At 31.9% G+C, this 40,745-nt stretch carries 35 protein-coding genes (1 of these 35 only partly in view); 21 read left to right on the forward strand and 14 right to left on the reverse strand.

What is annotated here, in order from left to right; genetic code table 11:
- Positions 1 to 2,212 carry the 5' portion of a M1 family aminopeptidase gene (locus tag Q0829_RS23075; RefSeq protein ID WP_298547370.1) on the reverse strand. 1,361 nt of this gene lie to the left of the window's left edge, so only the first 2,212 of its 3,573 coding nucleotides appear in the window; its start codon is at positions 2,210 to 2,212; the stop codon falls past the left edge of the window.
- 23 nt (positions 2,213 to 2,235) lie between these two features.
- Entirely contained in the window at positions 2,236 to 3,105 is an 870-nt protein-coding gene (locus Q0829_RS23080; protein ID WP_298547372.1) for an ABC transporter ATP-binding protein, read from the reverse strand.
- 218 nt (positions 3,106 to 3,323) lie between these two features.
- On the opposite strand from Q0829_RS23080, the gene Q0829_RS23085 reads away from it, so the two are divergent.
- The 4 genes from Q0829_RS23085 (at position 3,324) to Q0829_RS23100 (ending at position 9,494) form a co-directional block, all read left to right on the forward strand.
- Entirely contained in the window at positions 3,324 to 4,622 is a 1,299-nt protein-coding gene (locus Q0829_RS23085; protein ID WP_298547374.1) for a sensor histidine kinase, read from the forward strand.
- 2 nt (positions 4,623 to 4,624) lie between these two features.
- Positions 4,625 to 5,320 carry a LytTR family DNA-binding domain-containing protein gene (locus Q0829_RS23090; protein ID WP_298547376.1) on the forward strand — a complete coding sequence of 232 codons (696 nt, stop codon included), beginning with the start codon at positions 4,625 to 4,627 and terminating at the stop codon, positions 5,318 to 5,320.
- A 135-nt stretch (positions 5,321 to 5,455) separates the two neighbouring features.
- The gene (locus Q0829_RS23095; protein ID WP_298547380.1) at positions 5,456 to 6,472 is read left to right on the forward strand and encodes a hypothetical protein; all 1,017 of its coding nucleotides are present in this window, start codon (positions 5,456 to 5,458) and stop codon (positions 6,470 to 6,472) included.
- 172 nt (positions 6,473 to 6,644) lie between these two features.
- On the forward strand, positions 6,645 to 9,494 hold the full coding sequence (locus Q0829_RS23100) for a prolyl oligopeptidase family serine peptidase (protein ID WP_298547383.1): 2,850 nt from the start codon (positions 6,645 to 6,647) through the stop codon (positions 9,492 to 9,494).
- Here Q0829_RS23100 and Q0829_RS23105 read toward each other — a convergent pair.
- Entirely contained in the window at positions 9,475 to 10,023 is a 549-nt protein-coding gene (locus tag Q0829_RS23105) for a GNAT family N-acetyltransferase (protein WP_298547386.1), read from the reverse strand. The two genes, Q0829_RS23100 and Q0829_RS23105, sit on opposite strands and share 20 nt — an antisense overlap.
- Before the next feature lie 191 nt (positions 10,024 to 10,214).
- Between Q0829_RS23105 and Q0829_RS23110 the strand changes: the two genes are divergently transcribed.
- The 8 genes from Q0829_RS23110 (at position 10,215) to Q0829_RS23145 (ending at position 22,222) form a co-directional block, all read left to right on the forward strand.
- Positions 10,215 to 13,295, forward strand: a complete 3,081-nt coding sequence (locus Q0829_RS23110; RefSeq protein WP_298547388.1) for a WGR domain-containing protein — start codon at positions 10,215 to 10,217, stop codon at positions 13,293 to 13,295.
- A 3-nt stretch (positions 13,296 to 13,298) separates the two neighbouring features.
- Positions 13,299 to 14,930 carry an SWIM zinc finger family protein gene (locus Q0829_RS23115; RefSeq protein WP_298547390.1) on the forward strand — a complete coding sequence of 544 codons (1,632 nt, stop codon included), beginning with the start codon at positions 13,299 to 13,301 and terminating at the stop codon, positions 14,928 to 14,930.
- Between the two features lie 264 nt (positions 14,931 to 15,194).
- Entirely contained in the window at positions 15,195 to 16,685 is a 1,491-nt protein-coding gene (locus Q0829_RS23120; protein ID WP_298547392.1) for a reverse transcriptase family protein, read from the forward strand.
- Between the two features lie 39 nt (positions 16,686 to 16,724).
- Positions 16,725 to 18,065 (forward strand): DEAD/DEAH box helicase, encoded by a 1,341-nt coding sequence (locus Q0829_RS23125; protein WP_298547394.1) that lies wholly within the window; start codon positions 16,725 to 16,727, stop codon positions 18,063 to 18,065.
- A 183-nt stretch (positions 18,066 to 18,248) separates the two neighbouring features.
- Positions 18,249 to 19,403 carry a pyridoxal phosphate-dependent aminotransferase family protein gene (locus Q0829_RS23130; protein ID WP_298547455.1) on the forward strand — a complete coding sequence of 385 codons (1,155 nt, stop codon included), beginning with the start codon at positions 18,249 to 18,251 and terminating at the stop codon, positions 19,401 to 19,403.
- 14 nt (positions 19,404 to 19,417) lie between these two features.
- Positions 19,418 to 20,059, forward strand: coding sequence for a dethiobiotin synthase (gene bioD, locus Q0829_RS23135; RefSeq protein ID WP_298547397.1), 642 nt, complete (start codon positions 19,418 to 19,420; stop codon positions 20,057 to 20,059).
- Complete coding sequence (gene bioA / locus Q0829_RS23140) at positions 20,056 to 21,321, forward strand: adenosylmethionine--8-amino-7-oxononanoate transaminase (protein ID WP_298547400.1); 1,266 nt, start codon at positions 20,056 to 20,058, stop codon at positions 21,319 to 21,321. Before bioD ends, bioA begins: the two co-directional genes overlap by 4 nt.
- A 133-nt stretch (positions 21,322 to 21,454) precedes the next feature.
- Positions 21,455 to 22,222, forward strand: coding sequence for a hypothetical protein (locus Q0829_RS23145; RefSeq protein WP_298547401.1), 768 nt, complete (start codon positions 21,455 to 21,457; stop codon positions 22,220 to 22,222).
- 65 nt (positions 22,223 to 22,287) lie between these two features.
- Here Q0829_RS23145 and Q0829_RS23150 read toward each other — a convergent pair whose 3' ends face one another.
- The 3 genes from Q0829_RS23150 to Q0829_RS23160 all read right to left on the reverse strand — a co-directional run bounded on the left by Q0829_RS23150 (position 22,288) and on the right by Q0829_RS23160 (position 24,786).
- Complete coding sequence (locus tag Q0829_RS23150) at positions 22,288 to 23,310, reverse strand: hypothetical protein (protein ID WP_298547404.1); 1,023 nt, start codon at positions 23,308 to 23,310, stop codon at positions 22,288 to 22,290.
- 27 nt (positions 23,311 to 23,337) lie between these two features.
- Positions 23,338 to 23,775, reverse strand: a complete 438-nt coding sequence (locus Q0829_RS23155; protein WP_298547406.1) for a cytochrome c oxidase assembly factor Coa1 family protein — start codon at positions 23,773 to 23,775, stop codon at positions 23,338 to 23,340.
- A 63-nt stretch (positions 23,776 to 23,838) separates the two neighbouring features.
- A complete protein-coding gene (locus Q0829_RS23160; protein WP_298547409.1) occupies positions 23,839 to 24,786 on the reverse strand; it encodes a hypothetical protein in 948 nt (315 codons plus the stop codon).
- 118 nt (positions 24,787 to 24,904) lie between these two features.
- Between Q0829_RS23160 and Q0829_RS23165 the strand changes: the two genes are divergently transcribed.
- The 7 genes from Q0829_RS23165 (at position 24,905) to Q0829_RS23195 (ending at position 32,899) form a co-directional block, all read left to right on the forward strand.
- Positions 24,905 to 26,086, forward strand: a complete 1,182-nt coding sequence (locus Q0829_RS23165; protein ID WP_298547411.1) for a sensor histidine kinase — start codon at positions 24,905 to 24,907, stop codon at positions 26,084 to 26,086.
- Positions 26,076 to 26,786, forward strand: a complete 711-nt coding sequence (locus tag Q0829_RS23170) for a LytTR family DNA-binding domain-containing protein (RefSeq protein WP_298547413.1) — start codon at positions 26,076 to 26,078, stop codon at positions 26,784 to 26,786. The genes Q0829_RS23165 and Q0829_RS23170 overlap by 11 nt, the downstream gene beginning before the upstream one ends.
- Positions 26,787 to 26,872: 86 nt before the next feature.
- Positions 26,873 to 28,033, forward strand: a complete 1,161-nt coding sequence (locus Q0829_RS23175) for a beta-ketoacyl synthase N-terminal-like domain-containing protein (RefSeq protein WP_298547415.1) — start codon at positions 26,873 to 26,875, stop codon at positions 28,031 to 28,033.
- 102 nt (positions 28,034 to 28,135) lie between these two features.
- Positions 28,136 to 29,239 (forward strand): biotin synthase BioB, encoded by a 1,104-nt coding sequence (bioB, locus tag Q0829_RS23180; protein WP_298547417.1) that lies wholly within the window; start codon positions 28,136 to 28,138, stop codon positions 29,237 to 29,239.
- Positions 29,240 to 29,280: 41 nt separating this feature from the next.
- Positions 29,281 to 30,147, forward strand: coding sequence for a cupin-like domain-containing protein (locus tag Q0829_RS23185; RefSeq protein WP_298547420.1), 867 nt, complete (start codon positions 29,281 to 29,283; stop codon positions 30,145 to 30,147).
- A gap of 70 nt (positions 30,148 to 30,217) precedes the next feature.
- On the forward strand, positions 30,218 to 31,348 hold the full coding sequence (locus tag Q0829_RS23190) for a helix-turn-helix domain-containing protein (protein ID WP_298547423.1): 1,131 nt from the start codon (positions 30,218 to 30,220) through the stop codon (positions 31,346 to 31,348).
- A 165-nt stretch (positions 31,349 to 31,513) separates the two neighbouring features.
- On the forward strand, positions 31,514 to 32,899 hold the full coding sequence (locus tag Q0829_RS23195) for a S41 family peptidase (protein ID WP_298547426.1): 1,386 nt from the start codon (positions 31,514 to 31,516) through the stop codon (positions 32,897 to 32,899).
- A gap of 593 nt (positions 32,900 to 33,492) precedes the next feature.
- Here Q0829_RS23195 and Q0829_RS23200 read toward each other — a convergent pair.
- A complete protein-coding gene (locus Q0829_RS23200) occupies positions 33,493 to 34,464 on the reverse strand; it encodes a hypothetical protein (protein ID WP_298547428.1) in 972 nt (323 codons plus the stop codon).
- Positions 34,465 to 34,782: 318 nt separating this feature from the next.
- Between Q0829_RS23200 and Q0829_RS23205 the strand changes: the two genes are divergently transcribed.
- Both Q0829_RS23205 and Q0829_RS23210 read left to right on the forward strand, forming a co-directional pair.
- Positions 34,783 to 36,480 (forward strand): helix-turn-helix domain-containing protein, encoded by a 1,698-nt coding sequence (locus tag Q0829_RS23205; RefSeq protein WP_298547429.1) that lies wholly within the window; start codon positions 34,783 to 34,785, stop codon positions 36,478 to 36,480.
- A gap of 146 nt (positions 36,481 to 36,626) precedes the next feature.
- A complete protein-coding gene (locus Q0829_RS23210) occupies positions 36,627 to 36,857 on the forward strand; it encodes a class I lanthipeptide (protein WP_298319665.1) in 231 nt (76 codons plus the stop codon).
- Positions 36,858 to 36,928: 71 nt separating this feature from the next.
- On the opposite strand, the gene Q0829_RS23215 is transcribed toward Q0829_RS23210, so the two are convergent.
- From Q0829_RS23215 to Q0829_RS23245, 7 genes are all read right to left on the reverse strand, one after another.
- Entirely contained in the window at positions 36,929 to 37,360 is a 432-nt protein-coding gene (locus tag Q0829_RS23215) for a regulatory protein RecX (RefSeq protein WP_366893867.1), read from the reverse strand.
- A 76-nt stretch (positions 37,361 to 37,436) separates the two neighbouring features.
- A complete protein-coding gene (locus tag Q0829_RS23220) occupies positions 37,437 to 37,892 on the reverse strand; it encodes a hypothetical protein (protein ID WP_298547431.1) in 456 nt (151 codons plus the stop codon).
- A gap of 127 nt (positions 37,893 to 38,019) precedes the next feature.
- Positions 38,020 to 38,196 (reverse strand): hypothetical protein, encoded by a 177-nt coding sequence (locus Q0829_RS23225; RefSeq protein ID WP_298319660.1) that lies wholly within the window; start codon positions 38,194 to 38,196, stop codon positions 38,020 to 38,022.
- Positions 38,197 to 38,228: 32 nt separating this feature from the next.
- Positions 38,229 to 38,417: a hypothetical protein gene (locus tag Q0829_RS23230; protein WP_120752386.1), complete on the reverse strand. Its 189-nt coding sequence runs from the start codon at positions 38,415 to 38,417 to the stop codon at positions 38,229 to 38,231.
- 118 nt (positions 38,418 to 38,535) lie between these two features.
- Positions 38,536 to 38,700 (reverse strand): hypothetical protein, encoded by a 165-nt coding sequence (locus tag Q0829_RS23235; RefSeq protein ID WP_298547432.1) that lies wholly within the window; start codon positions 38,698 to 38,700, stop codon positions 38,536 to 38,538.
- A 210-nt stretch (positions 38,701 to 38,910) separates the two neighbouring features.
- Positions 38,911 to 40,122 carry a hypothetical protein gene (locus Q0829_RS23240; protein WP_298547434.1) on the reverse strand — a complete coding sequence of 404 codons (1,212 nt, stop codon included), beginning with the start codon at positions 40,120 to 40,122 and terminating at the stop codon, positions 38,911 to 38,913.
- Between the two features lie 178 nt (positions 40,123 to 40,300).
- The gene (locus tag Q0829_RS23245; protein ID WP_298547436.1) at positions 40,301 to 40,477 is read right to left on the reverse strand and encodes a hypothetical protein; all 177 of its coding nucleotides are present in this window, start codon (positions 40,475 to 40,477) and stop codon (positions 40,301 to 40,303) included.
- Positions 40,478 to 40,745 lie beyond the last annotated feature (268 nt).

The following is a 40,745-nucleotide window of genomic DNA, read 5'->3' on the forward strand; positions in this document are numbered from 1 at the left end:
TAAAAGAGGAATGGGTTATATAACTCCCATTTTCAACGATGGCACCACGTCTTTCAAAACCATCATTTTGAACACTAAGTTCATACTGAAATTTTAATCGCTCATCAGGTAATAACGGATCGTTTAGCTTGAACAAATAGGTGTTAAAAATAATATCCTGATCTACTAATGTGGCGTTTTCTAAAAAGACTGATTCTAGAGGTTCTCTGGGAGATATGAAGACCATGTTGACCTTAGTATCGCTTTTATTACTTAGTATATAATCCGCTCGAACGCTATACTTTTTCGCTTTAGGATAGATATCTATTGCAGTCTTTATGTCCACTGGATATAATTCTTCTAGCGTATCATATTGTTTAAATTTACGTTCATAAGCTTCGGCAAGATCTAATTGTTTATTTAATGAACGGTACTCATTTACAATGTTAGTGTTATAAAAAATGACACTTCCGGAGCCTATAAAAAGAATAAGGAACCCAAAAATGATACTTCTTTCTGATTTTTTCCAGTTAGAAAATAACTGCCGTACTCTGAATTTAAAACTAGAAATCGTGCCTCTCCTCCATAATTTGAAAGCCAGTAACACTAAAATACCCGCAAGAGCCATCCAATATAAAGCATACCAATGAAAAATTCTTGGATATGTTCCATAACCATTCATATCGATATAGACTATTGGTGGAGTTCTTCCTAATTGTAGTAATGAATGTTCAATACCTATAAAATTACTTAAAGTACTACCTAATCCAAAAATCAGGATTCCCGAAAGGAACATTCCCAGGTATTTGTTGGATACCAAACTTTGAATAAATAAAGCTACCACTCCGTAAAAAACCAGTTCGAGACCTTGAAAATAGAATAGGTTGATATATTGTAACCATTCCAACTGATAATAATTCCCAACAATTTGGAAACCTACTGAAATCAGAACACCGATAAGAATTAGTAGCATTGGCAATACCAATAGTGCTACATATTTTGAAAAAAAGAAAATACCGTTAGATGCAGGAGTAACATCTGTGATTTCATTAAAGTGTACATTACGTTCTCTCCACACCAGTTCTCCGCTATAAAAAATAATAAGAATCAATCCCATAATAGGCAATGGATCACTAATCAATTCAATCAAAAAATAAGTTACTGGATACAGACTATCATGATAAGCTCCACCTTCATAAATCCTGCTGTAAATTTCTGTAAACGCGATTAGAACCCATATTAAGAGTATAGCTATAAATGGTAAGCTTTTAAAAATAGCAACCAACTCTAGCTTTGTAAGTGATAGAAACCCTATGAATTGTGCTTTACTTGTTTTTGCAAAAGTCAACACTGGAGTATATGTTTTTTTCTCCATGATTTCGTCCGATAAATCTTTGGTTTTTTTAATTTTTTGGATTCCTTTTCGAAAGGAGAATAATCTATAGGTAATACCCAAAAGAAATATTGAAAAAAACAACCAAATCAATCTGTTCCAAAGGAAGTATCCAGAAAATGATACCAGTTGATTATTTTTTTGAAATGGCGTCCAATACATCGTTTGCTCGAAAAAAGCGGATAAGCCAAATGGATCCACCAGTGCAGCAACAATCATATTCTCAGGTGATGGAGGTATTGCTTGAGCTAGCATTGGAGAATTGAGAAATATAGAACAACCCCAGTACAGAACATAGATAAGAACAGCTCCAATATATACTATTAATGCTTTTCGAGACAACGTAGCAAATGAGAATAATAGGGCTGTGAGAATAAATAAATTAGGCAATACCAAGGTGCTCCATATATAAAAATAATGATTGAATACAAAAGGCCCTAATCCATCAGGATTATTAGAAAAAAAAGTACCTACGGCAAAACCAATAAGCATAAGTGTATATACCAGTAAACTAATCAAGAATGTTCCAATAAAACGACTCCAGAAAAAATGATGTTTTTTAACTGGTGTGCTATGAATTATACCTTCAGTATGATATTGCCTATCTCTTACCATAGCGTTTATACAGTAAAACATAATGGCAAAAACAGATACCAAACTAAATATTCCTATAAAAAAACTGATTTGATATGGAGAGTTGGTTTTTACCAATTCTGTGGCTCCTAATCGACCTCCAGAGGACATATAAAATCCTAAAAGAAAAAAAATAGTAGAGAATATGTAAAATGACAATTGCTTAGAATGGTATTGCCATTCGAATTTAAAAAGTAGCGTAAACATAGGTTGTGAATTTTGTTAGTGTTTTAGGCTTGTAATGTGCTGAAGTATACATCTTCTAATCCTGGATGAACGCACTCGAACCCTACTTCTGGTTTCTCATCAGCTAATACATGAAGCTGCGTTTTTCCTGAAAACAAACGAGTAGAAATGACGTTAAAAGTGGATTGATAACTTTTTAAATCTTGTTTTTTAATGATCTTATGCCAGACTTTGCCATCTAATTTCTCAGTTAATTCTGAAGGAATCCCTTGGGTAATTATTTTTCCTTGATTCATAATTGCCATGTTGGCGCATAGATCTTTTACATCTTCCACAATGTGTGTTGATAGAATAACAATAATATTTTCTCCTATCTCGCTTAATAAATTCAGGAAACGATTACGTTCTTCAGGATCAAGTCCTGCGGTTGGTTCATCTACAATAATAAGTTGCGGATTGCCTAATAGCGCTTGTGCAATACCAAATCGTTGTCGCATTCCACCAGAAAAAGTATGTACTGCCTTTTTGCGATGTATATATAAATTAGTTTGTTGCAATAAAGCTTCTACTTGCTCTTTTCGCTCTTCTTTATGTGTGATTCCTTTTAGTACTGCCAGATGCTCCAGTAGTTTTTGTGCAGAAATCTTTGGGTATACTCCAAATTCTTGAGGTAAATATCCTAGCAGACTACGTAATTCCTGAGGTTGTTTTAAGATGTCTATATCATTAAATAGAACACTTCCCAAACTAGGTTCTTGTAAGGTTGCAAGGGTACGCATTAAAGAGGATTTACCCGCTCCATTAGGTCCTAATAATCCGAACATGCCATTTTGGATAGTTAATGAAATACTATCTAATGCCTTTACGCCATTAGGATACGTTTTAGAGATATTGTGTATTTGTAGTGTGTTCATAAGAATTAGTTTTGATTCGGACACGAACCTACATTAGGATTAAGAGCAAACACAATAATTTCTATAAACGCCATAAGATTCATACAGATACTCCGAAAAAACAAATCAATTGGATTCGTTGTAAAAAATGAAGTGTTCGTTTTAATTTTAAAGCTGTCCAGCTATATAATTATTGAGATCTATAAAGGATTATTACTTTTGAGGTCATGATTCAGTTTTTGAAAAAATACAGAGCAATTCCGTATGGGTTTATCATACTATTTATACTAGTAAAAGCACTGGAGCATATTGATTTTATTAGAATAGATCCAGAAGAAACATTAGTAAATATTCTTGGTTTTATATTTTGGGGTTTAGTAGTTTCTGCTATTGTAAATGCAATGCTTTTTCATAAAAGAGAGAACATTTTTTACTGGATGATCGTGAGCTGGGTGATTTCTTTATTGGGCTTCATATTTGGAAAATCCATGGAATATAAAGTGATAACGATCAGCTGCGTTTTTCTGTTTTTTATTACGAGTAGCTATATTCTATGGTCTTGGTATATGCAACGATATAAGAAAAGAAACTCTGTTGCTTTTTTAAAAGAGCGTAAACTTTTTTTAATAAGACTCATACTACTTTCAATAGTTTTTATAATCATGCTTGCGATAGATGATTACATGGAGGTATCGGATAATCCGGTTACGTTTATATTGCTTACATTATTTTGGTTAGGAGTATTTTATATTTTGGCACCAAGATTTTTCCAAAAATATAAGTTACTGATATTAGGACTTTATGGAGCGTTATTGCTTTTTTTCTTTCTGTTTATCATTTCTTTTGGAGCAAGGACACATGAAGAAAATATGGATGTGTTTTTTGTGTTTTTGTTTCCAATACCCTTGTTTGTCATATTATGGATTTATGATCAATGGAAATGGTTTCAAAACCTGAAAGCTGATAAAGCTAAAGCCGAATTAGCATTATTGAAACAGCAAGTTAATCCACATTTCTTTTTCAATACATTAAATAATCTTTATGGACTGGCAAAGCGAAAATCGGATCTGGCTCCAGAACTTATTTTGAAGTTGTCAGAGATTATGCGTTATGTAATCTATAAAGGAAAGGAAACTGAAGTACCATTAGAAGAAGAGATCGAGTATCTAGAAAATTATATCGAACTTCAGCAAATAAGACATCATCAAGAAGTTGATATTCAATTTCTAAAACAAATACAAGAAAAGAACATCTTGATCCCTCCGCTTCTGTTTATCATTTTATTAGAAAACGCTTTTAAACACGGTGTAGATTCCTTAATGAATGATGCATTTGTCCATATCAACCTTGAAGTTGTAGAGCGTAAAATTATATTCGAAGTCATTAATAATTATGATGTATCTTCCGTAAGCGGAACAAAAGGAATAGGATTAGAAAACCTAAAAAAAAGATTAGAGATTATATACGATACTTCGTATTCGCTTGACTTTACAATAGAAAATGATTTGTATAAAGCTCTATTAACCATACCCGTTTAATTATGAAGTATATCATTGTAGATGATGAACCTATTGCTCATACCATAATCGAAGATTATGCGGCATCGTTAAACGATCTACATTTATCAGGAAACTTTTATAATGCTGTTGATGCATTAGCATTCTTACAAAAAGAACAAGTAGACCTGATTTTTCTGGATATCGAAATGCCCAAATTGAAGGGGCTTGATTTTTTGCGTGCTTTAACGAATCCACCTTTGATAGTGATTACTTCTGCTTATTCTGAATTTGCGGTAGAAAGTTATGAGTTGGAAGTTTGTGATTATCTGTTAAAACCCTTTTCATTTGAACGGTTTCTAAAAGCATATGCCAAAGTAAGTAAGGCAAAAGAGCAATCTTCAACAAAAAGTAAAACCGTGACTGATGCATCTCCCACCAGTATTTTTCTTAAGGGGGATAAGGAAACACATCATATTCAATTGGATCATATCAAATATTTAGAGAGTTATGGTAGTTATGTAAAATTATATTTACAAACCGAAATGTTATTAATCCACGAATCAATATCTCATTTTGAGGAAGTTTTATCTGCAGATCAATTTATACGGGTACACCGTTCATTTATGGTAAGTGTTGCTTCGATAAAAAGTATTGTTGGCAATCAGATTAAATTAGAAGGGATCACCATTCCTATTGGTCAATCCTATAAAGCAGCTGTTAAAAATAGGTTGTTTTAATACTATAGTATTCAGATCAATTTTATTCATAACCTTTTGTCAATGTTAGTATAATAAAGTCTTAAGATTAAGCTAAACTTAACCTGAAAGAAGTATGTTAATTTTAAGGAATTAATAACCTAACATACTAACATTATGAATAACTCTATTAAATTATTAGCGCTATTATCCTTGTTGATAATAAGTTGCGAAGTTCAAGAAAATGGCTACGACAACGAAGTATTGGAAGTAAAGGAGAAGCTCACTAAAAAAAACACTAACTTTCATTTAGACCTCGCTTATCACCACGCACCGGTACATTATCAGGATGTGGATAGAACAGGTTCTCATGGATTAAATGGAAAAGCAGACTACATCACAAGATATGATTTTGATGGTGATCTTAATGCTAAGAATAACTGGAACAATATTGCGAGTTCTTCCAGAAAAGGCAATGCAGTAGGATACTATTCTGTAGTAGAAACAGCGACTCATTATTTCATTACCTATGCATTCTTTCATCCGAGAGATTGGACAGATATATGGTTTTTATATCGTATCGACGAACATGAAAATGATCTGGAAGGAGTACTAACTGTTGTGAAGAAGGATAACGCTACTTATGGGAAAGCAATTGGAATAGTAACTGTATTTCATTCCGACTTTTATTCTTATAGAGCATCTAATTCTGGTTTGACTAATGGAAATGAAGATATAGATGGCACTTTGACTACACAAAATCATAACGGAATTAATCGATTTAAAACCTCGGCAGAAGCAAAAGGGCACGGGATTAAAGCACATGCAAAGCAAAAACCAGGTGGAAGCGATTATGTAGTGTATTACCCGAGTAAGACAACGAGCGAATATCCATCCGATATTTATGATAGAAACGTAAAATATAAACTAGTTAATATATTCGAAGATGGAGGGATGTGGGATCAGCGATTTAATACCAACTTATTTAGTAATGCCAAATCATTCCAGAAATCCTATGGTAATGGTTCCGCTAATGCACCTTGGAATTGGGATGATAAAAACGATGGAGGAAACCAAGGATTGTTGGCAGGAGGATTGGCATATTACCCAGCTCATTTAGTTGATGAGTATTTTAATGGGTTGGGAAATTTCAGTAAAACCTATATCTATAATCCATATCTGAATGTGGAGTAGTAATTAGTAACAAATTTATAAAAAGGAGCTATATTAAGTGTTTAGCTCCTTTTTTATACGGTAAATCGAGCTGAAACTAAATAATAATGAGGATTTTGTATAAAATTATGTTAAAGGATTATTTCTAGGTAAAACGTTTTATACATTTCGGGGAAAGATATAGCTCAACGTAATGATTAAGAACATACTTATTCTATTTTTTTTCAGCTTTACAACATTAGTTTTCGCTCAGAAAAGATCTTTAAGTCATAAGGATTATGACCTCTGGAAAAATATTACGGATACTAAAATATCTAATACAGGAAAGTTGATCGTTTCAGTGATCGCAACTTCTACAAAAAGAGGAGATGGATATATAGAAATTTACAACACAGAAAATAACAAAAAATTCACTTTTTTTAATGGATATAATTCTTCGATAACACAAGACGAAAATTTTGTGATTTTCAAACGTAAACCTAACTACGAGAATATTCGAAAAGAGAAAAAGAAAAAAGTAAAGAAAGAAAAACAATCAAAGGATGATCTGTTTATCTACGATGTAAAAAATAACAAAATATATGATTCTATTGTAAGAACAAATTCTTACAAGGTTCCTGAAGAATCTAATGGCTGGTTTGTAATAGAAAAATTTAAGAAAAAGAAACCGGAAAAAAAGAAAAAGGATTCCCTAAAAACGAAAGAAAAAGATACTGTCAAAACCAAGTTAGGAAAGGCATTTAAGCAAAATTACGCACTAGTATATAATCTAAATACTAAAGAAAAGGATACTATTTTTCAGATCAAAGACTTTGTTCTTTCAGAAGAAGGAAAGAAGTTCTATTATACAAGGAAAAACCAAAAGAAGAAAGAAAAAGATATCGGAGTCTTCGAATACGATATTGTTTCTAGGTCTAAGATAGTAATAGATACTACAAATTATATTTATGATAAATTATCAGTAGATAGAACAGGGGAGCAATTTTCCTATATCGCCGCAAAAGATTCTACTCACGTAGATTCATTACAGTACCAGTTGTTCTATTATAAGGATCAAAAACTACTAAATTTAGTAGATACTATAGGAAAAAATCTAAGAAAAAATTGGGAATTAAGTAATGGTCAAGTTTCATTTTTTTCAGACAGGGGTAATAGACTTTATTTTTATTCAAAACCAAAAGTAGAGTATCAAAAAGACACTACACTTTTAGAAGACGAAGTTCCACAGGTAGATGTTTGGAATTGGAAAGACAAAATGATACAACCTGAACAAAAAGCAAGGTTTGAAGAATTAAAGAACAGAGCATTTATTTCTTATTATAATACCGAAAAACAATCCATTGTTCATATACAAGATGAAACATTTGAAGATCTTCTTTTTGATAAGAATAGAGAACAAAGATTTATATTAGGAGCCACAGGAACTCCTTATGATATTAAACGTTCCTGGGCTATGCCTTGGACCAAAGATTTTTATGTAATAGACACATTTAATGGTCAAAAACGTTTAGGACTTACCGAAACAGCTTTACAGCCTTACTTGTCACCTAATGGTAAATATGCTTTATATTATGATATATTTAAAAAACATTGGTTTTCATTAGAATTATCGACATTAAGAAAAACTAATCTTACTAAGAAAGTTAAGGTAGCTTTTTATGATGAAGATGATGATCATCCTATGTTACCGTATCCTCATGGTTTTGGAGGGTTTGATAAAAATGGAAATGCATTGATTTATGACAAATTTGATGTTTGGAAAGTTTCAATGTCAGGAGAAACAAAACCAATTAATATTACAGTTAAAGGAAGAAAAAATAAAATAGAATATAGAACTCAAAAATTAGATTCAGAAAATCAAAATAATGCATCTTATAGTAATGAAGAATTATTGGTTACGAGTTTTGATATGAGGACTAAAGCTTCAGGATTGTATGTATTAAGAGGTGATAAATTGGTAGAAAAAATAAAACCTACAGAGTTCTTTTTAAACAAATATCAAAAGGCTAAAAGTGGAGAATTATTTACCTTTAGGAAACAAAACTTTAATACATTTCAGGATCTACATTATACGAATAATAATTTTCAGAACATTACTCAAATTACAGATGCAAATTCTCAGAAAAAAGATTTTAAATGGGGAACAGCAGAGCTGTTTAGTTGGGAAGCCTATGATGGTAAAAAGCTAGATGGTATTATCTATAAACCAGAAGATTTCGATCCATCAAAAAAATATCCTTTGATTACGTACTTTTATGAAAAACGATCTGATGATTATAGAAATTATTATACTCCAAGACCTAGCGCTTCTATTGTAAATCCTTCTTATTTGGTAAGTAATGGGTATATCATGTTTGTGCCCGATATTGTTTATGAAGATGGTAAACCTGGTCCAAGCGCATATAACTGTGTAGTTTCTGGAGTAGAAGCTTTAGAAAAATTAGGTTATGTGGATAGTGAAAATATGGGGATTCAAGGTCAGAGTTGGGGAGGATATCAGGTAGCCTATTTAGTAACGGTAACTAATAAATTTAAAGCTGCTATGGCTGGAGCTCCTGTAAGTAATATGACCTCTGCCTATGGTGGAATCCGCTGGCAATCCGGATTGAGTAGAGCATTTCAGTATGAGAGAACTCAAAGTAGAATAGGAAAGAATCTATGGGAAGGTTTTGATCTGTATATAGAAAATTCGCCATTATTTGGAATTCCCAAAATAGAAACACCACTCTTAATGATGCATAATGATAAAGATGGTGCGGTTCCTTACTATCAAGGTATAGAAATGTTTATGGGTATGCGTAGATTACAGAAACCAGCCTGGCTTTTAGTATACAACGACGAAGCGCATAACTTAAGAAAAGAAAAAAACAGACAAGATCTTTCTATTAGAATGATGCAATTCTTTGATCATTACCTACAAGGGAAACCAGTCCCCAAGTGGATGACAAACGGTGTTCCTAGAGTTGAAAAAGGGAAAAATATGGGATATGACTTAGAAGAAAAACCGTTAGAAACAGGAAAAATTACTCCCAGTTCCAACTGATAAGATGCCAATCAATTTCATCACTTTTGTATACAAGCATGTTTTCGAAACCGATGGCTTTATGAGCGTGTAGCGATCGTAAATTATTAGCAGCTACTTCTGTTATTAAAAGGTCGTACTTTTCTTGTAATTCGATTTTCATTTTTTGATATAAACCCCTAAATATTCCTTGACCGCGGTATTCTTTATCAATACAGACTTGACCCATAACGATATATGATTTAGCTTGATCTAGAGAATTTTCTATTTTCTTAAACATAGGTCTGAGAACAGTAATATCATTCCCAAAATCTGTTGTCATGCAGAGTGTATAACCTACAACAAGATCTTTATCCTTTGCAATTATATGCGGTTGTTGGTTATTCATCTTTTTTAATATATTGAAATCGTGTTCTACAGTAACAAAACCTTCTTTTTCCTTTTCGCTTTTAGAAATCGAAGCAGCTAGGTTTTTTTGTTGAAGCAGAATTATTTGTTCCAACTCATTGTCTGATGTAGCAATTGTATATTTTAAATGTTGAATAGCCATCTTTTTAACTTTAGTACTTAGAAGAAAGTAAAGATATGATTTTAGTAGTTTGCTAATCTTATATATATCAAAAACAGAAGGTAAGATACAAGTGTTCAAATAAAAATAAAATACTTTCCGAAATAGTACTGATTAATTTTTGAAATATCATTTAAAAACGAGATTTTTAATTCTTTAAAATCCAACTCACATTGAAATTACTAAAAAGTAAATCACTCTTCTTTAAGGATGCAAAATCAGATAAGGTATATGAAGTCGATCTATGCGAAGTAGATGCGGAATTATATGTGGTTAATTTTAGATATGGAAGACGAGGTAGCAGCCTTAGAGAAGGAACTAAAACTGTTTTTCCGGTATCATATGAAGAAGCGACCGTTGTCTTTGATAAATTGGTGAAAAGTAAAGAGAGCAAAGGATATGCAGAAGAAGGTAAAGAGGGAGCTGTTAGAAGACAGGATATTAAACAAGATGACAATGTAAATATTGCTAGAAACGAAGTAATTCTAAAATACCTGAAAGATGCTACTTTAGGAAATTATACCAGAGATTGGAAGGTGTCCAGAATCATTTGGAGAGCAGGAGTATTAGGATTGAAGGAAGCACTCCAGTATACTTCTCATTTTATATCTTCACAGGATGAATTTGAACAATATGCAGCTATCTGGGCATTGGCAAAACTAGAAGATACATCCTTTGTGGATGCTGTTTCTGATGTTTTTAATCAAAAAGGATTTACTGATAAGGTAGGAAGAATTGCTGTATCATATGTATTAAAGGGTACTACAAAAGAAGACCAACATCAAAAAGCAATCGTAGATCTTGCTAAAAAAGAACTTCCTGTTCAATTGATTAACACACTTGAAAACAAACAAGAACTTTCTAATGAATTAGCTGTTTATTTTTTACAAGAAAAAATTCAAAATCCATTATGTTTATATTACCTGTATATAATATCACATCAGGATCCTGAGTTGCGAAAGATTCTGCATACTTTTATCAATAGATTACCTATAAAGATAGATACTTTTAAATCCATTCGATATATTTTTAAATCTGCTGAGGTAACTAATGATGTTACTTTCTATGCATTGCTAAGCAAACGTATTTCTATTAGTAAACCTGGGTATAATGGTTATGGAACCTATGATAAAAACTGGAATTGGATATCAGCTGATGAAGAAAAGAAAAAAGCAAATCCTAGAATTGCTTTTTCTGGAAAAACTAAAGAATATTTTGGTAATGCCGCATATAAAACAACGTATTTTTTAGGTCAATCCAATACTAATAATTATGTGGATTTAGCGGTTGCATTGTTGTGCAGTTTAGATGATGCTGCAGATAATAAAAAAGAAGAAACGCAATATTTATATACCTATAATAACGATACTGGAAGATATGAAAATGTACAGCAACAGTATCCTAAATATTGTGATTTTCCTGCTGTGATGTATATTTTGCATGGTAATTCAGAAAGGTTTCGGCGTTCTCGTAAGAAATGGTATTATACTGGAGAAATGATGAGTACTTCTCAATTACCAAGAGAAGAAGCGTTACCAGAAGTATGGAATTCAAAGCCACAAGAAGTGCTTTACATCCTAGCACATGCTAAGAGTAATGAAGCAATCTCTTTTTCTTTAAGAATTATACAAGATAAACCTAATTTTCTGGATGTTATAGAACCAGCTATTTTTAAGAAATTAATCACTCATTATGACGCAAGAGTTGTAGATATTGTGTTAGAAGTTTTAGAAAGACAATACGAAAGCATCCAACCAGAACAAAATATTATACTTTCATTATTGAAATCCAATAGTACGAGAGCAACAACTTTAGGATTGCAGTGGTTGCAGAAATATGAGAAAGATTACTTTAGTAGTTCAGATTTTCCGGTAGCATTGATTTTAATAGGTAAACCAAAAATACTGAACTATCTGTCAGAATTATATAAAACAAAGGTTGTTTATAATCTTCCTTTGCATATTGATCAATTAGCACTATTGTTTGACGTGCCGAATCAATTTCAATATGAATTTTTATTACAAGTAAATGAACTAATTTCGGATACTCAGTTTGGAGTGTTATTAAAAAAAGTTTCTAAAGAAAAGATATTACAGTTGGCAGAAAGTACCGCTGTTACGAATAAGCTTTTTGCAGCGACATTAAGTAAGGTCAATACCATTCCTTCTTATGACTTGGTTAAAGAATTTTTAGGAGATTATCTGGATGCTGATGAAGAACTATTAAGAAAAACAGGAGTAGCGTTATTAGCCGATTTTCCTGATCAGTATTTACTAGAAAATCATCAAGTTATTAAGGAATACTGTTTTTCTCCATATACAGAGGTTAGAGAGGCAATACAACCAGCTGTAGGGAGATTGATAGGATTAGATACGGGTTTTAAAAAAGGACTTCTGCGAAAATTATTACAGATATTAGTTGAGCAAGAATCATATGAAGGTATACACAAAAGTAGTCATGAATTATTGATACGATTTTATGGCAAAGATTTAAATGAAGTAAGCGAAGAAGGAATTATTACCCTAATTCTGTCTAAATATGAGTTTGCTCAGAAATTAGGAACTCCGTTATTTCAGAAAAAGGTACAACTTCAGGAGTTAACGATGTCACAATTGGTTTCACTAGCAACTAGCGATGTTAGGGTAATTAGGGATACACTAGAGATATATTTTAAAAGTAATCCTTCGCGAATTAACTATGAATTAGAAGAAGCGCTTAGGATATTTAATACTAATTGGAAAGATGCTAGAGTATGGGCGTTTGCATATTTTGAGAAACACATCAAACCAGAAAATTGGACTGTAGATACCTTGTTATATGTATGTGATCATACTAAAAACGATGTTGAGTCTTTCGGAAGAAAAATTATAACTACACATTTTAGAGCAGAAGATGGATTACAATTACTATTAAAATTGCAAGAACATCCTACTAAAACGATGCAGTTTTTTACAACGAATTACCTGGATACTTATGCAAAAGATGCTCCAGAAGTAATTCTTAAGTTAGAAGCATTTTTTAAAACGGTATTATTTAATATCAACACCAATAATGCAGCAAAAACAAGAGTATATGCATTTCTGGAAAAAGAAGCTATAAAAAACGAAATGATAGCCAGAATGACTATAAGAATTCTGAATTCTATAATCGCTACTAAAACCATCAAGGATAAAAGTAAGTGCATCGATATTATGCTAGCCATCCACGAAGTATATCCATCTTTAGAAACTCCATTAATCATTAAAACTGTTTAGCACATGAAGTTTAATTATAAATATGGAGGAAAGAGTAATGTGCAAAATGGAGTGGCATCAACCAATGTTGCTTTTGCCCCCGATGTATTAAGAGAGCCGACTTATTTTATAGGAACATTGCATAAAAAAATTCCGTTTAGAGAAGCTATTTCTGCATTGCATGATGTAGTTGTGGCAGATTTTAAATTTCAACCAAAAGATAATACACAGTATCTGGAGTGGTTAAAAAGCCAGGAAGAAGTATGGCTTGCAGAAGCAAATCAGAAACTAGAGAAAACCAATTCTGAGATTAACGAATTACAACGAAAATTAAAAGGATTACGGGAGCAGCGAGAAATAATCACTAAACCATTTTATAAAGCACAACAAAAATACTTTAAATACTTATATACCAGAGATTATGCTGCATGGTTTGTATTAGACCCTGTAATTACTGTGCATCCTGATCAGGTGTTTTTTGAATGTTTTAGTAAAGATGAGTCTGTATACGGTAAATTATCATGTGATTATGACGTATTTACAAATATTAGTGATTTTAAATGTGGTACCACCAATATTGATTATTCCGAGAGTTTGTATAATGAGTTTCTGAAGATACGGAGTTATAAAGAAACGGATTTTAAGATAGATCCTTCTGGATTTGATGTACAGACTACAGGAGAAGAAAATTATAAAGAAGTAAAGATCGATTTGCCGGATAGCTGGGTACGTGGGTTTCTTCAGGTAAGTTCTGCTATGACAAGTGAGAAAATCTCTTTTGAGTTAGAAGCTGCAGATATTGCTAATTTTATTTTTATTTTAAAACGAAATAAAGAAAGAAAAAGTCCACGTTCCATTAAATATATTCTAAAACCAGGACAACCTATTGTAGCTGTTTTCGAACCTTGGAATATTGAGGTAGCATGTCCGCGATCGTTATATAAAGGCGATACAGAAAAAGAAATACGAGTATGGGGACGGAGAAGAATTCAATTATTAGAACGATTATTACCTATAACAGATAAGTTCACTGTACATCTTCTGGGTACAGGAATGCCTTCATTCTATACAGCACATCTTACTAATGATATGTATTTTACATTAGGGTTATCAGGATGGACAGCAAATGATTGGACACAGGTAAGTCAATTAGATCTGTTAGCACCTAGAGGTCAGGTTTCTTCTTCTGCATTACAGACAGTCTATTTAGGATTGCGTAAAAATTGGTTCCGTACAGAAAAGGAATTAGCGACAGATGTGGGTATGGACATCACAACTGTTAATAAAGCTCTTACTACTTTTACGCAGGCAGGTAAGGTGATTTATGACCTAAAGAATAAAGTATATCGTGCTAGAGAATTAAAACGAGAAGGAATAGATATCGATTCGCTGCGTTTTTCTAGCGAAACAGATAAAGAGGCTTATATGATTACCCAAAAAGATGATGGAGTAAGCGATATAAAACATACAGAAGATCAGGAAAAGATAACGATTACGGGAATAGTAGAAAAAACATATACTCCTATGGTAAAGGTAGATAAAGACCTTAGGATTGTAGATGGCAATTGCTCCTGTTCCTATTATTATAATAATAAAATGACAAAAGGTCCTTGTGCCCATATATTAGCGCTAAGGATTGCTTTTGAGGATAAATAAATTATATTTGTAACAGGTAGTGATAAGAGAGAAAACCTTGCATTTTGGTTGGTGGATCGCCAATCCTGCATACAGACACTAAACGCGTCACTGGCTCGAACTTAACTTGTGAAATAGGTACTAGTGTACCATTTCCGGTTAGACTTCTACGAAGTGAAATAGTACACTAGTACCTATTTCACTGGAGTTGTTCAATCCAGTCTTTAGAATTGTACGAAGGGACAAAAAACACATCTTATCGCTACCTTTTTTATACCATAAACTATGGCAGATGCTGCAACCAGAAAGCAAGAGATTTATGATAAAATAAAAGAATCATCTAAAAGCCAATATATTCTGGAAGAGATGAAGCGTCTTGGGTTTTGGAATGATGGTCAGGTCGATTTTGATACCGTAAATCAATATTTCAAAGAAGAAACTGAACTGTCAAAGCAATTACAAAAACTACTCAAAGAAAAACGATTAGTAGAAAATCCAGAAGCTTTTCTGGCGCAAAAACATAAAGAGCGTAAAGCAGCCTCTAAACAAAGTCAGAAAGAAACCAAAGAACTTAGAGAAAAACTGCGAGAAGAGAAAGCAGATCGATGGAAACAATCTAAAGAAAAAGATATTATTTTTCTGGGAGAAGGGTACTCACATACTTTACATGATAAGACATCTCAGCAAGATAGATTACGACAAGGGGGATTGCCGATATTGCAGACTGCAGAAGAAGTAGCTAAAGCTATGGGAATTACTATTGGGCAACTTCGATTTTTAGCATTCTCCAGAAAAAATGCAAAAGTAAACCACTATATACGATTTCAGATTCCGAAGAAAACAGGAGGATTTAGACATATTTCAGCACCACAGCCCAAGTTAAAAGCAGCACAGCACTGGATATTGGAGCATATACTTAATAAAGTTACGATGCATCCTAATGCACATGGATGTGTGATAGGTAGGTCTATAAAAACAAATGCGGTGCCACATGTAGGAAAAGATGTGGTCATCAATCAAGATCTAAAAAACTTTTTTCCTTCTATTGTTTATTCCAGAATTAGAGGTGTATTTAAAGCTTTAGGATATTCAGATCAGGTAGCAACGATTTTTGCATTATTATGTTCAGAACCTAAGATTCTAGAAGTGTCTGTACTGGGAGAAGAATATTATGCACAAAGAGGTGAACGATTTTTACCGCAGGGATCTCCTTGTAGTCCAGCTATCACTAATATTTTATGTAAAAAATTAGATTATAGATTGGCAGGGTTAGCAGCTAAATATGGGTTTACCTATACGCGCTATGTAGATGATCTTACATTTTCTACTACATATGAGCAATATGAACAGATTACTACGATTCTTAAATATTCTCGTCGTATTGTAAGAGAAGAAAATTTCACCCTACATCCTGATAAGCTACGGGTGATGAAAAAAGGAGTTCGACAAGAAGTTACAGGAGTAGTGGTTAATGAAAAACCGAATATAGAGAAGAAATCCTTAAAACGATTCAGAGCACTACTATACCAGATAGAAAAAGACGGACTCGAAGGAAAGGTATGGACAGGCAAAGCAGATCTACTATCCCAGATTCATGGGTATGCTAATTTTATCAATCAAATTGACTCAGAAAAAGGTAAAAAATATAAAGAACAAGTGAATGTAATTTTAGAACGATATAATTATAAAGACAATCACAGAAAGCAATATGTGAAAACGGTTGCTAAGCCAAAAGGATTGCTGGGTAAGATAAGATCGTTCTTTAATAAAGGATGAAAATAGGATTATACACCTATCTTTGCCGAAAATATTTTTATGTCAAATCAGTTTCTTACTTTAGGAGTTGCCGCTCCTTTGCAAAAGAGTTTAGCGGACTTAAACTTTTCTACTCCAACAGATATTCAGGAAAAATCAATTCCTATTTTATTACAAAAGAAAGATGATTTTGTCGGATTAGCAAAGACTGGAACTGGAAAAACCGCAGCTTTTGGTTTGCCTATATTACAATTGATTGATTTGGACGCCCCAAAGATCCAGACAGTGATACTCACTCCAACTAGAGAACTAGGGCAACAGATTTATAATAACTTAGTGTCCTTTTCCAAATATTTACCGACCGTATCTATAGCTTCGATATGTGGAGGGATCCCAATTAAACCTCAGATAGAACGTCTAAAGGAAACTACGCATATTGTTGTTGCAACTCCAGGAAGGTTAATTGATTTAATAAAACGAGATAAGATTGATATAACAAGTGCTGATTACTTGGTTCTTGATGAGGCAGATGAAATGATTAGTTCTCTAAAAGAAGGATTGGATGAAATCGTTGCTGTTTTACCTAAGAAAAGAAGGACGATTTTGTTCACAGCAACAATGCCAGGAACCATAAAACAGCTGATTCAGAATTATATGTCCAAGCATGTGATTCAGGTAAGTGCGGATATGGAAACGATAGGTCATCAAGGGATTGATCATCAATATGTAGTGGTAGAACCCATAGAAAAATTGGAAGTCCTGATGCATTTTCTTAGTGCTAGAGAAGGTGAGCGAGGCATTATTTTTTGTAAAACAAAAGCAGCGGTTAATAAACTGGCAAAAAATCTGGCAATTAATAAGTTTTCTTCTGGGGCACTTCATGGAAGTCTGTCACAACCCATACGAGATAGAATAATGGGTCAATTCAGAGAAGGGCATATACATATTCTTGTTGCTACAGATTTAGCTGCCAGAGGAATTGATGTAAAAGAGATATCGTATGTCGTAAATTATCATTTGCCCGATGTATATGAGACCTATGTGCATCGTAGTGGAAGAACTGCAAGAGCAGGAGCCAAAGGATTATCTTTAACGGTATTACAAAAAGAAGAAATTGAAGATTTAGAAGAGTTTACAGAAGAATTAGGAATTACTTTTAAGAAGTTTAAAAAAGCAGACGCTCAGAGTATAGAAGAAAATAATACATTATTATGGGCTAAAAAAATATTTAAAACTAAACCTAATCATGAGGTGTCAGTAGTGTTTAAAGAAAAAATTAAAACTGTTTTTCATCACCTGACAAAAGAAGAGTTGATTGAAAAAATATTGGCTAACCATCTGGCAGAAAAAACGAATAGTACTTCTCTTAAAATAGAAACCCCTAAGAAGAAAAAGAGATAACCAATCTTAGTAGATATTACTCTTAGGTTACGGTTACTAATGAAATAATTGGTTATACCATCAGTATTTCTTACTTATTCAGATTTTTTAAAACACGATAGATAATTTATTATTTAAAAAGATGTTAAGTTGTTGTTTTTTAAAATTGATCTTGATAGAGCCATTTTATTGTATTTTTACGGTATGAGTGGTTTTCCAAAAAAACTTCAAAAAAAACTTAAGAATAGGGAAGAGAATAAGGCATTAAGGAAACTTCCAGAGCAAAATGAATTGATAGATTTTGCTACTAATGACTATATCGGTTTTTCTGGTTCAAAATTAATTTTTGATAATGCGCATAATGCATTAGAAAAAAAAGGAATATGTCAAAACGGAGCTACTGGATCTCGTCTGCTTTCAGGAAATCATGAGTTGTATTCTATTACAGAAGAGATATTGGCAAATTTTCATAATTCAGAATCCGCATTGATATTTAATTCAGGATATGATGCCAATGTTGGTTTTTTTTCATCAGTACCGCAAAGAGGAGATATCATCCTTTATGATGAGCTTATTCACGCTTCTATACGAGACGGAATAACGATGAGTAATGCTAAATCGTATAAATTTAAACATAATGACTTGGTAGATGTTAGCCGTCACATTGAGCGAAGTCGAAATGTAGATGGCTTTGATAATGAAGTGTATATAGTTACCGAGTCAGTTTTTTCCATGGATGGAGATATTCCTGATCTAAAAGCTTTTGCTAGACTATGTCAAGAAAATAAGTGTCATTTTATAGTAGATGAAGCACACGCAACAGGAGTTTTTGGTAATAGTGGGGTCGGTTTAATTCAAGAATTAGAACTAGAAGATACTGTCTTTGCAAGGATACATACTTTTGGAAAAGCACTCGGTTGCCACGGATCAGTAATTTTAGGAACATCTGAATTAAAAAGTTATTTGGTAAATTTTGCTAGAAGCTTTATTTACACAACTGGTTTACCGCCTCATTCACTTTCGGTTATTCAAGCGGCCTATGCAGAATTAAAAATAACCTCGGAAATTGAAAAACTGAGAAGTAATATTTACTTTTTTAATCAAAAAGTAGCAGCAGTTAATCTAAAATCATTTTTTATAGAAAGTAATTCTTCAATCCATTGCTGTGTAATTTCGGGTAATGAGAATGTCAAAGCAGTAGCACTGCATCTTCAAAAAAATGGATTTAATGTAAAACCTATCCTCTCTCCTACTGTTTCGGAAGGAAAAGAACGATTACGTTTTTGTTTACATTCTTATAATACAAAAGAAGAAATAGCAGAAGTTTTAGAGTTGTTAGCTACCTTTGTTCAAAATTAAATTGACAGATCATTATGTCAGATAGGGCTATGACAAATTCTAGAAAAATATTTATCACAGGAATCGGAACAGATGTAGGTAAAACAGTAGCTTCGGCAATTGTAGTTGAGGCACTACAAGCTGATTATTTTAAACCCGTTCAAGCAGGAGATTTATCATATTCTGATACGGATAAAGTAAAGGAATTAGTGAGTAATACTAATACCAGATTTCACCCCAACAGTTATGCATTAGAAACACCAATGAGTCCTCACGCGGCAGCTGAGATCGATGGAATTACAATCAATATTGATACTATTACAATTCCAAAAACTAAAAATGATATCGTTATTGAAGGAGCAGGAGGTTTATTAGTTCCACTTAATGATGAGAATACTATTTTAGATCTTATAAAATCTGATTATAAAGTTATCGTAGTTTCCAGGCACTATTTAGGAAGTATTAATCATACATTGATGACAGTAAGGTTGTTACAAGAGAAAGGATTTGATCCTTCTATTATTTTTAGTGGAGATGAACATGTAACTACAGAGGCTATTATCAAAAAAATGACTGGCGCTAGTGTTATTGGTAGAATCGAGAATGAACCTTATTTTGATACGATGGTAGTTAAGGAATATGCATCGCTATTTAAGGATAATTTAGAAGCATTATGACTTTAAAAGAAAGGGATAAAAAACATCTTTGGCATCCACTTACACAACACAAAATTCATCCAGATGCCATGCCTATTATAAAGGCAGAAGGAGCTTTGTTATTCGATGATGATGAAAAAGAATATATAGACGGAATTGCTTCTTGGTACACTGCAATGTATGGACATTGTAATCCATATATTATAGAAAAGGTAAATACGCAAATGCGGAATCTGGATCAGATTGTTTTTGCTGGATTTACACATGAACCAGCCATTCATCTTTCTGAAGAATTGATCAAAATATTACCGCAAAATCAAGAAAAAATATTCTTCTCGGATAACGGATCCACTGCAAATGAGGTGGGAATTAAAATGGCGCTACAGTATCATTTTAATAAAGGTGAGAAGAGAAATACGATTATAGCCTTTAACGATGGTTTTCACGGAGATACTTTCGGAGCCATGTCTGCATCTGGATTGTCAGTATATAATGGACCTTTTGAAGATTTTTTTATAGATGTACAACGAATCCCAACTCCGAATAATGAAAATTTTGAAGAGGTTATAAATAAATTATCAGAAATCATTTCTACATATAATGTGGCAGCATTTATATATGAGCCATTAGTACAGGGAGCAAATGCGATGCATATGTTTGAAGCTAAATATCTAAACGAAATCCTTAAGATTTGCTCCGTTAACAATATCATTACTATTGCAGATGAGGTAATGACAGGTTTTGGTAAAACCGGAAAAAACTTTGCTTCAGATTATATAGAAACAAAGCCAGATATTATATCTATGTCTAAAGCTTTGACAGCAGGTTTTGTTCCAATGGCGGTAACTAGTTGCACGCAGGAAATATACGATGCGTTTTTAGATGATTCTATTGGTAAAGCTTTTTTTCATGCACATACCTACTCTGCTAATCCGATAGCATGTTCTGTAGCGATTGCAGGAATCGAACTTTTAGGTTCTGAAGAGATTCAGAAAAATATTAAAAATATTATAAAATCTCATACGGACTTTGACACTAAAATAAAGAACCATCCCAAAGTAAAAGCTACTCGACAAAAAGGAGTTATATATGCTTTGGATCTTGATATAGAAATGGATCGATATGGTAAAAAAAGATATGAGATTTTCGATCATTTTATGAAAAATGGGGTTTGTCTTCGTCCTTTGGGTAAAACCATCTATATATTGCCACCATATGTGATTACTCAGGGTCAATTGAATAAAATTTATGACACGATCCTGGTTCTTTTATCTTCCTTGTAAACAAAAGGTTATAAGCTAATTTGAAAAATACTGGGAATTACACGGTAACAAATGTCAAGTTTTTGATACTATTAAGAATAGGCATGGTGTATTGTCTAATTAATAAAATGAATAAAACCCAATTTAGTTTACTATGAAAAAACTTTTATTTTTATCTACAATTTCAATCACTCTTTTAGCAAGTTGCGATAGCGATTCTGTAACAGATGAATTTGATAATGCTAATGGTGATACGGCCAAAAAATTAATTGAAAGAGTTGAATTTGATTCAGCACAGATCGATGAAGAAGATTATACTTTTACAGTTAATTATGATGCTAATAATAGAGTAACTAGTGCTTCTAATGGAGTTGATACAGGTGTTTTGGTATATGAAAACAATGAATTATCAACTGTTACAGGTGGAAGTGAGCCTTTTAGTTTAAGCGAATTGTATCAAGATCCTTATGATGTTTTCGAAACGGGTGATGTATTAGAATACGATACTAGTGGCAACCCGATTTCTATAAAAGTATTTGAAGAAAGTTATGAGTTTAATGAGACAACCGGTATTTATGAAGAGGTAACAGAAGAGTTTACTGCTACAATAGCATATGATGCCACTCCTAACCCTTATTTCTATACGTTTGAAGCAGCTGGTCTAATTGAAGTATTAGATAGAGTTCAGTTAAATTTTAGTATGATGCCGCAAAGCTCTGAAATCTTAAGAGCTCGTGCATTATTTCCTTTAAATAATATTAAGTCTATCGTTTACAAAAATGAAGCTGGAGAAGTAGAAGGAGAAGTAAAGATTGATTATGTTTATGATGCGGATAATTATCCTAGTTCTGGTACTATTACAGTAATTGTAGATCAAGAACCAACTTCTGTCTATACCGTGAGTTATAGCTACAAGCAATAGAGTAGTTTAGGAGTCTTAAAAAAATGTTTAAAAAAAGAGATTAGTAAATAGCTAATCTCTTTTTTTTATTCTGATAATGAAATTTTTTTATCTAACTGAGCTTTGAATTTCTCTTTCTCATCAATATAAAAGGCTAATGTTTTAAATTTTCTTTTAATTCCATAAAGTCCGATTATAGTATTTTCTTTCTTCAGGTTGATAATCATATTATGACTTTCTAATTCGCCTAATGGAGATAGTTTTCGAGTAGTTTCACTAAATTCAATAGGTTTTGAAGAAATTTCGATAGATTTTATATTATTAATATCTATTGTAGCTTCGCTTAAGATTCCATATCGTAAATGAATTGTATTTTTTTCGATTGAAAAAGGTCTTTTAAACATTGATTTTAAAAATCCAAAGATCTGAACTCCAGAATAAATACTTAATCCACTTACTATCCAGGCCGCTTCAATACTCCATTTACTAAGAAGAATATGCAGTACATATGTTTCTATTGCAATAATTGCAATTAGTGCTATTAAAACGGATATAGTACCACTATTTTTATGATAAGAAAATTCGTTACTATGTAATTTGATTTTCTTCCAGGAGATAAAACCATAATAGAAAACAGCTACTTCCATGGTAAGTAACATAGCTATCTTTTCAGGTAATATTTCTTTACAAGTAATTTTTAAAGTAGAGAAAAAATCGCTACCCTCTTTTTTATTAGTGTTATATGATTTTTGAACTTTTCTTACTTTAAATAAGATAAATGTAAAAACACCAATTTCTAAAAAAGGTAGAAACCAAGTTTTAATTTGATCCAAAAACACCTGGTTTTCTTTAGGAATAATAAATGTTGTTATTACAATTCCTAAAACGAATAGTGATATGACCGTGATTTTTGGGATGTTCTTTTTTCTGATTAATAGAAAATAGATAAAAGGAACCGTAAAAAGAAGATCCGCAGTAATCCCTATTGATAAAAGTTCTGGATTTAATTCAAATAATTTTGATTTCGCAATTGCAATCATTAAAGTAATGATCAATAAAGGAAATCCAAATACACTAATTGAATGTGCTATGTTTAATCTTTTAGTCATAAATTACTCTTTTAGATTAAAAAAAGTTTATTCATTTTTTTGACCTTCTCCCCATAATAAATCAACCTGTTCATTGGTTTTGTCAATAATTACATAGAGTTCAGAATATGTCCATATATCATTTTGTTTTGTGCCGACAACATAGATTGTTGCCTCTCCTTCAGGACCTTTTATAGGTATAGAAATATCAACAGAACCTTCATTATTTTCAAACAGTAAGCTACCATTCATAATACCATTGGTTTCTATGGGTTCTCCCAGCATTTGAACTACATATTCATCCTCTTGTGCTTTTATAAATCCATCTTGATAAGGTGTTGAGTTTGTAAATGCTTTGGAGAATCCAAATATAACAGAGCCTAAAAAGACACAGAATATGATGATTAATGTAAGACAGCCTCCTAAAGGCACTGCCCAGGGCCAATTTCTACTAAACCAACTTTTTTGTTGTGTGTGTTCTGCCATGATATACGGTGCTTTTTCTTACTCTATAGGTATGGATTTCTGTTGTTTTGTTACAAGATATATTTATTCGTAAAGATAGTTTCCCGCCGCGTCACCCATTTTTCTCATATTATGACCAACATTAGGAATTACTTTTAGTTCCCAATTAAATAGATAGCCCATTTCTTTGGCTTTTGATTTGGCAACTTTAAAAAAGTACTTTGCTCTTGCCAATCTATGTAATCCTTGCTTATCAACAGTTTTGGAGCGCAGTAAAATTCCGCCGGTTTCATTTTCATTATCTAATTCTCCAACAAAAATTGTTAGTTTTTGTAAAAAAGCTTCTTTCAAATTTTCTTTTGAAAGATTAAGATCTTCTATACCAAACGGATATTTTGTGTCAAAGTCAGTTAATGTATAACTGCCGGAGTTTGCAGCAATTATTCTATTTGCTTTCGATTTGGTATGCAAAATAGCAAATCGATGCAATATTTGCCCTCCTGCAGAATGCCCGAATATATCATAACTTTTTTGAGAACTATTTAGAGCAGTTATCGCTGATTCAAATATGGTATCGAAATCGTGATATATCCATGTTGTTTTATCTAGATTTAGTTGGATAGAAGTTTTGTCTTCATCAAGATAGACCTGATTTGTGTTTTCAATAAAAGATATGCTTTCGCGGGTATTTACATCTTTGACAATTCCTCCCAGATGATAATCTTCATATGGATATGCTATTTCAGGATAACTGGGAGATAAGATTAGGATATTATGCTTTTCCGATTCCTCAATCCAACTATCTCGATAACTATCACCATTTCTGCCAGACCCCGGAATGACTAATAGTACTTTTGATGAGGGGTTAAATTTTTTTGGTTTGTAATAATAAACAGTAATGATTTTGTTTTCATTTCCTTTACCTCCTTTAACGGTAAATGTTCCCGGACCTTCTTGGATTGAAATTTCTTTATTTTGACTAAATGTAAAAGATACACAAGCTAAAATTATAAGGTATACTATTCGTTTCATTTTGATATAAATTTTAATGTTTTATCAAAAATTGAAAATTTATAGTCTATTATTTTTTGATATCGATTACTTAGATAAGTAAATGCCTAGAAAAGTAGTTTTCAAAGACCAATTATGTTTGTCATTAAAACTCGACAATTCATCAGTTTTATGGAGTTATTCGTCGATAATTAAAAATAATCTAGACATATTGATTACTTTAGATTATATGGTTTTTGATTGGATCTTTTTGGAAAAACTAATAGAAAGAATACAGAAAAAAGAATGGATTAAGCATTTGATTTTTTGGGTTGTAGTAGTACTAAGTTTTATTGCAAGAGATCGAATCCTTGATGAACATACTTTGTATACATCCTGGGTTCGTCAGGTATGTCTTTTAATTCCGCAACTAATCGGATCCTATTTTTTAGCATATTATTGGATTCCAAAATATATTGTTAGTAGTAAGAAGTTCCTATATATATTATTTCTGTTTTTGATTGTATACATTACTATTGTTTTAGCAAGATATTTAATTATTCATGTTTCAGAAACCCTTACCAGAACGTTACCTTATAGACGAGAATCTTTAGTAGAAATAGTATTGGATTGGAAGAAATTATTATCAGAATATTTCACTCCTATTTATGTTGTGGTATTAGGGTTTCTTTTTATAAAATTCTTTATTCATTATATAGAGGCTAAACAAAAAACGTTACAAATCGATAAAGAAAAAATTGAAACAGAATTAAATTTATTAAAAGCACAACTAAACCCTCATTTTTTGTTTAATACCTTGAATAATATATACCTTCTAGCGTTAGAAAACTCTTCAAAAACTGCTTACTCTATTGAAAAATTATCTGAGATTCTGGATTATATTTTGTACCGATGCACGGATAAATATGGTTCGTTAAGAGCTGATGTAAAGATGTTGGAGAACTATATAGAACTAGAAAAGTTGAGGTATGATGATCGATTACAAGTGACTCTAGAAAAACATATAGAAAAAGATATAAATATAGCACCACTGATTCTGCTCTCTTTTGTAGAAAATGCTTTTAAGCACGGTGCTGGAGAGGATAGCGGTTCTCCTAAGATCAATATTTTGATTAGGTATACTAATGGATTATTTATATTTAATATCTCTAATACTGTTGATGCTGTACCAGATGATAGTCAAAAAAAGAAAATCGGACTTGCTAATATCAAAAAGCAGTTAGATTTATTATATGATAACCGATATAAATTAGAAATAAATAATAACCAGAAAGGTTTATTTGTGGTCGAGTTGAAAATAGAAATTACTGATGAAAACTAGATGTTTACTTGTTGATGATGAACCGCTGGCAATCCGGTTGCTAGAAAATCATATTTCTAAAATAGATTCTTTAGAGGTAGTTGCTACTTGCAATAACGCAATCAAAGCGCTGGAGATTTTAAAAAAAGAGCAGGTTGATTTATTATTTTTAGATATAAAAATGCCAAACATTACAGGATTAGAATTTCTAAAAACCTTAAAAACACCTCCGAGAACTATCATTACCACAGCATACAGGGAATATGCATTAGAGGGGTATGATTTAGATATTTTAGATTATTTGCTGAAGCCTATTACTTTCGAAAGATTTTTTAGAGCAATAGAACGTTTTTTTAGAAATGAACAAGAGACGTTTTCGTTTTCTAAAAAAAATATGGAATCTACAGAAGAATGTTTATTTGTAAAAACTGGGAATAAATATCATAAAATACATCCTGATGACATTATGTATATAGAAAGTCTAAAGGATTATATAAAAATATATACGGATACAAAAGAGATACAAACGAAATATAAAATCAGTGATTTTGAAAAAGTACTCCCCAAAAAATCATTTTTAAGAATTCATAGATCTTTCATTATTAACTTAGATAAAATAACAGCCTATACACAGCATGATATAGAACTAGGTCTTATAGAAGTTCCTATTGGAATTAGCTATAAGGAAAAAGTATATTCTCATCTAAAAATCAAAAAGTAATTTGATAATTATGGTCCTATATCAATTAATAAATTAACAGTTGAACATGCGAGAACAAACCCCTACATTTGTTCAAAAATTAAGTGTTGCAAAACCCAATATCGATAACTGGAATTTCATCTATATCCCCTCTAGGAATTTCATCTGAGGAGATCTGGAATTTATATAAACAATCATCACATCAGATTACTTTTGAAGATTTTGCGGGTAGTATAGCTCCTGTTGCTAAGTTAAATTCGGTGACAAAACAAGAGATCAAAAAACTTAAAGACGAGAATTCTCAGTATGCTTGTTTGGATGATTCTGTTTTATTTGCAGTTTTCGCTGCAAGAAACGCTATAAAAGATGCAAACTGGGAAGGAGAATTTAATTACGGGATTAATGTTGGCTCTTCTAGAGGAGCAACGGGTCTTTTTGAGAAGTATCACAAAGAATTTTTAGAGACCAATCAATCATCTACATTAAGCTCACCCACTACTACTTTGGGCAATATATCTTCTTGGATTGCACAGGATTTAAGATCTAAAGGTCCGGATATAAGTCATTCTATTACGTGTTCTACTGCTTTGCACGCAGTACTAAATGGTATTGCTTGGCTTCAGTCTGGTTTAAGCGATAAGTTTTTAGTAGGAGGAAGTGAAGCTCCACTAACTCCTTTTACGATTGCCCAGATGAAAGCTCTTAAGATTTATGCTTCAGTTAGAAAAGAAGCCTACCCTTGTCAAGCGATGAACTGGAATAAAACCAGAAATTCTATGTTTTTAGGAGAAGGAGCAGGTGTTGCTTGTTTAGAAAATGGAATTAAAGAAAATGCGCTGGCATTAATCTCAGGTATTGGATACGCTACAGAAGCATTAACACATAATATATCAATATCTACAAAGGCGGATTGTTTTCAGAGGTCTATGAAAATGGCTCTAAGAACAACCGATTTAAAAGAAGTTGATGCAATAGTATTGCATGCTCCTGGAACTGTAAAGGGTGACCAGGCAGAATATAATGCCATTAAAACTATTTTCGGAGATCAGACCCCAGCATTAACAACCAATAAATGGAAAATTGGTCACACATTTGGAGCGAGTGGAATTTTAAGCATGGAGTTAGCTATTTTAATGATGAAACATCAGGAATTTATACCAGTCCCTTATGTAGATCATAAAGTAATTCCCAAAAAGTTGAATAAAATTATGGTAAATGCTGTAGGATTTGGAGGAAATGCGGTTAGTATTTTATTAGAACTACCATAAAAGTGAATATAGATTGTTATTAAAACTATCGAATTTGATAAAGCTAATTTGTGTTTTTTGATTTTAAACAATTACTTTTGAAAATTCACATACCATTGATTTATGAGCGTTATTAGACACGATTGGACATCACAGGAAATATTAGATATATACAATAAACCATTAATGGAGTTGCTTTATGAAGCGGCATCTGTACATCGTGAATATCACGATCCTAATACAGTTCAAGTTTCTACATTGCTATCTATTAAAACAGGAGGTTGTCCAGAAGACTGTGGGTATTGCCCTCAAGCTGCAAGATACCATACAGATATAGAAGGTAATGATTTGATGAGTGTACAGCAAGTAAAAGCACAGGCACTTCGAGCTAAAGCTTCTGGGAGCTCTAGAGTATGTATGGGAGCTGCTTGGCGTAATGTAAAGGATGGACCAGAGTTTGATAATGTGTTGGAGATGGTGAGAACTATCAATAAACTAGAGATGGAAGTTTGTTGTACCTTAGGAATGATTACAGAAAATCAGGCGCAACGACTTGCAGAAGCGGGATTGTATGCATACAATCATAATTTAGATACGTCAGAAGAATATTATAAAGAAGTAATTTCTACCAGAGGTTATGAAGATCGTTTGCAGACTATTGATAACGTTCGAAAAACCAACGTAACCGTATGTAGCGGTGGTATTATAGGAATGGGGGAGAAATCAGAAGATAGAGCAGGAATGTTAGTGGCTTTGGCAAAATTGAGCCCGCAACCAGAATCGGTGCCAATTAATGCACTAGTTGCTGTTGATGGTACTCCGATGGAAGATCAAACACCAGTGGAAATTTGGGATATGATCAGAATGGTAGCTACTACTAGAATCGTAATGCCACAAACTCAAGTAAGATTATCCGCAGGAAGAACAGAAATGAGTAGAGAAGGACAAGCTATGTGCTTTTTTGCAGGAGCAAATTCAATTTTTGCAGGGGATAAATTATTAACCACTCCTAACCCTGATGTAAATCAAGATATGGAGATGTTTAAGAAACTAGGGCTAAATCCTCAAAAACCATTTGTTAAAAAGGCGCAACCTGATACAGTAGAAGCAGAAGATTCTAAGTATGAAGCAAAAGGTGAAAAACCTAAATGGTCAAGACCAGATCATACTATCGAAAAGAACGAAGCAGCTAAGCAAAAAGGGAAAGAAGCTTTACTTAACAAATAATCCTTGAAAATAAGGTTTTAGAATTATTTCATAGTCAGTAAGTGGAATTAAATTTAGAGCAAATACCAAGAGTTGAGTCAATCACTAAAGAAGAATTTCTTAAAGAATATTTTATACCACAGAAACCAGTGGTTATTAAGAGATTAATAGAAGATTGGCCAGCTTATAAGAAATGGAACCTAGAGTATATTAATGAGGTAGCCGGTGATAAAGAAGTGCCCTTATTTGATGATAGACCAATAAACTCTGAGTTTAAATTTAACGAACCGCATACAAGCATGAAAATGAGCGAGTATGTAGATTTGTTAAACTCAAAGCCTACTAATTACAGAATCTTTTTATATAATTTATTAAAAGAAGTACCAAAACTTAGAGAAGATTATAAATACCCTAATATCGGTTTGAGGTTACTAAAAAAAATGCCATTTCTTTTTTTTGGAGGCCAAGGTTCTAAGGTATTTATGCATTATGATATTGATTTAGGTAATATCCTTCATTTTCACTTTCATGGAGAAAAACAATGTATACTATTTCCTCCATCCGAAACTAAATATCTGTATAAAGTACCTCATGCACTAATTGCACATCAGGATATTGATTTTACAAATCCTAATTTAGAAAAATGGCCGGCCCTTAAAAAAGCTAAAGGGTACATAGCAAATCTCACACACGGAGAAACACTTTACATGCCAGAAGGATACTGGCATCAGATGACATACCTTACACCAGGGTTTTCTATGAGCATTAGAGCAATGGCTACTAGATTAGGAAATATGAACAAAGCTGCATACAATATTTTCTTTATGCGATATTTTGATAATGCTATGCGTAGGATTGGTGGTCAGAAATGGATGAATTATAAAAATGAAGTAGCTATCAAAAGAACCAATAGGAGATGTAATTGCTAATTAGAGAAACCTTGCAACTCTTTTGATTTCTTTTTGTCTTTATAAAAAGAAGATCATACAATATCTAGGCATGGAATTTGCGAATATTATTTTGTTAATAAGTGTTTCTCAAGGATTTCTTTTTGGTTTTGCGATTTTGTTTTCCCCATACTTTAAAAGCCAAACAAACACATATTTAGGATATTCAATTTTAATTTTGGCTTTCTTAATGTTTAATGTATATCTAGATACACTACAGGTATATCAGCAACACCCTAAATTCTTAATTTTATACGATATAGAATGGATATTTTTGTTTCCAGTTTTTTTCTTTTATTATATATTAAAATCAATTAACCATAAGCTATTAGAAAGCAAGAAGCTTTTTCTCTTATACATCCCGTTTTTATTCTCTGTGATCGTAAATGTTGTTTTTAATTTAGAACACGTTTATGAATGGTACTCTTATTCATGGGAATATAAAGAGTTGGTTTATGGTTGGATTTTTGATATCCAAGAGTTTGGTTATTATTCCTTTAATTTTGTGATTGCAATTTGGGCATATAGTATTCTCAAAAATAAAAGGTACATAGGTCATCAAAATAGCAAATGGCTAAAAAGATTATGTGTCTGGGAGGTTTCATTAGTTACTTCTTGGGTCTTGATAGACATTATTGATATGATTTTTGGTTTAGGTTATGAAATTGGAATTTCTATAATATGCTCCGGAGCATCTTTATTTATATTTTGGATTGTGTACAATGGAATTTACTCATTAAAACTTACTAGCATAAGAAAGAGTATTAGTAATAATGACGTAAAGGTTAAAAAACCAGAAGTTTCAGCTTCTCAACATTCGTTTTCTAAAAACAATGTATACTTCCTAAAATTGGAAAATTTATTACAAAGAGAGTATATCTATCGAGATCCTAATTTGAATCAAGAAATGATTGCAGAAACTTTAAACATAAGTTCTGGATATCTTTCTCAAATTGTAAATGACATAACTAAAAAGAATTTTACAGCGTATATTAATTCATATCGTGTAAAAGAGGTAAAAGATATGATACTCAATGAAGAATTTGATAAATATAGTTTATTAGCAATAGGATTAGAAGCAGGTTTCAAGTCTAAAACTACATTTTATACTTCGTTTAAAAGGGAAACTGGGTTAACTCCAAACCAGTTTAAAACTAATCAGAAAAAGGTACTGATTTTTTAAATCTTCATATTTCCGAACATTGATTCTCCGTGTACTATCTAGTTTTGATCCCAATCAGGAGCAATGTTTATTTAGGTCCATAGGCTTTTATCGTTCCTTATGACTTCGTGCAACTGATCGATTTTTTAATTGTCAATAGTGGTATAATTCTTAAAACGTAATAGTATGATTTTAGATTTTTTTAAAAAGTATTTTTTAGGCTTCATTTTGGTGTTTCTAATAGGGTGTCAATCCGATGATGATACACCGATAGTTGTAGAAGGAACTAAAAATGGATTTTGGTTAGCAGCGGATAAAGGTTATATAATTGAATTTACGGATGATCAGGATATCCTGTATAATGTGAATACCTATGGATGTTCAATTGCCGATGCTAATTTTAACGAAGAAGAATTTGCGGGTTTTCAATTTGATGTAGTTAATGTTAATGAATTAATAGGTGTTTCAGAATTAATAGCTTCGGATATTAAGTTTACAAGACTTGAAAATCAAAATGAGCTTTGTTTATCAGATCAAATTTCTCAAACAGAGGATCCAAAGGTAAATTTTGATCATTTCTGGAATATCTTCAATGATTATTATGCTTTTTTCGAAACAAGAAATGTGGATTGGTCACAATACGAAAACCTAGGAGAACATGTAACTTCTGAGAATTTTTATGAAATTATAGGAGAACTTGTATTATTACTCAATGATGGTCATGTTATTATAGATGATGAAGAAAATAATATTGGTATAGATGCTGGTTTGCCTGGCTTATTAGAACGATTAAACTCAAGCTTAAGTGGGGATTTAATTATTGACTCAGGAGAAGATTATGATCGACTTTATAATCAACGATTAGAGGTGATAACACTAAAATATTTTGGAGGAGAGTTTGAGATAGATGAAAGCGAAAATATTGCTTGGGGTATGCTAAATAATGATATTGGATATGTTAATATCCTTGGTATGGCAGGTTATAGCGCTAATGAAAGTATGGAGTTACAAACGCTAAATACTGTTTTAGACAGAATGATGAATGATTTTAAGAATTCCGGAGTGTCTAAATTGATTATCGATACTCGTTTTAACGGTGGAGGATATGATATGGTATCTGTAGAAATAGCATCGCGATTTGTTGATCAAGAACGGCCTGCTTTTTCTAAAAAAGCTAGATTAGGAAATAGTTTTACAGAAAGCACCTCTATATCTGTAACCCCTAAAGGAGATTTTCAGTTTACGGATGACATTGTATTACTAACAAGCCCATTAACTGCTAGTGCTGCAGAAATTTTCACACTTTGTATGAAAGATTTACCTTATGTAACTATCGTAGGAGATAATACAAATGGTGTTTTTTCTGATATTTTGGTTCATGTGTTGCCAAATGGAGCATCAATAGGATTGTCTAATGAGGTGTATAGTGATGCTCAAGGTGTAGTTTATGAAGCAATTGGAGTTGGTCCCACTGAAGAGAATAGAGTTCCGTTATTTTCCAACGATGATTTTAATGAGGAAAAGGATAGTGGAATAGATAGAGCGGTTGAGTTGCTGAGTAGTGGTAACTGATAGTTTTATTTATAAAAAAATAATCCCGCAATTACTGATTGCGGGATTATTAGTAAAAGAATTATACCATTTCGTAAATGCAGTAAAACCCATTACATATTCCTCTTCCGTAGTCACAATCCATTTCGGTACGACAAGTGTTTACACCTGGACCTCCACCGCCATTGATTGTTTTTAATTCTTTACTTTTTAGTGTTTATCTTAATTCAGAAATTTGTTTTAACATATCTTAATCTTTGTTTATTCTTATCTCCTGAACTTTTAGAGATATATATTTTGTAATAATTATCGAGATTGAACTCGCATAAATAGTTTAGAAAAATTGAAGTTTAAAAATGATTTTATTCCTTATGGAAAAAACTATATTTAATTAAATGATACGATAATAATATTGTTCCAATAGTAGCAAAGAGTATTGCTAAATAAAGGCTTGGAGAATATATATTGTTTAGTATTGTTTCAATAGCTATAGGTCTGTCTGATCGTTCAGAAAAGAAGAACAAATAAAAAAACAATAGAAATACAATTATTGTATAAATAACAGTGAAAATTTTCAGGCTATTTGATTTTTTTTTCAAAACAAGTTTTTTTTTCTAAAGATCAAAATCAATGATATTCAGATTTGTGAGTTTGATTAAATCTCCAGGTAATTCACTAGGCGTTAGATACAGTTTTGCAAATGGTTTGAAATATTTAGGACCATTAATTGGACCATATTGGGCAATATAAGCATCCAAAGTTCCTCTATAACTGCTAGATTGTATGGCACAATCAGCAGCTGACCAAGCTGCCGCCATTAATCCTCCTCTTACTGCTCCCAATGCAGCACCAAACACAGCTCCTCCTACTGCACCAGTAGCTGTACCTATGCCTGGTAGGGCAACAGTTCCTCCAAGAGCGCCTACAGTACCACCGCTAATAGCTCCTAAAATTGCGCCTCCGGCAATTCCTCTTCCAATAGTTTTACCCTTGCCTGCAAAGCATCCCCAAAAACCTCCTTTAGCATATAATTTTGAACTATTATTGAATGATTTAGAATCGATTTCTATATAATCGTTGTATGCAAGTTCGGAAGCATATAAGAGCAGATCTAATTCTTTATATGCATCTGCTGATAAAGATGTTTTCTTAGTTTCTAATTTGTTTTTGTATTCCTCAATAGTATTAAGAACTTCATTATCGTAACTTTTTCCTAATGCGTTAATGTATTCGATAAAAAAACTTTTATGATCAGAAGAGTAGTTGCGAAATTCTCCAGGTAAGGTATTTACATAAACTAAATCCGTTGCTAAAGATTCTGTATTTAAAACTTCCTCAGACAAAACAGGTAAATTATTGTCCTGTTCGTTGTAATTTAATGTTTTTGCAATTTCCTCATTAAGGTCATCGACATTTTTAATATTATCCTTGATAGATTTAGAATATTCCGTTAAAAATAATTTTGCATCCTGATATTCTACATTTGTAATATTCTCTTCATTTTCGAAGTCTTCGGTAGAACAAGAAGTGAAAAGTGACAAAAAAAATAGGACAGCCCCGATTTTTAAAAATGATAATGTTTTCATAAAAGTGTTTTGTTTTTCTACCTACTCTATTAATAAGGCTTTTCGGTATTCGCCTTTTGTTACGTAACGTTTGTTTTTTGATTGGTACAAATGTAGAATAGTGTGTAGGGTCTTAACAAATGTTGTAATAAGACATTCAGGAAAATCGTCTGGATATTCTCAGAATATCGATTGTTTGTTTATTTTATTAAGATTTTGATTTTCAAGTGTTTTGGTTCTTTTTGCGTGTGCAAATTGATAAAAACAAATAATAATATCTTTACGCACAATTTAATAGTGCAGATAAAGGTTTAGTTTTTATTAAAATGTATTTTACAAATGAATTATAACAGGTTGTTCTTTAAATTTTTATTCTTTCTTCTTTTTACAAATCATATAATTGCTTTTCAACAAAATCAAGAAATTAATAGCAACGAGGATAGTTATCAATTTTTGGCAGAGAAATTTTATGAAAACGAAGGAGATACCATTCAGGCTAGAAGATATGCTCATAAATATCTTTTAAAAGCAAAAAAAGCCAATGATACCATTAATGTGGTAAATGGATATTATTTCATGTCTTTAATTAGCAAGAGCCCTGAAGCTCATAAATATAGTGATACCATAATTAGAATGACTAAAAATTCTAATTTGGCAGAGTATCCTATGTATTCATATTATCATAGAGCAGCATTATTTTTTAATGAGGGAGATTTTAAAAAAGCTTTTGATTACTTTCTTAAGGTATATGAAGAGGCTAAAAAGCATAATAATATAGGATTGGAGTATGCTAGTAAAAAAAATATTGGAATACTAAAAGCGCTACTGGGAGAAAACGAAACTGCACTTATAAACTTAAGAGATTGTTATACATTTTTTGCTAAGCATAAAAAACAAGCGCCGGTTGAGTATTTAGAGTTACTTTTTGCTTTGTCAGAGTCTTATAATTTTAATAAAATTCTAGATTCTGCATCTGTTATAAACCATTTGGGATATAAAGAATCTATTAATCTTAATCATGAAGAATTACAATATTATTTCATTTTAAATGAAGGTATAAATCATTTTTCTAAAGAGAATTATAGCGCAGCTAAGGATAGTTTGTTCAGGTCTATTGAATTAATGGAGGATAATGATGATTTGGCTAACTTAGGGCAAGCTCGTTATTATTTAGGAGAGTCGTTGTCAGTTTTAGGATATAAAGATCTCGCTATTGAAGAACATAAAAAGGTAGATGCCATATTTCAGAGAACTCCTTTAATTATTCCGGAAAGTAGAAAGAGCTATGAAATTTTAATTAAACATTATAAAGATATTAATGATACCAGTAATCAGTTAAAATATATCGAACGTTTATTAAGAGTTGATAGTATTTTGAATAGTAATTACAAATATTTGATTAAAAATGTCGTGCAGAACTACGATACTCCTAGATTATTAGCTGAAAAACAGGAGATTATTAATTCATTAGAAAAAGGTGGAAAGACATCAATACTTTGGATTCTCCTGTTGAGTATGTTGTCTCTCCTGTCGATCTTATTTTTAGGATTTAATTATGCAAAAAATAGAAAATATAAAAAGCGGTTTGATGAATTATTTCTCGTTTCTAATCTAGATAAAGTTTCTAAGGATAAGGAGATAACTATAAATAAAAAAGATGCTATTGGTATTGATGAGAGAATAGTAGAGGATGTTTTGGATAGGTTATTAATCTTCGAACAAAATTTAGGATTCCTAAAGCGAAATATAACTACAAATAGCTTAGCAAAAAGTTTTAGCACAAATTCAAAATATCTATCCAAAATTATAAATGCATATAAAGAGAAAAATTTTAATACGTATATAAATGAGTTGCGCATAGAGTATGCTGTAGAGAAACTAAAAACAGATGGGAAATTTAAAAAGTACTCGATAAGAGCAATTGCTCATGAAGCAGGATTTAATAGTACAGAAGTATTTTCTAAAGCATTTTATAAAAAAAATGGAATTCATCCGTCTTATTTTATCAAACTACTAGAAAAGCATCAACAAAGTTAGTTTCAAATGAAAATTTATTAATACACTAATTATCAATGTTTTAATATTCGTTTTTCCGGAAAAAAAGGAAGTGTTTTAAATAAAAAAGCGTATCGACAGGAAATAATCTCTATGTTTGCGATGAAAAAAGTAAAGTATCTATATTAATGAAAAAGAAACAAATTAAAAGGAAGTTAAGTTTTGATAAATTAACCATTGCTAAGTTGTCAAATGTGTCTATGATTAAAGGAGGTAGTGGTATATATAGTGAAGAGCAAAATATGGACTATACCGTTAACTGTCCTACTGTTATTACTTGTACAGTAACAGGAATCCATACAAATACATCAATTGGAAGACCAACGCAAGGACTTACAAAATGTAATTGTGATTTATAAACGTATAATTTTTATTTTAAATAAAACTTCAACAATTAATTTTCAGTACTAGTAAAAGATTTACTGTTTTATTAATTATTTTGAAGTTCATTAACCTTCTCAAAAACTAATTGGTTTTCCCATCCTCTATAGAGTAGATAATCAATTAGTTTTTTTCTTTTCTTAAAGGCATTTGTTTCAGAAATAGTAGCGAATTTCTTTTCTGCGAGCTCGTGAAAAGTTTTCAGATATTCATTTTCAGGAATTTCTTTTAAAGCCATTTTAATACAGTAGGCAGAGATTTGTCTAAATTTTAATTCTCTAACGATTCTTTGCTTACCCCATTTCTTAATTCTGAATTTTCCTCTGGCGAAACTTTTAGCAAAGCGTTCTTCATTAAGAAAATTATGATCCAGAAGATGTAAGATGATCTTTTCTTTTGCTTCAGGAATCAGTTTCATAGTGTTTAACTTATCACTGATATCTTTATGACAGCGTTCTTGATAGGCACAATAGTGCTCCATTTTTTTTAAGGCTTCCGTTACGGTTATGGATTGTGGTGGTTTTTGATACATCACCGTAAAAATACATAATCACGTATTATAAGTTTAATAATAGCATTTTATTTGTGATTAAATCTTTTTTAGTAACCTTATTCATTTTTAAAAAATCTTTGATTTTTTCTTGATATGGTTTTCCTTCAAAGCTTTGAAGCAGGTTTCTTCGGGTGAGTTTTTTAAGTTCCAACGGCAAATATTTTGATTTATAGTGATAGCTGTTAAAAATGGGCCAATCTGGTAAAAACCTATTCACTTCTTTGTAGATATGGAGCACTCCATTACTTCCGATAAATTCGCAGAAATTTCCATTGGGAAGTATGCTAAAATAAAAAGGATCAATCTCTTCACTCTGAACTTCTGAGCTTATTATATTCTTTACCTCCTCAATGTTAAGGGGGCTATTAGCATAATATAATAAAATCTCCATTTTATGAATAAGATCAAAGCTGTCAATTTTAGACATTCCTTCGAAGTTCTTCATAACCGTATACAGCATATTCTGATAGTTTTTTTCCATGTCAGTACTAAATAATTGGGTTAAAAATAGACTTATTGGTATCTAAAAATTCCTTCCATAGATTAGTACAGAAGGAATTTTTGGGTTAAAAGCAAAGTAACATTATTTAAAATCCAAAAATAGTGTCAGGATCAGGAAATGTAGGTCCGGTTGTTGGGCCAATAACGATAATAGGTCCTCCAGTGCAACCTCCGCCATTACCATCATCCATTACACTTGGATTATGATTGCCACCATTGATGTTTTTAATTTCTTGAGTTTTTAATGCTATTAGATTTTTCATGTTGTGAGAAATTAGTGTTATTGATAAATTGATTACATTGAGAATACATCCGGATCAGGAAATGTAGGTCCAGTAGTAGGGCCTAAAATGATTATAGGACCCGGAAATCCTGGTATGTCGGTGCATCCACCACCTGATCCATTGTCCCAAACGTTAGAGCTATGATTTCCTCCATTAATAGTTGTAATTTCTTGATTTGATAATGCTGCTAAATTTTTCATGAGTATATAATTAAAGATTATTGATAAAATGATTGTTAGATCTGAAAACTCTGGAAGTTGAGCCATAAATTTTTGTAATATTTTGATACTATATATGGCTATAACAACTCATTTAGTTTTAAGGTTGCGGGTTTTGCGGGAAGTAATCATCCCAATCGCTAGGGTCTCCAAAAGGAACAATTGGCAACCCTCCAGTGGTATCTCCAGGTGAGAATAGATTTCCTCCTCTTAAGGTCGTTAATTCTTCGATTAAAAGTTCTGTAAACAAATTTGATGTTTTCATGATATTAGGTTTTAAATTTGTGAATATGTATGTTTTGTACTGAAATAGAGTAACTTATAAGTGTTACTTCATTTACAATACAAGGATACAACGCCACAGTCTCATTAGTTGAGACTCTCATAAAAAAATGATTTTTTTTGAACAATTATTTAGAATAGATATGCGAGATTCTATGTTTTCTGTCTAGATGAAGATAGTTATTCACTAATTTTAGTAATTGTAAAGTTCTCGAGAAAGAATATATTCTTTATTTGTGTTCTTAAACGTTAGTTTTAAACTATCTAATTGTTTTTTAACACTTTTGAATTCACAAAATTGAGCAGCAGTTTTAATTGGGTTGCCATTAATCAAGAATCCTTTCATATTAGGAGTAATTCCCAGTATGTGCGCTTTACTACCTTCGATTACTGATTTTATGTAAACCTCTTCTTCAAATCCGAAACTTACTCCAAAATCTTTTTCAGTCAATTCTAGATTTTTTGTTTTTTGATATAAGGTTATAGATGCGGTAGTCCAGTCAATGGTAACTACAAAGTTTTTTAAAAAACCTAACCCAAGAGCTCTGAAAGATGATTTCTCACTTATCTTGGTAGTGATAGTAGGAATTAAAAATGTTTTCTTTTTTCCAAGATATAGGTTTTCTAGATTTACCAAATACTGCTTTGAATTACTTCTACCTCCTAAGCCTCTACTACCTTCTCCTAGAATATTTATTTTTTTACCAAACGGCAATGATGCTATTTCTTTCGTAGAAAGTTTTAAAATATCACTCATACCCGTATCCACTATTAATCTAGTTTTAGTATTGTCTGACAAATAAATAGGAATGTATAGGTGATGACTAAACCTATTTTCTTTTAGCTTTAGTTTCACTCCCTCTTCTTCATGTTTAGGTAAAAGGTTTGATTCTTTAGCGATATAAATTTTATTACCTTGAAAATCCAGTTGCCAGACAAAATGACGCATGATGTTTTTCCCGATAATCCCATAAATGTTTTCGGTACATGGAAACTCACTTGGAGATTTGTTGAACGCAATATTTTTTAGTTCGATTCCTGAAACATCTAAAAAAGGGATATTGAAGATTTTAGGGAAGAATATTTTCCCATTGGGATCCATCCCGATTCCTCTACCGATTGATTTACCTATTTTTTCTTTAGGAAAACTTTGGAATAGGTAGTTAGAAGCTCCGGTATCTAGAATAAAAGGATATGTCTTGTTCGAGTTGTCAATTTTTATATCAATCAGTATATGTCCGTCGGAAGAATATCGAAATGGGATCGAAATATTATTTGGCGCACTGGAAATGGTAAGTTGATCCTGTTTTTTATAATTATTCATTAAAAAATACAAATACAAACCACTAATTAAAAATATAACTAATACTATCATGCCTAGAGTATGTTTCTTTTTGATTTTCATTGTACGTTACTTTTTAAAGTAATATTGTGATCACTCTTGATAATCAAATTTAACAAGTGAACTTACCTGAAACTCACTTTATTTATTCTCATTGTTTTAGGTTTAGAAGGTGAGTCATAAAAAAGCGGATAAATTAATACCCGCATTTATGAAGAACTGATGTTATTTTGGTTTGATTTTATACCATACGAGAATCAGTAGGTAAATTATCATATAATCCTTCTATAAGATCTTCAACAGCTTCTACAGCATCGTTTACTGCATCGGTTAAATCATCCCACCAGTTACCACCGTCGATAGTTATTAATTCGTTAGTAGTCATATCTATTAGTCCTTGATTTTCTAAGTTTTTCATTTTTGATATGTTTTAGAGTTATGATGTAAAAGTAGATGTAAAGGGTCTCATTTAATGAGAGTCTAAGATTTTGAAAACAAAAAAGTGAGCAATATACTTGCTCACTTTTTTTTGATATTTAGCAATACTCTTATGAAGTGTTGCTAAATATTTTAAAGGACTTCTAAAACTGTAAGGTTCTAAAAGTTTGTTTTTAGTTTCCGAATAATCCGTCAAAGAAACCTACTACAGCGTCAGCTGCATCTACAATTGCATCGTGTATAGCTTC

Source organism: uncultured Aquimarina sp. (assembly GCF_947492405.1).
Taxonomy (GTDB): Bacteria; Bacteroidota; Bacteroidia; order Flavobacteriales; family Flavobacteriaceae; genus Aquimarina.

Excerpts from the sequence above, each read along its gene's own strand:
- Q0829_RS23080 (WP_298547372.1), bottom strand. The coding sequence starts at position 3,105 with ATGAACACACTACAAATACACAATATCTCTAAAACGTATCCTAATGGC.
- Q0829_RS23090 (WP_298547376.1), top strand. The coding sequence starts at position 4,625 with ATGAAGTATATCATTGTAGATGATGAACCTATTGCTCATACCATAATC.
- Q0829_RS23095 (WP_298547380.1), top strand. The coding sequence starts at position 5,456 with ATGAATAACTCTATTAAATTATTAGCGCTATTATCCTTGTTGATAATA.
- Q0829_RS23100 (WP_298547383.1), top strand. The coding sequence starts at position 6,645 with ATGATTAAGAACATACTTATTCTATTTTTTTTCAGCTTTACAACATTA.
- Q0829_RS23105 (WP_298547386.1), bottom strand. The coding sequence starts at position 10,023 with ATGGCTATTCAACATTTAAAATATACAATTGCTACATCAGACAATGAG.
- Q0829_RS23115 (WP_298547390.1), top strand. The coding sequence starts at position 13,299 with ATGAAGTTTAATTATAAATATGGAGGAAAGAGTAATGTGCAAAATGGA.
- Q0829_RS23120 (WP_298547392.1), top strand. The coding sequence starts at position 15,195 with ATGGCAGATGCTGCAACCAGAAAGCAAGAGATTTATGATAAAATAAAA.
- Q0829_RS23125 (WP_298547394.1), top strand. The coding sequence starts at position 16,725 with ATGTCAAATCAGTTTCTTACTTTAGGAGTTGCCGCTCCTTTGCAAAAG.
- Q0829_RS23130 (WP_298547455.1), top strand. The coding sequence starts at position 18,249 with ATGAGTGGTTTTCCAAAAAAACTTCAAAAAAAACTTAAGAATAGGGAA.
- bioD (WP_298547397.1), top strand. The coding sequence starts at position 19,418 with ATGTCAGATAGGGCTATGACAAATTCTAGAAAAATATTTATCACAGGA.
- bioA (WP_298547400.1), top strand. The coding sequence starts at position 20,056 with ATGACTTTAAAAGAAAGGGATAAAAAACATCTTTGGCATCCACTTACA.
- Q0829_RS23145 (WP_298547401.1), top strand. The coding sequence starts at position 21,455 with ATGAAAAAACTTTTATTTTTATCTACAATTTCAATCACTCTTTTAGCA.
- Q0829_RS23150 (WP_298547404.1), bottom strand. The coding sequence starts at position 23,310 with ATGACTAAAAGATTAAACATAGCACATTCAATTAGTGTATTTGGATTT.
- Q0829_RS23155 (WP_298547406.1), bottom strand. The coding sequence starts at position 23,775 with ATGGCAGAACACACACAACAAAAAAGTTGGTTTAGTAGAAATTGGCCC.
- Q0829_RS23160 (WP_298547409.1), bottom strand. The coding sequence starts at position 24,786 with ATGAAACGAATAGTATACCTTATAATTTTAGCTTGTGTATCTTTTACA.
- Q0829_RS23170 (WP_298547413.1), top strand. The coding sequence starts at position 26,076 with ATGAAAACTAGATGTTTACTTGTTGATGATGAACCGCTGGCAATCCGG.
- bioB (WP_298547417.1), top strand. The coding sequence starts at position 28,136 with ATGAGCGTTATTAGACACGATTGGACATCACAGGAAATATTAGATATA.
- Q0829_RS23190 (WP_298547423.1), top strand. The coding sequence starts at position 30,218 with ATGGAATTTGCGAATATTATTTTGTTAATAAGTGTTTCTCAAGGATTT.
- Q0829_RS23195 (WP_298547426.1), top strand. The coding sequence starts at position 31,514 with ATGATTTTAGATTTTTTTAAAAAGTATTTTTTAGGCTTCATTTTGGTG.
- Q0829_RS23200 (WP_298547428.1), bottom strand. The coding sequence starts at position 34,464 with ATGAAAACATTATCATTTTTAAAAATCGGGGCTGTCCTATTTTTTTTG.
- Q0829_RS23205 (WP_298547429.1), top strand. The coding sequence starts at position 34,783 with ATGAATTATAACAGGTTGTTCTTTAAATTTTTATTCTTTCTTCTTTTT.
- Q0829_RS23210 (WP_298319665.1), top strand. The coding sequence starts at position 36,627 with ATGAAAAAGAAACAAATTAAAAGGAAGTTAAGTTTTGATAAATTAACC.
- Q0829_RS23215 (WP_366893867.1), bottom strand. The coding sequence starts at position 37,360 with ATGGAGCACTATTGTGCCTATCAAGAACGCTGTCATAAAGATATCAGT.
- Q0829_RS23220 (WP_298547431.1), bottom strand. The coding sequence starts at position 37,892 with ATGCTGTATACGGTTATGAAGAACTTCGAAGGAATGTCTAAAATTGAC.
- Q0829_RS23225 (WP_298319660.1), bottom strand. The coding sequence starts at position 38,196 with ATGAAAAATCTAATAGCATTAAAAACTCAAGAAATTAAAAACATCAAT.
- Q0829_RS23230 (WP_120752386.1), bottom strand. The coding sequence starts at position 38,417 with ATGAAAAATTTAGCAGCATTATCAAATCAAGAAATTACAACTATTAAT.
- Q0829_RS23235 (WP_298547432.1), bottom strand. The coding sequence starts at position 38,700 with ATGAAAACATCAAATTTGTTTACAGAACTTTTAATCGAAGAATTAACG.
- Q0829_RS23240 (WP_298547434.1), bottom strand. The coding sequence starts at position 40,122 with ATGAAAATCAAAAAGAAACATACTCTAGGCATGATAGTATTAGTTATA.
- Q0829_RS23245 (WP_298547436.1), bottom strand. The coding sequence starts at position 40,477 with ATGAAAAACTTAGAAAATCAAGGACTAATAGATATGACTACTAACGAA.